We start from the raw sequence: 57,671 nt of genomic DNA, 5'->3' as shown, positions 1-57,671 counted from the left end.
TGCTCGTGTTGAACAAGAACGATCTCGCGAAGCGTCTGGATGTTGGCCGTCTTCCCTCGGAGGTCAAGGGATGGAAATCCCTGAGCGTCTCCGCCAAAACGGAAGAAGGCATAGAAAGCTTAAGAAGTATAATTAATAATATGAATAAGTTAGAATCATATAGCAATGGAAGCGAATCCGCTATTTTATTCTCTGTTCAACAGGCACAATCGCTCAAAAAATGCGCTGAAGCGATCGATTCGGCGCTCGACCTTGCCAGGTCGGGCAACCAGGAGGAGCTCGTCGCCGTTGAGCTGAACAGAGCCCTTGCCGCGCTGGGGGATATAGTCGGAGAGACGGCGAGCGAAGAACTCCTGGACAGGATCTTTTCGAGATTCTGCATCGGGAAATAAGGCAAATGGCCTACAGGAACCCGGTCAACTACGGGTGCATAGTGGTGGGAGCGGGCCATGCCGGCTGCGAGGCGGCACTTGCGGCGGCCCGGATGGGCGTCCGTGTGCTCATGCTCACGGGGAACCTCGACGCGATTGGGCGGATGTCCTGCAACCCCGCAATCGGTGGGCTCGCCAAAGGGCACCTCGTCCGCGAGATAGATGCCCTCGGCGGCGAGATGGGCAGGAACACGGACGCCGCGGGAATCCAGTTCAAGGTGTTGAACCGGAAGAAAGGGCCGGCTGTCAGGTCGTCCAGGGCGCAGTGCGACAAGCTCGCCTACCACGCGAGAATGAAGCGGATAGTCGAAAGCTGCGAAAACCTCGACCTGAAGCAGGAGATGGCCGCCCGCATAGTGCCCGAGAAAGACCGGCTATTTCTCGTGGAATGCATCGGCGGGAATTCATATCATGCGTCTACAGTGGTAGTTGCGACCGGAACCTTCTTGAACGGACTGATCCATATCGGCGATACGTCTCTTCAGGCGGGAAGAGCGGGAGAATCCGCATCGACGGACCTTGCGGAGTGCCTCAAGGGGCTCGGGTTCGAGATGGGAAGACTGAAGACCGGAACTCCCCCGAGGGTAAGCGCGAGGTCGGTCGACACGGGCGTCATGGTGCGGCAGGACGGCGACGAGGTCCCCCTGCCCTTCTCCTTCGCCACCGCTTCACTCGATCTGACGCAACTTCCGTGCTATCTCACGCACACCGGCGAAAAGACGGCGCGCATCGTAAAGTCGAATCTCCACCGATCTCCGCATTTTTCTGGTGCGATCAAGGGGACCGGCGTGCGCTACTGTTCCTACATCGAGGAGAAGATCGTCAGATTTCCGGACACCCCTTCGCACCAAATCTTCCTGGAGCCCGAGGGGCGGAATACCGGCGAGATCTACCTGAACGGCCTGGCCACCAGTCTCCCCTACGATGTGCAGGTCGAGATGGTCCGTTCGATAGAAGGTCTCCAGGCCGCGGAGATAATGCGGCCCGGCTACGCGATAGAGTACGACTATGTCCGGCCGACGCAGCTTCACCCGACACTGGAGACGAAGAAGGTGCCCGGTCTCTACCTGGCCGGCCAGATCAACGGCACCTCCGGCTACGAGGAGGCGGCCGCACAGGGCCTGATCGCCGGGGTTAATGCGGCGCTGAAGGTCCTCGGGAAAAGCGCGTTCACGCTCGACAGGTCGGAGGCGTACATTGGCGTTCTCCTGGACGACCTCGTGACGAAAGGAACGGAAGAGCCGTACAGGATGTTCACCTCAAGGGCGGAATACCGGCTGTCGCTGAGGCAAAACAATGCGGACCTTCGTCTGATGCCGCATGGCCGCGCGCTCGGTCTGATTTCGGAGGCTCAGTTCACGCGGCTCTGCGAGAAGAGGCGGCGCATCGCGGAGGGCATCAGGATCCTCTCTGAACTCAGGTCGGGCAACTCCACCGCGGAACAGCTTCTCAAACGTCCGGAAATCAGGTGGGCCGATCTTGCCGCGCTGGGCGTCGCGGGTCTCCCCGATCTGGGTGCGGACGTGATCGAGCAGATCGAAAGCGAGGTGAAGTACGCCGGCTACCTGAAGAGGCAGCTCGAGGAGATCGAGAAGTTCAAGTCGATGGAATCGGTGCGGATACCGCCGGGCATCGACTACGCGGGGATGACAGGCCTGAAGAAGGAGGCGCGCGAGAAGCTCGGCAAGGTGATGCCCTCCTCGCTCGGCCAGGCATCCCGCATCTCCGGCGTCAGTCCCTCGGACCTCTCGGTCCTCATGGTCTTCCTCTCCCGAAACAGGCGCCGGGCCGGCGGTGCGCGCTCCTCCGTCTGATCGTCTTTCGCGCATCTGTGCCCGAATGTTCCACGTGGAACAAATCAGTCCCCTGCCCCGCCCTCCACGAAATTGTTCCACGTGGAACAACCGCGTTCTCCACCGGCTTATAGGCCCCTGTCCCATCCGGAACAGACGGACCGCGATGCTCCATTCCCGTTCGATCTGACGCCCGGGTCTGCACAACACGAGGTTCCCGCTTCGCCTGGATCCGAACCTCAATCCGCGGTTTCACGCCGGAAGCACGCGGCCTCTTTCGTCGAAACGATAGAGCCGGACAGGCCGGCGCAAAGGGCCGGTGACGACATCCGGCGAATCGGGCGGAAAGAGCTGCGCTCTTCTCCACTGCTTCTGAAACTGTTCAACGGCAATGGGAGGTTGCGGTATAAGAGGGGAGGGACTAAAACATGTATTGACATATAAATGTCGTTATGCAATATTGTGCACAGCATCGGAGACACCCAATGGGAAAGATCATAGCCATCGCGAATCAGAAGGGCGGGGTTGGAAAGACGACCACCGCAATCAGTCTCTCATCCTCTCTCGGCGCGCTCGGCAAGAAGATCCTTCTCGTCGATGTCGATCCGCAGAGCAACGCGACGAGCGGCCTGGGCATCGACAAGAACGAGGTCGGGCACGGGATCTACGAATGCATGCTCGGGCAGGAGAACACGGAAGAGGCCGTGAGGGCCCTGCCGTGGAAAAACCTGTATCTGCTCCCGGCAAAAAGGAATCTCGCGGGGGCCGAGATAGAACTGATAGGTATGGAGCGCAGGGAATACTTCCTAACTAATTGCCTTGCAGGCAGTAAGGATAGATTCGATTTCGTCTTCATCGACTGCCCGCCATCCCTCGGCCTCCTCACGGTGAACGCGCTCACCGCCGCGGATTCGGTGCTGCTGCCCATCCAGAGCGAGTACTACGCGCTGGAGGGGCTCGGGCAGCTCCTTGAGACCTATAACCTTGTGCGTCAGCGGCTCAATCCGCTCCTGGCGCTGGAGGGCATCCTGCTCACGATGGCGGACCTCCGCACGAATCTTTCCGAGCAGGTCGAGCACGAGGTGCGGACGCACTTCGGCGAACTGGTCTTCAAGACCGTCATCGGGAGAAACGTCCGGCTCGGCGAGGCGCCGGGTTTCGGGAAGCCGATCATGGAGTACGACCCCGCATCGGCGGGGGCGCACGCGTACATGCGGCTCGCGCGGGAATTCCTCGAGCGCCACGGGATGCCCGTCCCGGAGGAGGGGGCGGGGAGGAATGGCGGGGAGGCGCCCGCCCGAGAATCGACGTCGCCGGAGACGGTCGAACGAAAGGAAGGAATGCCCAATGGCTAAGCTTGCACTCGGAAGGGGCCTGAGCGCGCTCATCCCGGAGACGGTCACCGCCCGCGAGCGCGAGGTGGTGGAGATCGACGTCGCCCGCGTCAAGGCGGGCAGATTCCAGCCGCGCCTCGAGTTCGACGCGGAGCGCCTCCGGGAACTCGTGGAGTCCATCAAGGAGAAGGGCGTCATCCAGCCGATCATCGTGAGGCCCGCGGGCGGGGAGTTCGAGCTCATCGCGGGCGAGCGGCGCCTGAGGGCCGCCAAGGCCCTCGGGGCGCGGACGCTGCCGGCGATCGTGAAGAACGCGGACGACCGGCAGGCGCTCGAGCTGGCGATCGTGGAGAACGTGCAGCGGGAGGATCTGAACCCGATCGAGGAGGCGCGCGCGTATCGGACCCTCGGCGAAGCGTTCACGCTCACGCAGGAGGAGATCGCCGGGAAGGTCGGCAAGAGCCGCGCGGCCGTGGCGAACGCGATCCGGCTCCTCAAACTGCCCGAGGAGGTCCAGGACGACATCGCCGCCGGGCGGCTCACGGCGGGACACGCGAAGGTCCTTTTGGCCGCGGAGGATCCTCGGCAGCAGAAGGCGTTGCGGGACCTGATCGTGGCGCGCGGGCTGTCGGTGCGCGAGGCCGAGCGCTGGATCGCGCGGATGCAGCGAAAACCCCGGCACCGCGCGGGGGCGGCGCCCCGGAAATCGGCGGAGCTGCTCAAGATCGAGGAGAATTTGCGCGGCGCCTACGGAACGCAGGTGCGCATCGTCCCCGGAAGGCGCAAGGGGCGGATAGAGGTGGAGTACTACTCGCAGGAGGACCTCGAGCGGATACTCGAGATGATGCTGCCCGGCTTCGCGGAGTAGGGCACGCCTGGGGCAGCCCGGCCGAAGGCGGTCGGATTCGGCATGGATCCGTCGGACGCGCCGACTGCGTGCGCCGCGACGGGGGAGGGGAGGGGAGGGGAGTGAAAAGGGGAACGCTCTACCTCGTCGCCACGCCCATCGGGAACCTCGAGGATATCACCCTGCGCGCCCTGCGGATCCTCGGCGAGGTCGATCTCGTCGCCTGCGAGGACACGCGCCGCACGCAGCACCTGCTCGAGCGCCACCGGGTGCGGAAGCGTCTGGTCAGCTACTTCGGCGCGCGCGAGAAGGAGAAGGCGCGCGCGCTGATCGGCTTCCTGCGAGAGGGGAAGAGCGTCGCGCTCGTCTCGGACGCGGGGATGCCGGGGATCTCCGACCCGGGCGCGCTGGTCGCGCGGATGGCGATCGCGGAGGGCTTCGACGTGGTCCCCGTCCCCGGCCCTGTCGCCCTCGCCGCGGCGCTCGCCGCCTCCGGCCTGGACACGTCGCGCTTCTGCTTCGAGGGCTTCCTGCCGAGAGGAGCGCAGGAGCGCCGCGCCCGCCTCGCCGCGCTCACGCACGACACGCGGACGCTCGTCTTCCACGAATCCCCCCGCCGGCTGGCCGAGACGCTCCGCGAGATGCTCCTCGCCATGGGCGACAGGGAGGCGGCCGTGGCGCGCGAGCTCACGAAGATCCACGAGGAGTTCGCCCGCGGCACGCTCTCCGGGATCATCGGCAGGGTGGGGGAGGGCGAGGTGAAGGGCGAGGTCGTCATCGTCCTCGCCGGCGCGAAAGAGGAGACCGACTGGGGCGCAGTCGATCTGCCCGCCTACGTGAAGCACCTCGAGGAGCGGCTCTCCATCGACCGCAAGGCGGCCCTCAAGCTCGCCGCGCAGCTCAGCGGCATCTCCAAGAGCGACCTGTACCGTCATACACGCTGAGGACGGCTTCGAGGGCGCGCCAAGAGACACGCGGGGATTGTGCGGAAGATGCGCGAAATCCGTCGGAACCGCGCGTTCCTCAACCGCCGACGATCGGAGCGCGGCGTCCCTCGAGCGCATTCAGCACCCCGAGCATGCGCACCGTCGCGGCGTAACGATCGCCTCCGTGCGCCCACGCGACACGCGCCCCAACCGCGGCGACGCGCAGATCCTTCGCGTCGCGTGTATATGATCGGCCGCGTCTCACGATCCGGTCTCCGGCCCACCCCTTCAGATCTTCCCGCGTCAAATCCGCGATCGTCATGGTGTTCTCTTGTCCATGGGAGCACCGTCGGCGTCGGTTGTTGCACGAAATGCAGCAACTGAATCGCGATCCAGGTCATCGCGACCTCCAACCGGTCCGGGTGCATGCCGTGTCCGGCTCTTCACTGGCAGGCCGTTGTATCAGCCGCGCCGTAATCCGGCATATGCGAGATCTTCAACGCGATCAGCCCGGGGTAGATGAGACCGGTTTCCTTGAACCGTGGGGGAATCGGGACACGCGCGGGGAATGCGACAGCGGATAGGGAAACGCAGATAAGGAAACGCTTGCGTCGCGCGCGCGGGGTGTGTACATTCAAAAATTAGCACGAAAGGGGGGGGTATGAATAGGGCGGTGGGAATTCTGGCGGCGGCGGTGATGGCGGCGGCGGTCCCGTGCCGGTGCGGCGCGGACCTGTTGAAGGTGATCGTCCTGAACGATTCCCACACCTACGCGGACGACCAGGTGTACGTCCAGATGACGGGGCTCGATCCCTCCGGTTCCGGTAAAAACGGGCACGTGGATCTCGCGACCTCGACCTGGCATCCGATCGCCGAAAGCGACAACACCGTCCGTCCCCCGGGAGGGCCGTGGCCGCACGACCGGTACACCGGCTACGCGCGCAGACTCTCCGAGCTCACGCACGAGACGATCCACGCCTACTCCTTCCGGATGCCGCATATCATCAGCGGGCGGGTGTACATCTCCTTCAAGCAGCCGGCGTATTTCCACGTGTTCTCGGCTACCGAACTGGAAACGCCCTCCGCCGTCGATCAGAACAATCCGAACTACCACCTGATCTTCGACAAGATCGAACTGGACTGGGAGCACGGCAAGCGGCCGTTCCTCAACACCACCACCGTCGACTACTTCAGCATCTCCTTCATGCTCGGGCTGAAGCTCCGCAACGGGACCACCCTGTCGCGCGGTTTCACGAAGAGCAGGCACGCGATCATCTCCGAACTCAAAAACCTCCCCGCGCCGTGGAACCACGGCATGGTCTGGAACGGCGGTACGCCCGTCAGGTTCGTCGCGCCGAACAAGCTGGCGGACACAAAGCCGTTCGATTCGTATTTCGACGATTACGTCTCCCGATGCTGGAGCTACTATGGCACGAAGACACTGTACCTCAAGAGCCCCCCGAACGCGCCCGCGTGGAAGGCGACCGGGCAAGTGGAGAAAGGGGCCTTTAGGTTTACCGCGGGCACAAAGGAGAAGGTCGAGATCAAAAACCTCGCCGGCCAGGGCGCGCATATCTTCGGGTGCGACGGGCCCGGCTACCTGTTCACCACGGGGAGCGACAGCATCGCGAAGCAGGGGATCATCAAGACGATGGGCGCCGCGCTGAACCGCGGGGTTCTCTACGACGGCGCGCACGGCATCCAGAATCCCGACGACTGGTGGCGCGACGCCCGACGGTTCTACGCGCACGAGCCGACGAACCTGTACTCGAAGGTGCTGCACGAGGCCGCGTACGAGGGGTTCTGTTACGGGTTCTCCTTCGACGACGTGGGGGAGTTCAGCACCGGCGTCGAGGGGGATGCGGCCGAGGTCCATATCGCCATCCAGCCGATGAGCGACGCACCCGCGGCGCACACGGTGCACCTTCGGCCGAACCGCACCCGGTTCGCCACGACCGGGGCGATCGATATCGACGTGGACGTGACGAGGGCGATACACGAGCCGTTCTACCCCGCGTTCTACATCGTCACGCCTGCGGGGCGTCGCCTCTACCTGGTGGAGGGCAACCGGCTCACGCCCGATCTCAGCGCCTACGTGATGCAGAGGAGGGGGAAACACTGGGCGCCGGTGGCGATGACCGTTCCGGCCGCCGCGCACGGCATCCGTCTGTTCAGCGCCTCCTTCGATCGGATCCCCACGGGCGATTACCTGCTCCAGGGCGGCGCGGTCGACGCGAGGGCGCCGATCGTGAACGGCCGGCTCAACTGGATCGCGGGGGCCGAGGACACCGAGATACTCCGCGTCCGGTGACGGGTGCGGCGGGACGGGCCGGCTCACCCGAGGTATTCGCGCAGCAGGGCGAGGTCGCCGGCGAGGATGCGGCGCGCGGTGGCCTCTGAACGGTCGGGGAAGTTGTCCGGCATCAGCTCCAGCGTGACGTGCCCCGCGTAGCCGTCCCGGGCGAGGTGGGAGAGGAAGCCGCCGATGTCGAGCAGCCCGGTCGAGAGCGGCTGGTGCTCGCGCCCGTCGTAGTTGGAGACGTGGACGAGGACGAGCCCCTCCTTCAGGCGCTCGTACGCCGCCACCGGATCGAGGCCCGCGGTGGCCAGGTGCGTGGTGTCGAGCACGCGGTACGGGTAGCGGAGCAGGTTCTCGAACATGTTGTCGATGTGGCAGTCGCAGCTGAAGGGGCGCAACAGCCGGTTGCGCCACCTCCCGCGGTCCACCGCGTAGAAGGTCCCCGTCCCCAGGCGTATCCCCGCCCTGCCGAGCATCTTGAACGCGTGCGGCATGTTCTCCACGGCCAGCTTCACGGCCGTCTTCTCCTGCCACCGCGGTAGCTCGTCTCGCACCCAGGCCGCGTAGCGGGCGTCGGCGAAAAAGGCGAGGTGGATGACGAGGACCTCGCTCCCGATCTCCTCGGCGAGGGCCACGGAGCGCCGCATCCGCTCCACCGGGTCGGTGCCCCACGCCGGCGTCGGGATGAAGCTGAACGGGGAGTGGAGGCTCGGGATCGGGAGGGAGTACCGGGCCGAGAGGGTGCGGAGGTAGCCGGGATCCGCGGTGTCCCACCGGTCGTCCACGATGACCTCGACGCCGTCGAAGCCCAGATCCTTGGCGAGCATGAAGACGCGGTCGAGGCCGAAGAAGCGCAGCGAGCCGATAGACAGCAGTAGCATACGGGCGCATTCCTCCGGGGAGAGCGCGCCATCATAGGGCATGGGGCTTTTCCCGGCAAGGGGATTGTTATAGACTGATGCATCCCCAGGGCGAGGGGACATTGCCCTCTCCCCCGGCCTCTGCCTGCCGGCAGGCCCCCCGCGACGGGGGATGGGACAGGGCACACCATGGAGTGACCATGAAAAAGCCGAATCATCTTCTCATCCGCGCGCGGTTCCTCCTGCCGATGGGCGGGAAAGGCGGACGGGCGGCGCGGATCGAGGACGGGTACCTGTTCACGGAGGGGCCGCGTATCGCCGAGGCGGGGCGGTACACGCCCGAGATCGGCGCGCGGATCCTCGCCGCCTGCGGGGAGGACCTCCTCGTCGTCGGCGCGGGGACCGGTCCCGGCGACGAGGCGGTCCCGCGCCTGAACGGCGCCCTCCTCCCGGGGTTCGTGAAGGCGCACGGACACGACCACGAATCCGCCATCATCGGCGTCGCCAAGGACCAGCCGCTCACCGCCTGGCTCGACAACGCCGTCAACCCGTTCACCGGCTTCCTGACGGAGAACGCGAAGCGGCTCGAGAAGGGGTTCGGGCGCTCCTCCAACGAGGTCGCGTACCGGAAGGCGCGCCTCGACGACGTCTCGTACGGTATCACCTCGGCCCTCACCCACCACTGCAACTTCAGCAAGTACCACGTCCGCGAGCTCGTCAAGGCGAACACGGAGGCCGGCACCCGCCTCACCATCGCGGTCGGGAGCCAGGACCGGCACTACGACGCCCGGATCCTCGATACGCCGTCCCAGGCGGTCGAACGCGTCGACGGGTACGCGCGCGAGTTCGCCGCCGTGCCGCGCGTGCGCGTCATCCCGGGGCCCGACCAGTTCTTCTCGAACGGCCCCGAGATGCTGAAGGGGCTTAAACAATGGGCGCGCGACCACGGCACGCTCATCCACACGCACTCCTCCGAGGAGCCCGGGACGACGCGCTGGTTCGTCGAGACGTACGGGATGACGGAGGTGGAGTACGCCAAGGGGATCGGCTTCCTCGACGGCGACACCATCCTCGCCCACCAGGTCAACTGCACCGACCGGGACCTCGAGATCCTCCGCGACACGGGCGTAAAGATCGTCCACAACCCGCTCGCCAACACCATCCTCGGCTCGGGGATGCCGCCGCTCATCCGGATGATGTCGATGGGGATCCCGGTCGCCGTCTCGACCGACGGCTCCGGGAGCGCCGACAACCAGAACATCCTCAACGCCGCCCGCCTCGCCGCGCAGTACCAGAAGGCGCTCCACCAGGACGCGACGCTCCTGCCCGCGCAGCGGATGCTCGAGCTGATCACCGTCGAGCCGGCGCAGATGCTGGGGCTGAACGCGGGGTCGCTCGAGGCGGGCCGCGCCGCGGACTTCGTGCTGATCGATCTCCGCGGGGCCCACCTCACGCCGACGCGCATCGACAACGTCGCGGAGAACCTGATCTGGGCCTCCAACGGCAGCGAGGCGCGGTGGGTCGCGGCGGGAGGGGAGCTGCTGCTGGACGACTACCGGTTCACGCGGGTGGACGCCTCGGAGATCCTCGCCGACATCCAGCGCCTCTCGGAGCTTTTCGCGGACTATCTGCGCACCGCGCCACGGCGCACAGGCACCGGGGCGCACCGGTAGGCGCGGCCGGCGTCCGCCGTGGGGGCCGGGCCGCGCGAGGCGCGGGTTCCGGCGCTAGATCGTCGGCACGCCCTTCACGAACCTCTGGCGGGTGATGTCGCCCGCGTCGGAGGCGGCGAGGGCCATGAACTCCTCCCCGTCCTTCTTCACGCGGATCAGGCGCCCGCGCACACCGAGGCGCTCCTTCAGGTAGAACTCCCCCCGCAGCGAGCCGTCGTAGACGATGAGACAGATGTCGTCGGCACGCTTCCCGTCGAGCCAGACGTCGGAGAGGGTCACCACCGGCGGCATGAAGATCGCGTGCGTGTCGTCGCGCACCGTTCCGTACGCCTGCACGTCGTCCTTCACGAGCTCCACCGTGCAGTTCCGCAGCGGGACCTCGTCGAGGTCGATGTAGACGTACGCGGGGCAGATCTCGATCCCCTGGTGGATGAAGCGGAGCGGCCAGAGCTTCCCGAACTCGACCACGCGCGCCTCGGGGGTCCGGTGGACGTAGTCGGCGATCCGCGCCGCCGTCTCGCGGTTCTGCGCGACGGTGCCGAAGATGACGAGGTCCACGTCGGAGTGTTCGCCGCGGCGCCCGAGCGCGGTTGAGCCGGTGATCCCGAGCCGGCTGATGGGGATCTCGAGGAAACGGCTCGCGTTCTCCACCGCCTTTCCGACAAGGGGGAACTTGCCCATCGCGTAGAAGAGGGAGAGGCGGTCGTTGAAGTAGCCGCGGAAACCGGAGAGCGGGAACCCGACGTGGAACTTCGTCACGATCAGATCCTCCCGCTCGAGCGTCGGGTCGAGAAGGTAATGATTCCGGATCTGTTCGTCGTGCGGGATGTAGGTCGACTGCCCGTCCTTCTCCCCCTTCACCATGCTCGCGTAGGGGCGGCCGTGGATGTCGATCTTCCCGCCCTCCTTCGGGTGGTAGATGATCTTGCCGATCACCTTGCCGGGGGGCTGGTAGTACCCCTCGACGTAGACGAAGCTCCCGTCGTGGCGCATCAGGTAGGTCGTGTCGAGGACCCCCTTCTTGAAGTCGGTGACCGGACAGAGGATCTGCCCGATCTGGCTCTCGAAGTAGTCGCGCTGTTCCATCGCGGACCCTCCTCTCAACGGTTATCCGTGCGCGTGCTCCGGCTCTTCCCGGCTGCGTACCTCGAATACCCCCTGCGCGGCGAGCAGATTGGGCCAGAGAGGGCGGCATCTGGCGAGTGGGCCTTTTCTGAACCCGACCGGCCACTCCCGGACTATGACGATCCCGATCTCCGCGCAGAGGGCGCGGAAGTCGCGGATGCTCAAGAGGTGGATGTTCGGCGTCTCGTACCAGGCGTAGGGGATGGCCGGGGTCGTCGGCATCGTGCCGCGGAAGAGGAGATGGAAACGGATGCGCCAGTGGGCGAAGTTGGGGATGCTGACGAGTGCGCTTCTCCCCACGCGGACGGCGTCCAGGAGGATCTGCTTGGGCCGGTAGACCTGCTGGAGCGTCTGGCTGAGGATGACGTAGTCGAACGACCCGTTCGCGTAGTCGCGGAGCCCCTCGTCGAGGTTGCTCTGGAAGATGGGGATCCCCTTGGCGATGCACCGCATGATCCCCACCTCGGACTTGTCGATGCCGAAGACCGTGGCGCCCTTGTGCTGCTCGAGGGCCTTGAGCAGGTCGCCGCTCCCGGCGCCGAGGTCGAGGACGCGGCTGCCGGGCCGGATGATCTCGTAGATCTTCAGCAGATCCGGCCGCAGGCGCAGGGCGTTGAATTCCGGGCTCATCGTCCGTGCCTCCCGTGCGCGTGCTCCTCGTGGATATGGCGCAGGAAGTGCGTGATCAGGTGGGTCTGGTGCTTGGGGTCGATGAGGAAGGCGTCGTGCCCGAACGGGGAGTCGAGGACGCAGTAGCTCACCTCCAGATTGTGCGCGCGGAGGGCGTCGGCGATCTCCTTGTTCTGCCGGGCGGGGTAGAGCCAGTCCGAGGAGAAGGCGATGATCAGGAAGGCGGCCTTGACGCCGCCGAGGGCGTCCTCGAGCGGCCGGGCGCCCATGTCGGTCAGGTCGAAGTAGTCGATCGCCTTGGTGATGTACAGGTACGAGTTCGCGTCGAATCGCTTGGTGAAGACCTGCCCCTGGTGGTGGAGGTACGATTCGACCTGGAAGTCGGCGAGGAAGTCGAAGGAGAGCTCCTGCTTCCCCTGGAGGCGCCTGCCGAACTTCTGGCGCATCGACTCGTCGCTCAGGTAGGTGATGTGCGCGATCATCCGGGCGATGGCGAGACCCCGCTCCGGGTGTTCCCCGTCGTAGTAGTTGCCGCCGTTCCAGTGCGGGTCGGCCATGATCGCCTGGCGCCCGACCTCGTTGAAGGCGATCCCCTGCGCGGAAAGCTGGGCGGTCGTGGCGATCGGGATGGCCGCGTGGACGGCGTCGGGGTACGCGGTCACCCACTCGAGGGCCTGCATCCCCCCCATCGAACCGCCCGCCACGGCGAGGAGCTTTTCGATCCCGAGGTGGTCCACGAGCGCCTTCTGCGCCTTGACCATGTCCCCGATGGTGATGACCGGGAATTCCATCGCGTAGGGGGCGCCGGTCTCGGGGTTTACGGAGGAGGGGCCGGTGGAGCCGGTGCAGCCGCCGAGGCAGTTCGCGCAGACGACGAAGTACCGGTTCGTGTCGAACGCCTTCCCCGGCCCGATCATCATCTCCCACCAGCCGGGACGCGTGTCGCCGTCGTGGTACCCCGCCGCGTGGGCGTCGCCGGAAAGGGCGTGGAGGATCAGGATCGCGTTGGAGCGGTCGGCGGCGAGCGCGCCGTAGGTCTCGTAGGCGAGCGTCACCGGACCCAGGGTGTCGCCCCCCTCGAGCGCGAGGCCGCCGGGGGGATGGGCGAAGGTGAATTGTTTCGTCTCGACGAGGCCGACAGTGCCCTTCTCCATGACCAAAAATGATAGCACGCGGGAGGCGAAAGCAGACGCATTATTTACGCGCCCGCCGCGTCGCCGAAACCCTTTTGGACATTCGTCCGCGGACGGGGTACCATGTCCGTCCGGGAGGCGGAGGCGCCATGCCTGCGGGCTGTTTCATCCACGAGACGGCTGTGCTCGACGAGGGCTGCGAGATAGGGGCGGGGACGAAGGTCTGGCACTTCTCCCATATCCTGCGCGGCTCCCGGATCGGCCGGGACTGCGTGATCGGGCAGAACGTGATGATCGGCCCCGACGTGGCCGTCGGCGACGGCTGCAAGATACAGAACAACGTCTCCCTCTACACCGGCGTGACGCTCGAGGACGACGTCTTCGTGGGGCCGTCGGCGGTCTTCACGAACGTCCTCACCCCCCGGGCGTTCATAGACCGGAGTCGGGAGTTCGAGCCGACGCTGGTGCGGAGGGGCGCGACGGTGGGCGCCAACGCCACGATCGTCTGCGGCGTCACGATCGGGCGGTTCGCCCTCGTGGGCGCCGGGGCGGTGGTCGTCGCCGACGTGCCCGATCACGGGCTGGTCGCCGGCGTCCCGGCGCGTCTCATCGGCCACGTCTGCCGGTGCGGTGCGACGCTCGGGTTCGGCACGGGCGTCGAGGCGCGGTGCGCCTCGTGCGGGAGCGTCTGGGAACGCCGCGGCGACGTCGTGGCGGCCGCCGCGGAGGGGAGTGGGGGCTGAATTGGACTGGGGCGCCGCGCCTCGATGCGCTATACTACGCGTTGAGGCGGGACGAATGCGGGTGGGAGGGCGTGGAAGAAGGCGCGGGAAGGTTCGCCGCGGCCGGATTCGCGCCGGAAAGGAGCATCTCGACACGACGATGAAGACCGCACTGATCACCGGCATCACGGGGCAGGACGGATCGTACCTGGCGGAGTTTCTCCTCCAGAAGGGGTACCGCGTCTACGGCATCCAGCGGCGGAGCAGCACCGTCACCACCGAGCGCGTCGAGCACCTGCTGGAGGAGGGGGTGCGCCTGATCTCGGCCGACCTGATCGACCAGAACTCGCTCATCCGCGCCCTCGAGGAGGCCCGGCCGTCCGAGGTCTACAACCTCGGGGCGCAGTCGTTCGTCCCCGCCTCCTGGGCGCAGCCGATCCTCACCGGCGAGGTCACCGCCCTCGGCGTGACGAGGATCCTCGAGGCGATACGGATCGTCAATCCGAAGATCCGCTTCTACCAGGCCTCCTCGAGCGAGATGTTCGGGAAGGTGCAGGAGACGCCGCAGACGGAGAAGACCCCGTTCTACCCGCGGAGCCCCTACGGGGTCGCCAAGGTCTACGGGCACTGGATTACGGTCAACTACCGGGAGAGCTACGGCATCCACGCGGTCTCGGGGATACTCTTCAACCACGAGTCGCCCCGGCGCGGGCTGGAGTTCGTGACCCGCAAGGTCACCTACGGCGCCGCCCGGATCAAGGCGGGGCTCCAGAAGGAGCTGCGGCTCGGCAACCTCGACGCCAAGCGCGACTGGGGCTTTGCGGGCGACTACGTCCGCGCGATGTGGTTGATGCTCCAGCAGGAGAAGCCGGAGGACTACGTCATCGCCACCGGCACGACGCACTCCGTCCGGGAGATGTGCCAGATCGCCTTCGAGCGGGTCGGGCTCGACTACCGCCGCTACGTCGTGCAGGACCGCGCCCTCTTCCGCCCGGCGGAGGTCCACGTCCTCACCGGAGACCCGTCGAAGGCGAGGAGGAAGCTGAAGTGGAAGCCGGAGGTGGATTTCCGGGGGCTCATCGAGATGATGGTGAACGCGGATATGGCGCTCGTGGACGGGATGGCCCGCGTCGACGCCCTGCGGCGCTAGCGGCGCCGCGCCGCGGAGCATGGTCTCCCACGAACGACGCACGGCGGAAGGCGGCACGGGGCGCTTCCGCCCTCACCTGTTCCACCCGCCCCGTGACAACGGCGTGATCCGATGAAACGCGCTCTCATCACCGGCATCGCCGGCTTCGCCGGGAGCCACCTCGCCGCGCATCTCCTTTCGCGCGGATGGGGAGTCTCCGGCATCGAGCGCCCCGGCGCCCCGTGCGCCAACCTCGACGGGATCGGCCCCGTGCGCGTTGAAAAGGCGGATATCCTCGACGCGGCCGCGGTGGGGCGGGCGGTGGCGGACGTTGCGCCGGACGCGGTCTTCCACCTCGCCGCGGTCACCTTCCTCCCCTCCGTCGAGGATTCCCCGCGTGAGGCGCTGGACGTGAACGCCGGGGGGACGCTCGTCCTGCTCGAGGCCTGCCGCCGGCACGCCCCCGCGGCGCGCTTCATCCTGGCGAGTTCCTCCGAGGTCTACGGGAAGGTCCCCCCCGAGGGGATGCCGGTCCGCGAGGACCGCCGCCCCGCCCCCGCGAACGTCTACGCGTTCACGAAGCTCTGCGCCGAGGAGGCTGTCCGCTTCTACGCGAGGGCGCACGGCCTGTCCGCGGTGGTGTTGCGGCCGTTCAACCATATCGGCCCCAGACAGGCCCCCTCGTTCGTCGCCTCGTCGTTCGCGCGGCAGGTCGCCGAGATCGAGGCGGGGATGAAGGAGCCGGTCGTCTCGGTGGGGAACCTCGACGCGGAGCGGGACTTCACGGACGTGCGCGACATGGTCCGCGCGTACGCCCTCGCCGCGGAGAGATGCGCGCCGGGGGGGATCTACAACATCGGCGCCGGGCGCCCCCTCCGCGTGGGGCGGATGCTCGAGATGCTCATCGCCCTCTCCTCCGCGCGGATCGAGGTGCGGCGGGACCCGGCGCGCCTCAGGAAATCCGACACCCCGGTCCTCTACGGGGACTCCGCGAAATTCGCCGCGGCGACGGGGTGGAGACCGGAGCACCCGATCGAGGAGACGCTCCGCCTCATCCTCGACTGGTGGCGCGCGCGCGTTGCCGCGCGGGCGTGACGGCCCGGCGTCAGAACGGGATCTTTCTCCCGCATCCCGGGCACCGGGCGCCTCTCCCCGGGTCCCCCCCGAAATCCTCCCGCGTGCCGGTCAGGCCGCAGCGCGGGCAGCAACAGCGCCCGTCGTCCCGCCGCTTCGACGGTTCGTCTTCCCGCGTTTCTGCGCCCTCGGAAGGGGGCGTTTCCGCGTCGCGCATCGCCTCCGCCCTGCCGCCAAACGGGGCGCAGTATCTCGCCGTGAACTCCCGCGTGATCCCGCCGAGCCGCTCGTCGAGGATCCCGTACACCCTGTCCGCGATCGGTTCGGGCACGCCTCCGTAGAACGCCTGCGCGATGCCGCCGGTGATGCACGCCAGCGTGTCGGCGTCGCCGCCCAGCGACACCGCGGTCCTGACGGCGTCCTCGAAGCCGGTCGAGTCGATGAACGCCCGGATCGCCTGCGGCACCGTGCCCTCGCAGGAGGCGTCGAATCCGTAGGAGGGACGGATCTCGTCGACATGCGCGCCGAGGTCGTACTGGAACCGATCCTCGATGAAGCTTTTGATCCGCTCCCGCGAGGCGCCCGTCCGGGCGAGGAAGACCGCGGCGGCGGTCGCCTGGCCGCCCTTGATCCCCTCAGGGTGGCTGTGCGTGACGGCGGTGAACTCCTCCGCCTTCCGGAGCACCGTATCGAGGTCGTCGTAGGCGAAGCCGGCGGGGCTGATGCGCATCGCCGCGCCGTTCCCCCAGCTCCCGTACGGCTTCTTCTTCCTGCCCATCGCCCAATGGTGGAAGCTGCCGCCGTAGCCGCGGTCGGGGTAGAGGCGGAAGAAGCGTCTGAGGTTGGTCTCGTACGGAGTATTGGTGAGGATGGAGTCGGCGAGCGCGACCGTCAGCACCGTGTCGTCCGTGAAGAAGCAGTTCGAGGCGAACAGCTCGAATTCTTTCGTCCTGGTGCAGGTGAACTCGTGGACGGAGCCGATGATATCGCCCGCGATCGCGCCCAGCATCTGAAGCCCCCGCGCCGTGTGCAGGGACGCGCCGCGGCGGCGCATTCCGCCCGGCGCCTTTCCCGGGATCCCCGCCGTGACCGGCCTGCGGCGATAATGCCCCTTCGGGGGAGGATCCGCAAGCCCGTTCGACAGCCCGTTCCTGCGGCGCTTCGCGCCCCGGGGCCCCTCATCGACGTGCGTGGCGAAGTTTGCCGGGCGTGCCCGGCGCCATCCACGGCGCGGACCGGTGCCCATCGGCGATACGGATGATGTCTTAGAGGCGTTTTTCGGGCCCCAAAATCGCCGCTAAGGCTGTTTTTAGGGGCTAAATTAGTCTTAACGAATTCCCGTGCAACAGGATATCGTGGTCCGACCCCGACACTATGTGTGCCACCAGTGCAGGAGGCCTGTCTCGAACCGGTGCGTGAGCGCCGGGTGGGACGGAAGCACGCGGACGGAGAAGCCGAACTGCCCGCTCGCCGCGGAACGGATCGCCCCGGTGTAGACCTCGTGCCTGTTTTTGGAGGCCTTCTTGCGCGCGAGCGGGACCGCCTTCCCGTGCACGATCTCCCCGTCGGCGTTCAGGGGGCCGTGGAACAGCTCCACGGCGACGTCCTTCGGGTTCACCTTCCCGAGCTCCACCTGGACCTCCACGGGGAGCTCGGAGCCCACCCCGAGCTCCGAGACGCCCGAGATCTTCACGTCCCGGATTTGCACGCCGTTCCACTGCTCGCGCATCGCGGCGCACCAGCGGGTGAACTCCTTGGCCGCGGCCATCCCGTCGGCGGAGGCGGCCTTCCAGCGGTCGAGCGCGGGCAGGTACATCGCCGCGGTGTACTCCCCGGCCATCCGGTTCGTGTTGAAGATCGGGGAGAGGGTGCGGATCGAGTTCTTCATCATCGCGATCCAGTCGCGCGGCAAACCGTCCTTCCCCCGGTCGTAGAAGAGGGGGACGACCTCCTTCTCCAGCAGCTCGTAGAGGGCGAGGCTCTCGACCTCGTCCTGGTAGTCGCCGTCCTCGTACTCCTCGCCGCTCCCGATGGCCCACCCGTTCTCGCCGTTGTAGCCCTCCGGCCACCAGCCGTCGAGCGTGCTCACCGTCAGGCCCCCGTTGGCGACCACCTTCATCCCGCTCGTGCCGCTCGCCTCGAGGGGGCGGCGCGGCGTGTTGAGCCACACGTCCACCCCCTGCACGAGGCGGCGGGCGAGGTCCATGTCGTAGTTCTCGAGGAAGATGATCTTGTTCCTGAACGGCTCCTGCTCGGAGAGGTGGACGATCTCCTTGATGAGCCGCTTCCCCCCCTCGTCGGCGGGGTGCGCCTTGCCGGCGAAGACGAACTGGACCGGCTTGCCGGGGATGGAGACGATGCGGGCCAGCCGGTCCGGATCGCGCATGAGGAGGCTGGCGCGCTTGTAGGTCGCGAAGCGCCGGGCGAATCCGATGGTGAGGGCCGCGGGGTCGAGCGACTCGGCGGCCTCCGCGACGCGCGCGCTGTGCGCCCCCATCTCCTTGAGCTGCTCCTGGAGCTTCAGCCGCGCGTAGCCGACGAGCCGCTCGCGCAGGCGCTGGCAGCTCCCCCAGAGCTCGGCGTCGGGGATCTTGTCGATCCGTTCCCAGACCTTCGTGTTCTCCGGCTCGAAGCGCCACCGCGTCCCCATGTGGCGGTCGTAGAGGCGCACCATCTCGTCGGAGAGCCAGGTGGGCGTGTGGATGCCGTTCCTGACGTGCCCGATGGGGATCTCGTCCAAAGGCACCTCGGGCCAGAGGCGGTGCCACATTGCGCGGGAGACCTCGCCGTGGAGCTTGCTCACGCCGTTGATCGACGAGGCGAAGCGGCAGGCGAGGACCGCCATCGAGAACGGCTCGCCGCCGTCGCCGGGTTTCTCGCGGCCGAGATCGAGGAGCGTCTCGACGGGGAGCCCGAGCTTCTTGCAGTACCCGGAGAGGTATCTGCGCACCAGGTCGGCGTCGAAGCGGTCGATGCCGGCGGGGACCGCCGTGTGCGTGGTGAAGATGCTCGTCGCGGCGACGAGCCCGCGCGCCTCGTCGAACGAGAGGGAGTGCTTCTCCATCAGGTGGCGCGTGCGCTCGAGCGCCAAAAACGCCGAGTGCCCCTCGTTCATGTGCGTGACCGTCGGGGGGCAGCCGATCGCCGCCAGGGCCTTGATCCCGCCGATCCCGAGGACGAGCTCCTGCCTGATCCGCATCTCGTGTCCGCCGCCGTAGAGGTGGGAGGTGATGGCGCGGTCGTCGTGCGAATTCTTCTCGATGTTCGTGTCGAGGAGGTAGAGCGGGATGCGCCCCACCTGCACCTTCCAGATATGCACGAACACCGACCGCCCCGGGAACGGCACGTCCACCACGACCGGCGCGCCCGCCTCGTCCTTCACGAGCGTCATCGGCATGTTGTAGAAGTCGTTCTCCGAGTACGTCTCCTGCTGCCAGCCGTCGAGGTTCAGATACTGGCGGAAGTAGCCGAAACGGTAGGCGAGCCCGACGCCGATCAGCGGGAGTCCTAGCTCGCTGGCGGACTTGAGGTAGTCGCCCGCGAGGACGCCGAGGCCCCCCGAGTAGAGCGGGAGGCACTCGTGGAGGCCGAACTCGGCGGAAAGGTACGCGATGGTCCTCCCGAGGTGGCTGTCGTGCTCCTTCTGGTACCAGGTGCCGTGGGCGAGGTACCGCGACAGTTCCTCAGCCACCCTGTCCATCCCCGCGAGGTAGGCGTCGTTGTTGAGCAGCCCCTCGATCGCCTCCGGTGCCAGGGAGCCGAGCATCTTCACCGGGTTGTGGCTGGTCGTCTCCCAGAGCGCGGGGTCGAGGCCGCAGAACAGCTCCACCGCGCGCGGGTTCCATGACCACCAGAGGTTGTAGGCGATGTCGAGGAGCGGCTTCAGCCGCCCGGGGAGAGACGGGATCACCGTGTAGCGCACGACTTTTCTCATCGAAGGGCTCCTTTGTGCCGGCTCGGAAGAGTATGATAGCATCAGGAATGGGGAAAATACAGCATCCTCCCCCCGGCGTCACCGCGCCCGACGGGGAGGGGCGCGCGATCTTCGTCCTGGAGGACGGGGGGTGGCGTTCAGTCGGCGTGGCCGGGGAGTTCAACGCCTGGAACCCCGCCGCCGGCCCGATGCGGCGCCGCCCGGACGGGGCGTGGACGGCGGAGACGGCGGGGCTCGTCTCCGGGACGTACCGGTACAAGTACGTGGCGGACGGCGGCCGGTGGTTCACCGACCCCGCGAACCCGCGCGTCGAGCCCGCCCCGGGCGGCTGGGTCAACAGCGCCTTCGACATCGACTGCCCGCGCGAGGACGCACGGTTCATCGCGTCGGCGGAGACGGCGCTCGCGGCCCATCCGCCGCGCTGGGACCGGCACGCGCCGCGGCGGGCGGCGCTCGCCGCCCTGGACGCGGAGCTCCTCCGGGAGGGCGCCGCGGAGCGGCCCGCGGTCCGGGAGCTGTTCCAGCGCCGCCTCGCCCGGCTCGTGGAGCGGCTGCGGGGGGGGCGCGTGCGCGCCGGGTGGCGCGCCTGGCTCGTCTACAACCACGGCGTCATCGTCGAGACACCCGGGGCGGTGGCCGGCTTCGACGTCGTGAGCACGCGCGCCGGTCTGCGCGTCTGGTGGGATATCCCCGCACGGCTCGCGGCGGGGCTCGTCTCGTGCCTCGATCTGCTCTTCCTCTCGCACCGCCACCTCGACCACCTCGACGTCGAGATGGTCGCCAGGATGCGCGAGGCGGGGAAGACGGCCGTCATCCCCGCGGAGCTTTCGTGCCTGTTCGCGCGGGGCGTGCGCCACGCCTCCGCGGGGGAGCTTTTCGACCTCGGCGGCGGCGTGCGCGTCCGCGCGCACTCCGGACGGCATGTCTACGGCGCCGGGCGCGCCCTGCCGATGCGCTGCTACGAGGCGGAATTCCCCGGGGGGCCGCGCGTCCTGCACCTCGCCGACCACGACTACACGGCGCCGGTCGCGCACGACGGGCCGGTGGACCTCCTCATCCCCAAGTGCGGCGGCGTCTCCCCCGACACAGACGACCGCGAGGCGATCCGCCACTGCCTCGCGTCGATCCGGCCCGCCCGCGTCCTCCCGGGGCATCTGCTCGAGGTCGGGCACCCGGTCCGCGAGGGGAGGACGGGGCTCGGCGCGGCGTACGACATCCTCGAGGGGGCGGGCGCGCCGTTCGAGGTTCTCTTCTGGGGAGAGGGGATCGCGGGGGCGTGCGAGGGCGCACCCGGTTGACGGATCCCGCCGCGCTATGCACAATGCATATGATCCTGTGACCATCTTCTCCGGAACGCGCCGGGATACGTCGAGAAGGCGCTTCGCGTATCGGGATCCCAGCGAAAGGGGCGGATCTTCGCGCACTCGGGATGTCGTGCCTTCCGGCTCGACGTTCCCGCCCCTCTCGATCGGAGACAGCCCGGTCCGTACGGTCGACATCCTTCGCGTGAAATGGGGAATTATCCACATGCTCGCCTCCACCGACTCGGCACGCGAACGCCTCGCGGCGTACCGGCAGTGTGACGCCCCGCAGGGATTCGCGCGGGCGCTCCCGGCGGCGCGCGGCCGCGAGGCGGAAACGATTTGGGTGCGCGGATGGCCGCGGCGGGAAGGGGAGCCGGCCCGGTGTACACCGTTCCAGTCGCGCCCGCGGCGGTGCGAATCCGCCGGGAGGGAGGGATGACCTCCCGCGTCCGTCTCCTCCTCCTTGCCTCCCTCGTCCTCCTGGCACTCGTCGCCTACGCCGGGATGCTCGAAAACCGCTTCACCAACTGGGACGACGAGCACCTGATCGTCAGGAACACGACGATCCGCTCGATCGACCCGCTCCGCCTCCTTCGCTGCTTCCACCTCAGCTATCCGCCTCTTACCGTGTTCACGCACTCCCTCGACTACCGGTTTTGGGGCCTGAATCCCGTCGGCTACCACCTGACCGACCTCTTCCTCTACGCTCTCATCGTCGCGGCGTTCTTTTTCCTCGCGGAGCAACTGACCGGAGACGGGCGGGCCGCGTTCGCCGCGGGAACCCTCTTCGCCGTCCACCCCGTGCACGTGGAGTCGGTGGCGTGGCTCTCCAGCCGGAAGGACGGCGTCGCGATGCTCTGCTACCTCGCCGCGTTCCTCGCCTACCGTGCGTCGGAGCGCGGGGCCTCGACCGATCGGGGGGAGGGCGCGCATTCGCATCGGGACGCGGGCGGCGGCCGGGGCTTTCTTTCGCTCGCCGCGCTGCTCTACCTCGGCGCCGTCTGGGCGAAGCCGCTGATGGCGACCCTCCCTCTCGCCCTCCTCCTGTACGAGACGGCGCTCCGGGGCCGGCCGCTCCGCCGCGCCTGCCGGCGCCTTGCGGCGTTCGCGGTCCCGCTCGTCCTCACCCTCCTCGCCGCCTTGTGCCTCGACCCGCACAACGAGATCCGCCTCCCCTGGCACGGCGGAAGCCCCGCCGCGACCGCCCGCGCCGTGTTGCGGGTGGGGGGCGACTACCTCAGGATGCTCGTCTTCCCCGTCCGCCTGAACGCCCTCTACCTCGTGCGCATCCCGCCCCGTTGTATCGAGATCAGGTGCCTGCTCCCGCTCGCGGCGTGGGCTCTGCTCGCGGCCCTCGCCGCGAAGCGGCGGAAAACCGGCCGGCTGTTCGTCTTCTGTCTCGGCTGGGGGATCGCGAGCCTCCTCCCCGTGCTGCAGTTCATCCCCTTGAACGTGATCAAGGCGGACCGGTACCTGTACCTCCCGAGCGCCGCCTTCTGCCTCCTCTCCGGGGCGGTGTGGGCGCGCGCGGCGCGGAGGGGGATGCGCGGGGGATGGCTCGCGGGTCTCGGGGCGGTCGCCGCCCTCTTTCTCGTTCTCACGGTCGCGCGCGGAACGGCGTGGCGGGACAGCGTCGCGCTCTGGGAGTCTTCCATCGCGCAGGATCCGGCGAACCCGGATGCGTTGAACAACCTCGGCATCGCCTACGCGCGGGAGCGGCGCTACGCGGAGGCGGAGGAGGCGCTGCGGCGATCCCTCTCGCTCCGGCCGAAATCCGGCTCCGCCCGGAACAATCTCGCCAACGTCCTCATCCTCACCGGCCGGCACGAGGAGGCGCTGCGGGAACTCGAGAAGGCGGGCAATCTGGAGAAGGACCTCGTCTACGCGGCGCAGGCGCACCACACGAGGGGGATCGCGCACGAGGCCATGGGCGATCCGGCGCGCGCCCTCGAGGCGTACGAGCGGGCGCTGCGCCTCAACCCCGTCTACCTCGACGACGCGCCGCTGCGGGCGCGGATCAGGCGGTGCCGCGCGGCGCTTTCGCCCGCCCCGCGGGAATGACGCCGGCCGTCATCCGCCGCCTTCCCGCAGCGCCTCGATCAGGCCGCGCATCGCCTCTTCCGTCGCCGCCTTGAAGGCCTTCTCCTTGAGCGGCTTCGTCCCCGCCATCCCCCGCGTGTACCAGGCGAAGTGCTTGCGGAACACCGTGGGGCCGTGCCCCTCCCCGTAGTGCGCGCAGAGCAGGGCGAGGTGGCGGAGCATCGTCGCGGCGATCTCGCCGCGGGAGGGGCGCGGCGGGACGCTCCCGCCCGAGAGGAACGTCTCCGCCTCGGCGAACAGCCACGGGTTCCCGAGCGCCCCGCGCGCGAGCAGCGCCCCGTCGCAGCCGGTCTCGTCGAGCAGCCGCTTCACGAGGGCGGGTGTGAGCGCGTCGCCGCTGGCCACGACCGGGATGTCGAGGGCCTCCTTCACCGCCCGTATCGCCGCGTAGTCCACGGAGCCGGTGTACCCCTGCCGCATCGTCCTCCCGTGGATGAAGATCGCTCGCACCCCGGCGTCCCGCGCCCGGAGGGCGATCTCACGCGCCGCGGGGGAGGAGGCGTCCCAGCCCGCGCGGAGCTTCACGGTCACCGGCACGGAGGCGCGCGAGGCCATCGCGCGGAGGATCGCTTCGAGGGCGGCCGGGTCCCTGAGGAGCGCCGCCCCCTCGCCGCGCCGGACTATCTTCCGCGCCGGGCAGGCCGCGTTGAAGTCGATGAGGGCGGGGGGGCGCTCGCAGAGGATCTCCACCGCGCGCGCGGCCTGGACCGGGTCCGCGCCGAAGAGCTGCACGCCGAGCGGCGCGTCCGCGGTCTCCGTCCGGAGCATCCGGATCGTGCGCGGGCTCCCGCGGACGAGGGCGGCGGCGCTGATCATCTCGGCGAAGGCGAACCGGCAGCCGAGGCCGCGGGCGACGAGGCGGAACGGCAGGTCGCTCACCCCGGCGAGGGGGGAGAGGAGGAGCCGCGACGGCAGGGCGAGGTTCCCGATGACGAGTGGCATGGGGGGATTCTACCACGGCGGGGTCTGCACGCGCCGTTCTTCCTCCCGTTTGCCTCCGTCGGCCGGCGGGGGGGGGGGGGGGGGCGCTATTTCGCTTGCATCCCGGCGCGGCGCCCTCAATAATGGGTGGCGATCGGTCTCCGGGGCCCTCGGACATGCGCGGCATCCTGACATGGGCGGTGTGCGCGGCCATCCTCGCCGCCGCCTGCTGTCCGGGGAGCGCCGCTCCCGCCGCGGCGGCCCCCGATCCGCTGCAGGCCCCTCCCGGTATCCGCCCCGTCGCGGTCAAAACCGGCTTCTACCTCCTCAACCTCGCCTCCGTGAGCGAACGGACGGAGTCGTTCGAGGCCGATCTGTACCTCCAGGTCGCCTGGAACGACCCGCGCCTCGCCTTCGTTTCGAAGGCGGACGGGGATGCCCGGCGCATCTTCGTCGGGAGGGACGCCGAGGAGGCGTTGAAGGGGATCTGGTGGCCGGAGGTGGAACTCGTCAACGCGGTGAACCCGCAGGTGAAGAACCGGTCGCTTGCGATCGCTTCGGACGGGGGCGTGACCTTCCAGATCAACCTGACGTCGCAGTTCCGGAGCCGGTTCGACTTCCGCCGCTTCCCGTTCGACCGCCAGGTGCTCGAGGTGCGGCTCCAGTCGTTCCTCTTCGACCACGGCGCGGTGCGGTTCGTCACCGACCCATCGATGAACGGGTTCGCGGGGGGGGATACCTGCGACGACCTCCGGGTGACGGGCGTGGAGACCGTCTGCCGCGCCGTGAGTCCCCCGGGCCTCGGGAGCACCTACTCGGAGTTCGTCGCCCTTGTCAGCGTCAGCCGCAACAGCGCCTTCTACGTCTGGAGGATCTTCTTCCCCACCGTCCTGGTGATGGCGATGTCATTCGCCGTCTACTTCGTCCAGATCCCTGAACTGTACCACCGCGTCGCCTTGTGCCTGTCATGCCTCCTCGCCTGCATCGCGACGCAGTTCGCCATCAGCTTCAATATCCCGAAGATCTCCTACCTGACGATCGTGGACAGGGTCTACCTGCTCACCTACGCCAGCCTCGCGCTGGGGGCGGCGGTGAGCGTCCTCGAGCACGCCCTCCACGGCCGGCGCCACTCGCGGCTCAACCTGGTCAACCGGATGGCGCGCTGGGCCATGCCGCTGCTCTACACGGCGATACTCCTTCGGATACTGCTGCCGCACGCCTGGTAGGCGCGGAAGGGGTCACCAGCGCACGACGTCGTCGTGCATGTACTGCGTGAAATCCTCCCACTGCCGCTTCATGGAGGCGCAGCCCCCGGAGGCGGCGAGGAGGGCGAGCAGGAGGAGGGCGAGGAGGGCGGGGATGCGCGGGGGCACGATTCTCATGGCGCGTCGATCCTAGCACAGGCGGCCCGCCCGGGCAACGGAAATGCTTGTTTCGGCGCGAAATTCCGTTGCCGCCGCCTCGGGTGAACGTGTATACTGCCCCCCCGTGCGCATGGCGCGACGGCATCTCTCGGGCGGGGAGGGGGGGCGATCGTGCTCGCGTTACTCAAGCTCTTCGGCGGCCTCTTCCTCGGCTGGGGGATCGGGGCCAACAACGCCGGCAATATGTTCGGGACGGCGGTCGGCACCGGCGCCGTCAAGTACCGCACCGCCGTCGTCTGCGTCGCCGTCTTTGTCCTGGTGGGGTCCATCCTCGAGGGGTACAAGCTCTACGACGGCTACAAGTTCGACAAGAGCGGGGAGTTCAAGGTCTCCTTCACGCAGGCGGCCGTCGCCACCACCGCGGGCGCCGCGAGCATAATGGTGCAGACGTACTTCGGCATCCCGACCTCCACCACGCAGAACGCCATCGGCGGCGTGATGGGGATCTCCATCCTCTCGATGGGGATGGCCGGCATCAGCTGGACGAAGCTCCTCTACTGGCTCGTCTCCTGGATCATCCTCCCCATCGCCTCGGCGGCCGTCTCCTACGCCGGGGTCAGAGGTCTCGGCTGGGTCGTCCAGCGCACCGTCAAGCGGGTGGCCGTCCTCAATACGATCTACAAGATCGGCCTCCTTGTCTTCGGCTGCTACGGGGCCTACGCGATGGGGGCGAACAACGTCGTCGTCACGACCGGGCCGTTCTACCAGGCGGGTTTCTTCGGCGACCCCTCCCGCGCCCACGCCATCTGGGCGGCGACGCTCGGCGGCGTCGCGATGGCCGTCGGGGCGCTGACCTACGGGGGGAACGTCATCAGGACGGTGGGCAAGGATATCACCGCCCTCGACCCGTTTTCCGCGCTCATCGCCGTGCTCACGCACTCGCTCGTCGTCCACTTCTTCACCCAGCTCGCCATCCCGGTCTCGTCGTCCCAGGCGATCGTCGGGGCGGTCGCGGGGGTGGGGCTCGTGCGGGGCGTGAGCACCGTGAACGCCCGGAAGCTCTGGGCGATCTTCTCCGCCTGGTTCCTGTCCCCGGTCGTCGCCGCGCTGCTCGCGATAGGCATCGCCCTGGCGCTGGGCATACGCTGACAACAAGGAGGTGAACCGTGTTCTTCGACAAGAAGGAGCAGCAGGTCAGGCAGTTCATGAAGAGGCACGTCGACAGGATCAAGGAGTGCCTGGTCCTGTTCGAGAAGACGATCTCGCTCTACCTCGACGGGCACGCCGAGGAGGCGAACGTGAGCTCCTACAACGTGCACAAGAAGGAGCACGAGGCCGACGTGGTGCGGCGCGAGATCATCGCGAAGCTGGCCGACGGCGCGTTCCTGCCGTTCATCCGGGAGGATTTCATCGATATCGTGGAGTTGATCGACGAGATCGCCAACCGCGCCAAGACGGTGACGCAGACGATGGTGATCCAGATGCCGAAGATCCCGCAGGAGCTGCACGCGGACATCCGGATGCTGACGACGCGCGCCGTGGAGGCGATCGAGCCGCTGGTCCAGCTGATGGAGGGGTCGCTGCTGGACCGGGAGAAGTCGATGGCTCTGATTCAGGAGATATCGGCGCGGGAGCAGGCGGCGGACGCCATCGAGTTCAAGCTGCTGAAGCGGCTGTTCCAGGAGATCGACATCACGCTCGCGGAGAAGATCCTCATCAGCGAGCTGCTCACGCTGATCTCGGAGATCGCGGACGCGGTCGAGGACGTCGGCGACCGGATCCAGGTGCTGATCTCGAAGCAGGCCGTCTGACGGGCCGGGCCGACCCCTCCGCGTCAGCGCGAGAGGCGAAGTGGCGACGCACCCCCGGCGCGGTTCGCAATGACCGGCAGATGCGCGCGGGGCGGCGTCATCCCGTGGCGTCGTCGATCGTCCAGCAGAACGCCTTGATCCCCTCCTCGCGGTACTCCCGCCCCAGCTCCCGCACGGCTGCGAGCAGGCGGGCGGCGTTCGCGTCGCCGCACGCCGCGTAGAGGATGTTGTTGCGCCCCGGCCAGACGTCGTTCCCGAGGTGCGTCCCCGAGCTCTCCCCCCTACCGAAGGCCCCCAGGACCTTCGTGTAGTTGGCGAGCGCGCACGACTCGAGCATCTCCATCAACTCGTCGTCGATCGCCTCGTTGTAGCAGACCATCACCATCTTCATAGTCCCGGCTCCGTTCAGATCAGTTCATGGCCGATAACCGGCGGCTCACCTCGAGCGGTCATCGCCCTCGACCGCGGCTTGCCGGCCGTCGGCCGACGTGACGGGGCACGCCCTCCGCTTGCGCTTCTCCTCGCGCTTCTTCAGGTGCGTCTCGAAGACCGCGTAGAGCGTCGGCACGAAGAGCATCGTGATGAACGTCGAGACGGACAGCCCGCCGATCATCGTGATCCCGAGCGGCTGCCAGGTCTCCGAGCCCTCCCCGCGCGAGATGGCGAGGGGGAGCAGGCCCGCGAGCGTGGTGACGGTCGTGCTGAGGACGGGCCGGAGACGATCCCGTCCCGCCTCCGTGATGGCGTCCACCATCGATTTGCCGCGCGCGCGGAGGATGATGATGTAGCTGATGAGGACGATCGCGTTGTTCACCACGATCCCCATCAGCATCACGAGGGCGAGGAACGACATCACGTTCAGATAGGTGCCGGTCAGCACGAAGGCGAGGATGGCGCCCGTGAAGGTGAACGGGATGGCGAACATGATGACGAACGGGTCCAGGAGCGACTCGAACTGCGCCGCCATCACCATATAGACGAGGAGGGTGCCGAGGATGAGGAGGTAGGTCAGGTTCAGGAACGCCTCGGACTGCTCCTCGGCCTGCCCGCCGAAGTTGAGCGTGACGCCGGCGGGGAGCGCGATCTGTTTCATCCCCTCCAGGATGTCGTCGCTGACCTTGCCGGTGGAGCGTTGGTAGGTGTTGCACTCGACGCGCATCACCCGCTCGCGGTTCTTCCGCTCGATCTCCATCGGGCCGAACGTCTCGCGGAAGCGGGCGACGCTCGCGAGCTTGATCTGCTTCTGCGTGAACGGGGAGACGACGACGAGCCCCTCGATGTCCTCCCGTTTCGAGCGCGACTCCTCGTCCAGGCGGACGTAGATGTCGTAGGTGTCGCCCGCCTCGCGGTAGCGGGTGGCCGACTCGCCCTCGATGTAGGTCTTGACCGTGTCGGCGATGGTGCGCATGTTGAGGCCGAGGGCGGCGGCCTTCTCGCGGTTGACCTCGATCCGGAACTCGGGCCGCTTGAGCTCGCGCGAGATGCTGACCTCCACCGCGCCCGGCACCTTCTCCATCACCGCCTTGATCTGTTCGGCGACGCGCCCCGTCTCCTCGAACGAGTGGCCGATGATCTCGACCTGGACCTCCTTGCCCCCCGAGCCCGAGATGGCGCGCCCGAGCGGGTTGCCGACGGAGAAGTTCGTTTTCACGATCCCGGGGATCAGCAGCACCTTCTCCCGGACGGCGTTGGCGATCTCCTTGGCGCTGCGCCGCCGCTCGGTCTTCGGCCCGCACTTCACCCCCACGTTGATGATGTGCGGGCCGGTCGCGTCGCCGAAGATCGCCCCGACGTCGGAGCTGAGGCCGCTCCGGACGTAGATGTCGCGCAGCTCGGGTATCTCGTTGACGAAGAGCTCCTCGACCCGGCGCCCCACCTTGATCGTCTCCTCGATGCGCGTCCCGATGGGGAGCTGGAGGGTCGCGCGGATGTCACCCTGGTCGTCCTCGGGGGCGAACTCGTAGCCGACGAACGGGATGAGGAGGAGGCTGCCGATGAAGACCGCCGTGAAGCCGCCGAGCGCGACCCTGCGCCGGGCGAGGCACCAGGCGAGGGCCTGCGCGTAACGGGTCTCCCACGAGACGAACCACCGCTCCGACATTTCGTAGAACCGGCCCAGGAGGTCTCTCCACCGGCCGATGGCCGACGCTCCGTCTCCCGGGACGCGCTTGTCGGGCGATACGTCGTGGACCGCGGACCGCCGGTCGACCTTCATCAGCTTCGAGCAGAGCATCGGGCTGAACGTCGAGGCCGTGAAGAGCGAGGCGACGAGCGTCACGGTTATGGTGATGGCCAGCTCTCCGAACCAGATCCCCACGAGGCCGGAGATGAAGAGCATCGGGAGGAAGACGACCACGGTCGTGGCGGTGGAGGCGGCCACGGAGAGGAACATCTCGCTCGTCCCGAAGATCGCCGCCTCCTGGGGGCGCCTCCCGCGCTCCATGTGCCGGTAGACGTTGTCCACGATGACGATGGCGTTGTCCACCACCATCCCGATGCCGATGGTGAGCGAGGAGAGGCTGACGATGTTGATGGTGCGGCCCGTGAGGAAGAGGTAGATGAAGGCGATCAGGAGCGAGAAGGGGATGGTGAGAGCGATGATGAGACTGGGGACGAGGCGGCGCAGGAAGAACCAGACGACGATGATGACGAAGAACCCGCCCTGCCAGACGGTCGTCTTGAGGGAGTTCAGGGAGTCGATGATGTCCTCGGAGGTGTCGGCGATGACGGTCGTCTTCACATCGGCGGGGAGATCCCGGGTCAGGTCCGCGAGGCGCTTCTTCACCCGCTCGGCGACCTGGACGCTGTTCGACCCGATCTGCTTCTGGATGATCATCATCAGGCCGGGGTTGCGGTTGACCTGCACGTCGCTCGTGACCTCCTTGAAGCCGTCCTCGACGCGCGCGACGTCCTTCAGGTAGATCAGGTTCCCCTTGCGCTGCCCGAGGATGACGGTGTCGATCTCCTCGGGCGTCACGAACTCGCCCGGCACCCGGACGAGGTAGTCGGTGAGGCCGTACTTGATGCTGCCGGCCGGCTGCGTGAAGTTCTCCTTCCCCAGCAGTTCCTCGATGTCGAGGATGGAGAAACCGTACGCCTCGAGGCGCCGCCTGTCGATCCAGATGTTGATCTGCCGCTGGAGCCCCCCCTGGAGGGTGAGCGTGCCGACGCCGGGGATCTGCTTCAGGTCGTCCACGATGCGCTTGTCGATCAGGTCGTACAGGTCGGGATAGGAGCGGTCGGCGCTGAAGCCGACGAAGAGGATGGGGATCATCGCGGTGTTGAACTTGAAGATGGACGGCTCGTCCATCTCGTCGGGGATGTCGGGGAGGAACTTCTTGGCGCGGTCGATCCGGTCGCGGATGTCGTTGGAGGCCTCGTCGAGGTTAGTCCCCCAGTTGAACTTCAGGGTGATGAGGGAGATCCCTTCGAGGCAGCGGGCGGTGATCTTGTCGATCCCCGGCGTGGTCGCGAGCTGGTTCTCGAGCGGCTCGGTCACCTTGGACTCGATGTCCTCGGGGTTGGCGCCGGAGTAGGTCGAGATGACGGTGATCGCCGGGGGCTCGATCTCGGGCATCAGGTCGACGCCGAGGTGCCCGAGGGAGTAGAGGGCGATCACGATGATCCCCGAGAAGATCATCAGGTTGGTGACCGGCTTGCGTACGCCGAACTCCGGAAGGCTCATCTCCTCACCCCGTGCCGATCAGTCCACGGCCGTCGGCTGTGGATCGCGCCCCGTCGAGGCGGTCGGCGTGGCCTGCGGCTGTTCGCCGTCGATCTCCACGCTCACCGCCGCTCCGTCGCGGAGACGCTCCTGCCCCATCACCGCGACCATGTCCCCCGCCTTCAAACCTTCGCGCACCTCGACCCGGTAGTTCTCGCGCAGGCCGAGCGCGACGTTGCGCACCCGGGCGACGCCGTCGTTGACGACGAAGACGTAGGTGTCGGGCTCCCGGCCGATCACCGCCTCCTGCAGCACGGTGAGGACGTTCTCCCTCTGTTCGAGGACGAGCTGGACGCCCGCGAACATCCCGGGCTTGAGTCGGTGGTCCGCGTTGTCGATCGAGATCTCGACGGGGGCGGTGCGCGTCTCGATCTCGACGACCGGGCTGATCCGGGTCACCGTGCCGTCAAAGACCGTCCCCGGGTACGCATCCACGCGCACGCGGGCCGTCTGTCCTATCGAGACCTGGGGGAGGTACCGCTCCGGCACATCGAGGCGCACCTTGACCTGGTCGATGGCCACCACGAGGGCCACGGCGGTCTGGGCGGTGACGTTCGTCCCCTTGTCCACGTAGATGCGCCCGACGAGGCCGGCGAGGGGGCTCTCGACGGGCGCCTTCTCGAACTTGAACCCGACCTCGTCGCGGTCGATATAGGCGATGACCTCACCCTTGTCGATCGGTTCCCCGTCCTCCTTGAGTTTCTCGATGATCTTGCCGTTCACCTTCGGGAAGACCTCGGCCTTGTCCCACGCCTCGATGGTGCTGGCGTAATCGAGGGTCCGCGAGATCGTCTCGGCGGCCGCGTGCACCGCCCTGATCGGGATGCGCTCCTTCTCCTCCGTCTCCCTGCTCCCGCATCCCGAAACGGCGAGGACGGCGACGACGGTCCACAGGGCATGGCGCACGATCGACGGCCGGCGGGTTCCGCGGGCATGGATCGTGGACGGTGTTGCGAACGTAGGCATATCACTCCTCCAGCGTCACGTCGCTCCTCGCCAGCGTGAGGCCGACTTCCCTGTCGAGGTTCACGAGCGCGCTGTTGTAGTTGACGATCGACTGTTTGAGATCGAGTTCCGCCTTCGAGTACCGATACTGGTAGTCGAGCATGTCGTGCGTGCTGACCTGCCCGGCCGCGAGGCGATCCTTCTGCGCGGTGTAGTTCTCCTCCTCCTTGTCCCGGGCCACCTGCGAGGCCTGCTTCTGCCGGTACTGGAGGTCGACCTCCCGCACCTTGTCCCGCACATCGAGGATGATCCGCTGCTCCATCCGCTCGAGTTCGAGGAGCAGCTGCGCCTTCTCGAGCTTCGACTGGTCATAGCGGGCCCGGTCGCCCTTCCCCCACGGCACGCGCAGCGATCCGCCGACGCCCCAGTCCTTGTAGCGCCAGTGGATGCTCTCGACGGCGCGGCCGTACTGGTCCCCGAGGCCGTTCAGGCCGAAGCTCCCGACGACGTCGAGCGTGGGGAGGAGGGCGTTCTTCGCCGTCACGATGCGGATATCCTTGTTCTTGACCTCGATCTTCCTGGCGCGGTAATCGGGCCTGTGCTCGAAGGCGTCCAGGATCGACTGGACCAGATCGACGGACCGGACGGAGAAGTCGGGCTTCTCGATGAGCTCGATCTCCGCGTTCCACGTCTCGGGGTCGTCGACGAGGTTGGTGACGAACTTCAGCTTGTCCTCCGCGGTCTTGAGGCCGTACTCGGCGTCGAGGAGGAGCTTTTCGCGTTCCGCCTCGGCCGCCTCGGCCTCGAGGAGATCCACGGAGCTGGCGATCCCCTTCGCGTAGCGGGCGCGGTTGATCTCGACGAGTTCCCTCGCGCTCGCGAGGAAGTCCCTGGCGATCTGCCGCGCCTCGATCGCGTAGGCGTAGGCGTAGTAGGCGTTCTTCGCATCGCTGACGGCGTCTATCGCCGCCGCCCTGAACGTTTCGATCGACTGGCGTTCGTTGTTGCGGGCGATGATGATCTCCGCGCGGTTCACGGCGACGCCGAACCCCCGCAGCAGCGGCTGGGTGAGGGTGATGAGCGGTTCGCTGGTGTAGGAGGGATTGAGCGCGGTGATGTCGGAGTTGGTTCGCTCCCGGTCGTTCAAAAAATCGAAACGGTAGGTCGTCCCGGTGACCAGTTTCCCGAGGATCCCGGCGTCGAACCCCATCGAGCGGCTCCTCTGGTTGCCGGGGAAGAAGACGCTCGCGCTCTCCTCGGTGACGTCGCGGAGCAGGTAGTCGGCGGTGAACGCCGGCTCGAAGGCGGACTGCGCGATCCGGACGTCGTCGGCCTTCAGCTTCGGCTCGATGCGCGCGATCCTGATCTCGGAGTTCTTCTGCAGGGCGTAGGCCACGACATCCACCAGCCCGATGCGGAGAACCGTCCGCTGGGCGGCGGATTTGAGGAACGCCTCGCGCGTCACCGACGGAGGCGGGCCGTCGTCCCCGTTCTCCGCCGCGGAGACGGCGGAGGCCGCGAGGAGCGCCGCGAGGAGCGCCCGGCGGGCCGTCCGGCTCATCGGCGGTTCCCCCCGTTGCGGCTGAGCGCGGCGTCGAGGCGCGCCAGGAGGTTCCGGTAGAAGCGGAGCACCGCCTCCTGGTCCTGCTCGGGCATCGTGCCGAGCGCCTCCCTGAGTAGGGCGAGCCCCTCCTCGCGGAGGGCGGAGACGACGCGCGTCCCCTCGGGGGTGAGCGCGATCACGAAGACGCGCCGGTCGGCGGGGTGAGGGGAGCGCCGCGCGTAGCCCGCCGCCTCGAGCTTGTCCACGAGATTCGTGACCGCCGGCGTCGAAACCTGGAGGAAGTCGGCGAGGTCGTGCATCTTCTGGGCCCCCTCCTCGATGAGGATCATCAGCGTCATGTACTGCGGCGATGTCACCCGAAGGCAGGCGATCTTCTTCGAGTAGAACTTCGTGAAGCGCAGGTGCACCTGGCGCAGCAGCTTCAGGAAATCCTTGCGGTCCGTCATCGTGGGCTCTCCATCGTGACGCTCCAAGCGTGACGTCCCAGGGTACACGGATATTGATCAAATGTCAAACAGTAAATATATTGAATAATTTAATATATGACCATTATCCCCGTTTCCGCGCGAGGGTGGCGCGGTCCGGTCGGGGTGCTATACTGTCTCCGATGAAAAGGGGCTCGGTCGCCGCCTGCGCAGCGCTCGCCGCGGCGGTGGCGGTCTGCGGTCTGCGCGCGCTCCCGTACCCGTTCGTCTATGACGATGTGACACACGTCGCCGACAATCCGCACATCCGCACCCTCGCCCGCCCGCTGCGCTTCTTCCTCGACCCCTCGACCGTGGCGGTCACCCCGACGCCCGCCACTGAGATCTACCGCCCCCTCGCGACGCTGAGCCACGCCCTCACCTTCGCCGTCTTCGGCCCGGGGCCGCACGGCTTCCGGCTCGTCAACCTCCTGCTCCACGCCGTCAACGCGATGCTGCTCCTTTTCCTGGTGCGGGCGATGCTTTCCACCGCCTCCCCGGAGAACGCCGGCATCGCCGCCCCCGCCGATGCGTTCCCGTGGGCGGCGTTCCTCGCCGCCGCCGCCTGGGCGGTCCACCCGGTGAACGTCGAGTCGGTGACCTGGATCGTGGGGCGCTCGAATATCCTCTGCGGGCTCTTCTTCCTCGCCGCCCTGCTCTGCCGCACCCGGGGAGAGAAGGAGGCAATGGGGAGGGGGTGGTGGCGCGCGGCTGCGCTCGCCGCGTTCGCCCTCGCCCTTCTTGCCAAGGAGCAGGCGATCGTCCTCCCGCTCATCCTGGTCGCCTGCGACGCGACCCTCGCCATCCCCGGGCGGCGGCGGACAGGCGGGCGCGGGTACGCGGCGTTTTTCAAGGTCGCGGGGTGCTACCTCATCCTGCGCCTTCTCCTCGTGGGGAGGATGACGCAGCGCGGCGGGTGGGGCGGGGGCGTCGGGGAGCATCTGGCGTTCCAGCTGATCGGGTTCGCGACCTACCTCCGGCTCCTCGTGCTGCCGTTCGGGCTCCGGCTCGACTACGTCTTCTATCCGCCGTTCGGAAAGGGGGCCGGCTGGTTCATCCTCTCCGCCGCGGCGGGGGCGCTGTATCTCGTCCTCCTCCTGCGCGCCCTTCGGCGACGTTCCCCGTACGCCCTGGGCCTCTCCTGGATCCCGATCGCCCTCCTGCCGGTGCTGAATATCCTGCCGATCAAGGCGGTGGCGAACGAGCGGTTCCTCTACCTGCCGGCGATGGGGCTCTCGTTTCTCATCGCGTGGCTGCTCGCGCAGCGCCCGGGCGGCGGGCGCGCGCGGCTCGCCGCCTCCGCCGCGGTCGTGTGCCTCGGCCTCCTCTCGGCGCGCCGCGTCGGGGACTGGAAGAGCGAGTTCACGCTCTGGCGCGACAGCGCACAGAAGGAGCCGCGGAGCTTCATCGCCCAGGTGAACTACGGGAAGGCGTGCAACGACGAGGGGCGGAGCGGGCTGGCGGTCGAGGCGGCGACGGCGGCGTTGCGGCTGACGCCCACCTGCGAGGAGGCGCGGGGGGCGGCGCTGCACATACGGGCGGTCGCCCTGATGCGTATGGGGAGGGCACGCGAGGCCGAGCGGGACCTCCGGCGCGCGCTCGAGATCGACGATGCGTTGTACCTCCGGGCCGCGCTGGCGCATCTCCTTGCCGCCGAGGGGCGCGGCATCGAGGCGGCGGAGGGGTTGCAGGATGCCGCTCCCCGACCGGCGCCACCGCACGGTCGTCCCCCGCGTGGGATGGCGGATCGGGAATCCGGTGCTTCGGAGTCCGGGCCCGGGATGGGCCCTCCGTACCCCCCCCCTCCTGAGGGCACGGCCACCCGGTCGCCGCGCGGCGCGGCATCGTCATGAGATAGACAGGATGATGTGCAGGATGTGCAGCGCCGAAAGCCCCCACGTGATGGCGAATATCCTGGCGATGATCCTTTTCGCTTCCTCGTGGATCTCACACGGCATCAGGCCTAAACCGAGGAAGACAGCGTATGCAGGCGCCGCGGCGAGGACGTAGGATGCCTTCACTGCGCTGTAGTACGGATATCTCCACGCGAGCGCGATGATGCCGGATGCAGTGATCAGCAGGAGCGCGGGGAAGACGCTCATCTTCGCCGCGTCCACCTCCGGCGCGCTGCTCCACCTTCTCCATCCTCCCCGGCAATAGATCCACGCACCGCCGCCAAGCAGCAGAAGAGGGAGGAGGCCGAGGATGATCAGGCTCCCCCCCATGCAGCGTGTCAGGCTCGACATCGAGGGATTGTCTCCGGGGAAATCCTTCTCGCCCCTGAGCCAGGCGTAGTAGTGGTTCCACCAGCCCGCATTGGAATCCAGGAAATAGAGAAATTTCGGTTCGGTGTCGTACCACATCCCACGGTACAGCATCGTCCAGAAGGAATGCATCTTGCCCGGAACCAGCATCGGCGTGGCGATGCTGTCCCATGGCGTGAAGCTGACAAAGTCAAAACGGTTGGCGTCGCGCGGCTGGGCGAGCCTGACGCCCCGAAGATCGAGGTTGATGGGCATCGGCCTTCCGTAGTGCCGCGCGTTCGCTGCCAGAGAGACGCCCAGGGCCGCGAGGGGGAGAAGGAACACCAGGATGCAGGAGCCGAGGACCCGCGCCCGGGAGGAGGGTCTCGGACCGATGAAGAGGGCGGCGAATGCGATCAGGGTGACCGGGAGCATCGCGTAGGCCGTATATTTGGTGAAAAGGGCGATGGTGAGCGCCACGGTGACCGCCACGAGCGATGCGGGAGACAGGGTGCGTTCGATGGCGATCAACAGCAGGTAGATGCAGAGAGACACGCACAGGTAGGAGATGGTGTCGTTCGAATGCATCGCCGACATGTAGATGTGGCGGGGCAGGAAACAGACCGTGCCGAACGCGGCAAGCCGCGGGAAATCGGAGAGGGGCACCTTGCGCAGGATCAGGTAGATCATCCCCATGTTCAGGATGCCGTACACGCAGGGGATGAACTGCAGGAGCTTCAGGAGGTGCCGGGGATGCACCCCCATGCGGACGGCGAAATTCCCGATCATCGCGGACAGCCAATAGAAAACCGGCGGATGGTAACATTCCCAGCAGGCGTCCTTGGCCGGAATGACGCCGGTGCGCATGATCATGAGGATCGGCTCATAATGATCATCGAACGCATTGGTGGGAGGATTCGACCAGCAGAGGGCGAGGCGCATAAGGGCGCCGCAAAGAAAAAACGCCACCGCCCATGCGCGAGGCCTCACACTCACTGGCATCCCTCCGGCGCGGCGATTCGAGTCAGCCCCTTCATCGCATGTGGGGTTCCCGCCCCAGCCCGCGTCAGTAGGCGTTGCGGCGGGCGAAGAGGGTGAGGATGAGGACCTTGAGGTCGAAGAGGAGCGACCAGTTCTCGAGGTAGTACATGTCGTAGCGGAGACGGGCCCGGACGGAGGTGTTGCCGCGGAGCCCGTTCACCTGCGCCCACCCGGTGATGCCGGATTTCACCGAATGCCGAGCCATGTAGCGCGGGTTCTCCTCCCGGAAACGGTTCACGAAGTGCGGGCGCTCGGGCCGCGGGCCGACCAGACTCATCTCCCCCTTCAGCACGTTCCAGAGCTGGGGGAGCTCGTCGAGGTTCCGGCGCCGCAGGAACGCCCCCACGCGCGTGCAGCGCGGGTCCTCCGCGCGCGCCCAGACAGGGCCGGTGTGCCGCTCCGCGTCCTCCACCATCGTGCGGAGCTTGTGGAGCCGGAAGCAAACCCCGTCCTCGCCGCAGCGCTCCTGCGAGAAGAACGCCTTCCCTCGCGAATCCAGCTTGACGGCGAGGGCGCAGAGGGCGATGACCGGCGCGGCGACGACGAGGCCCAGGGCGGACCCGGCGACATCGAAGGAGCGCTTGAGGAACCGGTTCCACGGGGAGTGGAGCGGGATGTGGCGGATGCCGACGAGCGGGACGCCGTCGAAGCTCACGACCTCCACCTTGCGCGTCAGTATCTCGAACATGTCGGGGACGTGCTTGAACTCCACGAGGTTCTTCTCGCAAAGCGCGACGATGGAGAGGACCCGGGCGTGGTCGAGCTTCGGGTTCGTCAGGATGAGTTCGTCGACGCCCCCCCGCTCGAGCAGCGCGGGGAGGGCGTCGAGCTCCCCGGCGATCGGCGCGACGATCCTCGACGAGGAGCTCTTCTCGCCGGGGCAGCGGACGAAGCCCACGATCTCGCACTCGAGGGTCGGATTGCGCCGCACGTGCCGCGCGAGCCGCGCGGCGGTTTCGCCGGTGCCCACGAGGAGGAGCTTCCGCTTCCCCGCGGAGCGGCGGTAGAGCCGCTTCTCCACGGCGTTGGAGGCGAGCCGTCCCGCCCAGACGAAGGATTCGACGAGCGGGAAGAGGAGCAGGAATGTGATGCGCGAGTATTTCAGCCCCGCCTCGCTGTGCGTGGAGGGGAGGAGGAAGGTGAGCGCCATGAGGGCGATCATCCCGGCGGTCGTCCCCCGGGTCACGACGAAAAACTCGTTCGCGGCGTCGTAGCGCCAGCGCCGCGCGTAGGAGCCGAGGAGCTTGTAGAGATAGACGAAGGCGAGCGTCGCGACGGGAAACGCCGCGAGGTAGGAGCGGAACGGGGGGACGCCTTTCAGGACGGGGACGAGCGCCGTGAACGGAGAGTGGAAGCGTGTCCAGTAGGAGGCGCAGAAGGCGGCGTTGAGGCACAGGATGTCGATCGCCACCCTGACCGCGGTCGCCGCCTCGGTCGTCCTGCTCCGGTTCGACATGCCCCCACCTCTCCCTGCGCCGTGTCCCCGCGGCTACGTCTCCTCCCGGCACTCCTCCGAGGCCTTCAGGATCCAGCGCGCCAGCCGTTCCTTGAAGATCGGGCGGTCGAAACGCTCCGCGTGCATGCGGGCAACGGCGGGGTCGAAACGCATCCGCTCCGCCCGCCGCACCGCTTCGACGAGCGCCGCGGGCTCCTGCGCGTCGAAGAAGAGCCCCGTCTCCCCGTCCCGGACCGTCTCCAGCGCGCCCCCCCGCCCGAGGGCGAGCACCGGGCGCCCGCACGCCTGCGCCTCGAGCGGGGTGATGCCGAAATCCTCCTCGCCGGGGAAGATGAACGCCCTGCAGCCGCGGTACAGGTCCCTGATCTCCTCGTTCGTGCGCCAGCCGAGGAACTCGATCCGAGGCCCCGCGATCGCCTCGAGGCGCTTGCGCTCGGGCCCCTCGCCGACGATCTTCAGCGGCAGGCAAAGCTCGTTGAATGCGCGGACCGCGACGTCGAGCCGCTTGTAGGGGACCAGGGCGGAGACCGCGAGATGGTAGCCGCCCGCCGCCTCCCCGGGCGTGAAGAAACCCGCGTCCACGGGCGGGTACAACACCTCCGCGTCCCTATGATAGACCTTCTGCACGCGGGCGGCAACCGTCTCGGAGATGGCGAGCCATCTGTCCACCCGCGCGGCGGATGAGACGTCCCAGCGCTTGAGGGCGGCGAAGGCGGGCTTCAGGAGCGCCCGCTTCGCGCCCCAGCGGCCGAAATACTCCTCGCCGAAGTACCAGACGTAGCGCATCGGGGTCAGGCAGTAGCAGAGGGAGGGGACCCCGCGCGGGGCCCGGGCTCCCTTGGCGACGCAGTGGCTCGTGGAGATGACCAGGTCGAAGCCGCGAAGGTCGAACCGTTCGACGAGCTTCGGGAAGAGGGGGAGGTAGTAGCGGTAGTGCGTGCGGCGGAGCGGGAGGCGCTGGAGGAGGGAGGTCCGGATCTCCATCCGCGCGATCGCCGGAGAGAGGCGGGACCGGTCGAGCAGGAGGGTGTGCACGACGGCGTCGGGGAAGAGCTCGCAGAGCACCTCGAGTATCTTCTCCCCGCCGCGCATCCCGTTCAGCCAGTCGTGGACAAGGGCGACGTTCATGCGACGGATCTTCTGAGACAACCCCGGCGCCTGGCGGACCCGCTCCGCATCCCCGCGCTTATTCGGGTACACTCCATCGGATTGTGCACCATTATTTCAAACTCCTCAATGTGGTCGCTCCTATAAAACTCAGCAGCAAGCATACTGGGACTACGATAAGAGCAATCAACCACAAAACGCGCATGGATTCATGAAATGAAGCCCACTTCACGCCTTCAGCCTCTCGTTCCATAGCTCTTCGCGCCGGCCCAATGCACCACATGCTAAAGCATGCGAACATGAAACCGAGTGGAATGGAGGCAAATATCAGCGGTATCATCAGAAGGAAGCTGGACACAAAGGGCCGAAAACTGATGCCCGTATTCCAGAACTCGCTGAACCTGCCCGCATGCTCCGGGTAGAACGCCACGTGGACGCGCCACATGACCTGAAAAAGGAGGTACGAAATCCCGCCAATCCCGGCAAATCCGAACGCAAGGAAGAGAAGATTCCAAGGGCTCTGTTGATGACGTGCACGCTCGCATGCACGTGCGAAGTATCCAGGCGTGAAAAGCTCTTCCGCGATGTTTCGCAGAGTCGTTGGTGTATTTCCCATAGACTCTCCCCCGTACGCTCATCCTTCAGCTCCCCCCCGAGGGGAAGTCCCCACTTTGTCTCTCCCCCCTTGCGGGGGCATTCCCATCAGGTTCCCTTTCCCCTGGAGAGGGAGGGGCAGGGTGGGGGCTGCAATATAGTCCCCGTCCCGCGCGTTGCGCGGAACGTCACGCCTCCACTTTCGACGCGGAACGACGATCCCGTGCGGTTGATGATCCGGCGTGTTTTTGCGCCTCGTACAGCACCACGGGCAGGCATCGGGAAAAGAGCCGGAAGTCCCTGTCCGTCGTGAAGATGGCCAGACCGTTTCTCGCGGCCACGGCGCAGATGAGGAAATCCGTGTTGGACCCCTGGATTCCCCTGGAACGGCAGAGGTTGAAGAACTTCGCGGCCGTCACGTAATCCTCCGTCAGCAGGGGCAGATCGGGGAAGGCGGCCAGCGCCGACTCCAGCCGGGCGAACTGGGCATGGTCCCTGGCCCCCGACAGCAGCTCCTGCCGTATCGGACCGATGATATCGGCGACGTGGGCCGCGATCAGCCGGCGCAACTCGAGGGTCTCCGGATTCTCGGCGCGCGGCGCCCGCCGGAACGCCAGGGACCAGACGCCGGTGTCGATCAAAACCCTCATCTTTTCGCCCGCTGGCGCTTGTAGTCGTACCCGGGATCGAACTCCACCGTTCCAAAGAGATCGAGGATCTTCTCCTGGCGCAGGTGGCGGATGTAGTCATTCAGCGCCTGGGTCACCGCCGCTTTCTTGGTGCGGTGATTCCCCATCCTGACCGCCTCCCTGATGAGCCGGTCGTCGAGCTGAAGGTTCGTGGCCATGCTCCACCTCCACACATAGTGTCACACAATAAATTGTGTGATGTCAATACGGATTCCGGACAGCCCGATCCCCTTGCGGCATAGGGGGTGCTTCTATCGGTAGACTTCCCTTCTATGCCCGATCCGCAGAATCAGGACATCGTCTCCCAGCACGGCATAGACGACCCGGTAATCCCCCATGCGCGTCTTCCGGAGCCCCTCGAAGTCTCCCTTGAGGGTGGGGCAGCGGTCGGGGCGTGCGGAAAGCTCTTTCTCGATCTTGTCGAGGACGCGTCGGGCTTCACGCGCGTCGAGGCGTGACAGGTCCTTCCCGACGCTCTGCTTGTACCGGATCTTATAGGCCAAGGGACTTCCTGAAATCCCGACTGGAAATCACGGGGTCCTTGTGGTCGCGCAGGCGGTCGAGGGCGATCTGCACATCCGCGAAATCCTCGATGTACCCCTCCAACGCCTTCTGCACGTGGAAGGAACGGGGCCGCTCGGTCTCTTCGGCGATGTGGGCGAGCGCCCTGGCCAGATCTTCCGGCAGCCGGATGGATATCATGGTGCTCATCGCAGGCCTCTCATGTCATACAATGTATACAATGATGACACTGCTGTCAACAGGCATTTGATCGCATTTTACCGGTCATTTATTCGGGGCTTTATGGCGATTCAGCACGCCGCAACGTTGTGGCCCATTCAACGCATTCTTCTATTACACTCTATCCAACGTCCGTGCTGAGTGGCACACCGCGCCTTGTTGGGGGTTTGGTTCGTCGGCGCTCCGCGCGAACGGAAGGCGCGACGGGCGGGCATCAGCGGTGTGGGCACCCCGGCCAGCAGCACGGCCTGCGAATGCCTCCCCGCATCTTGTCGATGCCGACCTCGATGCGGCGCTTCCTGGTGGCCTCCTGCTTGGCCGACGTGACCCAGCAGATCCACTCGTTGCGGGCCAGCGGGGTTATGCCGGCCCAGAGGCTCTTCGCGGCGCCATCGCGCTCGATGGCTTTTCTAAAATCGGCGGGCAGCGTGTGGACCGTGCCATCCGCGAGTTTATGGGCGGTCATGTGGCGAGCCCTGTTGGCGATGCCTGTTTGTGGAAGCGCACTATCGAGGATGTTGGCCTCACGGGCGCAACGTTTCTACGCATGCTTATCGGCTGCATAGGGATCCTCGTATTGCTTGGGGCCGTTACGTCAATAGTCGAGGTCTGCCCCTGGCTTTTTCAATCCGTGTGATTGGGGTGCGGATTGAGGCCATCGATTTTTGCAGGTCCGTTGAGAAATCACGTGCGGCCCGCGTCCGTTCGCCGTTTGGGTGGCGTCAGGAGCGGAGCAGTTCCCGATACGCCGCGAGCGTCTCCTCGGCGGTCCTGCGCCACGGGAAGAGTTTGGCGCGCTCCAGGCCCGCCCGCGACATCCGGTCGCGCAGGGCGGCGTCTGTGAAGACGCGCTCCATCGCGGAGGCGAGGGCCCGCGTGTCCAGCGGGTCGAGGAGGATCCCGGCGTCGCCGACGACCTCGGGGAGGGAGGTGCGGTCGGAGCAGATCACGGGCGTCCCGCACGCCATCGCCTCGAGCGGCGGGAGGCCGAACCCCTCGTAGAGGGACGGGAGGACGAGGACGTCGGCGGCGTTGTAGAGTCCGATGAGGGCCTCCTCGTCCTGGCTTCCCGCGAAGATCACGTCCTTCTCCATCCCGGCGCTGCGCACGTAATCCCCCACCTCCGGGTAGCGCGGATCCTCCGCGCCCGCGACGACCACCGTACACCGGGGCCCGCCTTTCCGGTTGAGGAGCTCGGCGGCCTTGACGAGCGTGATCAGGTTCTTGTACGGGTCGGCTCGGCCGGCGAAGAGTGCGAGGCGTTCGCGCACGCCGAATTTCCTGCGCACCTCATCGCGGACGGTCGGCGGGAGGGGGCGGTACTTCGGGTCCACGCCGAGGTATATGGTGCGGACCTTCCCCGGCGGCGCGCCGAGGAATTCGACGATGTCCCGGCGCGAGTATTCGGAGTCGGCGCTGATCAGGTCCGCCCGGGCGACGAGCCGGCGCATCAGCCACCGGTAGATCGGGTAGGCGCGCGACTTCTTCGACCGCGGCGCGAACTCCGGGTGTTTGAGCGGGATGATGTCGTGGACAGTGAGGACGAGTTTCCCGCCGAAGCGGAGAAGCGGCGCCATGAAGTTCGTGGAGTGGAACAGGTCGACCCCCTCGCGCCGGAGGAGGCGGGGGAGGAGAAGCTGGCCGCGGGGGGAGAAGACGCCGTACGGGACGGTGCGCACCTCCCAGCGCTCGCGCCCGGAGAGGCCGAGCTCGGCGCAGACCGCGTCGCGGACCGCGGGGTCGTGGAAGAGGGCGAGGTAGCGGTTCTCCCCGTCGAGTTCGGCGAGGTACCGGAGCAGGTAGACGGTATAGCGCCCGATCCCGGCGATCTTCGCCCCGATCCAGCGCGCGTCGATGCAGATCTTCATGCCGTGGCAGCCGTTGAGATCCTTCACGCCGCATCCGCCTTCAGCTCAGGAGCCGCCGGTACAGGGCGAGCGTCTCCGCGGCGGTTTGTTCCCAGGTGAACTGCGCCGCACGGGCGCGCCCCCGTCTCGCGAGGTCCGCGCGCAAAGCCGGGTCGTCGCGGACCCGGCGCATCGCCTCCGCGAACCCGGCGGCGTCGTCGGGATCGCAGAGGAGCGCGGCGTCGCCGACCACCTCCGGGATTGCGGGCGCGGTCGAGGCGATCACCGGGGTTCCGCAGGCCATCGCCTCGAGCGGGGGGAGGCCGAATCCCTCGTAGCGCGACGGGAAGACGAGGGCCTCGGCGGAGCCGTAGAGGCCGGGGAGCTCGTCGTCCCGGACGTAGTCGAGCACGCTGACGCCGTCCTCCACGCCCCGCGCGCGCGCCTGCTCCTCCGCCGGCGTGCAGCGCCAGCCGTGCCGGCCGACGACGAGGAGGCGGTGCGTCCAGCGCGCCCCCTCCCGCTTCTTCAGGATGCGCCAGGCGTCGAGGAGCGTTTCGAGATTCTTCCGCGGTTCGACGGTGCCGACGAAGAGGAAGTAGGGGGACGGGGCGGGCCGCGCGGGGAGGGAAGGGGGGCGGATGCTCACGCCGTTACGCGTCACCGTCACCTTCTCCGGGGGCACCCCGCAGAGCTCGGCGAGCTCCCGCCGCGAGAAGTCGGAGACGGTGATGACGGCGTCCGCCCGCCGGAGGGTTTCGGCGAAGCGCCTCCGGAGCCGTCGCAGGTTCCCCTCCTCGGCGTACCGGGGGAAGCGGACGAAGGAGAGGTCGTGGACGGTGACGACCGTCTTCCCGCGCCGGCACGGCGGGATGATGAAGTTCGGGAAATGGTACAGGTCGCAGCGGCCCGCCAGGAGGGAGATATCCGGGGCGCCGAGGGCGTCTGCGAGGGCGTGGTAGACCCTCCCCGGGACGCACCGGATCGGGCGCTCCTCGAAGCGGGGGTCGCCGACGCCGAGGGCGGAGCCGCGGCGCTTGAAGTCGAAGTAGAAGAGCCGGTACCGCTCCTCCCCCGGGAGGCCGGCGAGCGCGCGGACGAGAGAGGAGACGTACCGGCCCACCCCGGTGGGTTGGACGATGACGGTCTGGAGGTCGATCCCGATTCGCATTTTCTGCGGGCTCCGCGCGGATATGATAGCACGCCGGTCCGCGCCCCGGACGGATTTTCGCCCGGCGGCATTTGCTTTTGACGCGCGGCGCCGGCGGCTGCTAGAATGGCGTTCCAGTAGGGGGGGCGCCGCGGATGGACGCCGAGCGCGAGATCTACGTAGTGAGCGGGATGGGGCGCGACGTCACGGGTCTCGTCTCCCTCGTCACCTCGATCGTCTCCGACATGCGCGCCAACATCCTCGACCTCGAGGAGAATGTCTTCCACGGGCTCTTCTCGATCTTCTTCACCGTGGACCTCACCGAGGCCAAGATCACCGGCCTCCAGTTCATCGCGAAGATGCAGGCGGTCGCCCACCAGTCGGGTCTCCAGATCGCTGCGGAGCGGCAGCGCCTTCTCCCGCGGCCCAAGCCGCGGCGCGTGATGCGGCTCGTCCTGCTGGGTCGGGACCAGCCCGGCATCATCTCCACCGCGACGTTCGTCCTCGCCAACAACGGGGTGAACATCGAGGGGGCGAGGATGTTCTCGCGCGGCGAGCTCTTCGCGATGGAGATGGCGCTCGACTGGGGCTCCTCGCCGTGCTCGGGCCCGCTGATCGAGCGGAGCGTCGCGGCCGAGATGCGGAAGACCGGCATACGCTGCTTCTTCCAGCGCGACGACGTCTACCGGATCCGCCCCCGGCTCCTCGTCCTCGCCCCGGGGCGCAACCTCCTGGATGAGTCGCTGCGCGGCGAGCTCCTCGCCGCGGCGGGGGAGGGGGCGTCGGCGGGGCTCGAGGGGCTCAAGGTCGAGACGGTCGCGCGGATCACGGCCGGCCTCCGCTTCACCTCCGAGGGGGACGATCTCCTCCACGCCCTCAAGGCGATGGGCTGGGTCGTGGTGCTCCTCTCGCACGGGATCGACCTGTTCCTCGATCCGCTCCGCGGCCACCAGTGCATCGACCGGATCTTCTGCGACCGGGCGCTCACCGAGAAGGGGAAACTCACCGGCCGGGTCGAGGCGCTGGTCCGGGACGAGGGGGGGCGGCGCGCCCTCTTCGCGTCGCTCGCGCGCGAGAAGGGGATCGCCGCCGCGGAGATCGTGGTCGTCGGGGACGACGCCTGCGCGGACATCCCCCTCTCCGAGTTCGGCCTGCGGGTGCGGATCGACAAGGCGAACCTCCTCTCCCTCATCGAGAAGAAGATCGTCGTCCCCGCGCAGATCCCCGCCGTCCTCGCGTCGTTCGGCGCCTAGCCGCGGCGCGATTCGCCGGAACACGGCATCTGATCCCTCGGCGGGCCCCCCGTGGCCGTGCATCCTCCTCCGAACCGTGTGCGGCGGAAACGCGGCGGGGGGGCTGGACAGGGAAAAGGCCGGAGACGCCGTCATCCTCCCGTTTCCCGGCGGGGCGCCGGTCAGGTCAGCGAGAGGGGAGGCGGAGAAGCTTGCCCCCGATAGACGGAGAGGGTTCCGTCGCCGAGTGCGGACGGCGAGAACCGCTCCTGCGCGAACCGTTTGCCCGCCTCCCCCATCCGCTTTCTGAGGGACCGGTCGGAGAGGAGGAGACGCATCCTGTCGCGGAGCGCGCCGATATCCCCCGGGGGGATAAGGAAACCGGTCTCCCCGTCGATGACCGCCTCCGGCAGGCCGGTGATGCGCGTCGCGATCACCGGCGTGCGCATCAGCATCGCCTCGACGACCGCGTTCGGGAGGGACTCGGAATAGGAGGGGAGGACGTAGAGGTCGAGGATGCCCATGATATCGAGGATGTTCCGGTCGTACTGGAAGAGGCGCACGCGGGAGGCGAGGCCGCAGGCGCGGATCTTCTCCTCGACGGTTTTCTCGTACCCGCCCTCCGGCCGTCCCACGATGAGGAAGCGGGTCGAGGGGAACTCGGCCGCGATCGCCTTCGCCGCCTCGGCGAAGACCATGTGCCCCTTGTGCGGCACGATCCGTGCGACCATCCCGACGACGAGTTCCCCCTCCGCGATCCCGAGTTCGCGCCGCACCTCCTCCGGCGGGCGCACGGGGCCGTTCGTCGCGAGGTCCACGCCGTTGTAGGTCACGCGGAAGACCTTTCGTTTCAGGGAGGGGGAGAGGGTGACGATCTCGTCGATCAGCGTGCGCGAGTCGGTGACGATCAGGTCGGCGAGTTGCAGGAAGAGGGTGTCGAGGATCCGGCGCGCGCGGCTCTTCCAGAATCGGGTGTTGTACGTGGTCGCGACGATGCGGGGGACGCGGGCGAGCCTCCCGGCGATCGTCGCCCAGCGGAAGCCCGAGGTCATCTGCCCGTCCACGACGTCGAACCGCTCCCGCCGCATCAGCCGGTAGAGGCGGGGGAGCGTGGTCGGGTCGTAGCGCCAACGCTTCCCGAGGTCGACGACCTTCACCCCCTCCCGTTCGAGCTGCTCCCCCCGCTCCCCCTTCAGGCGGAGGCAGCAGACGGTGACGTCGTGCCCTCGCGCGGCCATGAACCTCGCCATGGCGTAGACGCGCGTCTCCCCGCCGCCGTGGCGCAGTCCCCAGACGACGATCAGGATCTTCAGCTTCTTCTCTTCGTCACGCGGCGGCACGGGCATGGCGGTGTGCGTATCTCTTTCTCCCCCTGGACACAACGGAGGGCTGAGGGGGCGGCGGCCTTCAATCGAGGCGCCCCTCCCCGCGCAAGGAGCGTCGGGATTCAGCGCCCCGCCGCGAGCAGCCCCTCGTCGCGGAGCGTCTTCTCGATGCCGCGCGCGAGGTCGTACCGCGGGCGCCATCCGGTCGCGCCGGAGATCCGGGATATGTCGGCGAGAAGGTGCGGACGCTCGACCTTCCTCTGGCGCGACGGGGCGGAGCGTATCCGGATCTTTTTGCCGAGGCGCCGCGCGATCGCCTCCACGAGCTCGGTGACGGAGACCTCGTTGCCGGTGCCGAGGTTGAAACAATGGTAGTTGTCTTTCGCCTCGAAATCGAGGAGCGCGGCGAGGGCCGCCGCGACGTCGTCGGCGTGGATATAGTCGCGCTTCGGGGCGAGGTTCCCGAGTTCGATCTCGCCCTTCCCCGCGCGGACCTGGTCGAGGATGTCGGGCAGGACGTGCGGATTCGTGTCGGCGAGGCCGTAGACGTTGAAGAGGCGCACGGCGATCGCGGCCCTTCCCGTCTCGCGCCGGTAGAGTTGGAGGAGCCCCTCGGCGAAGAGCTTGGAGTACCCGTAGATGTCGATCGGTCCGGGCGCGTCCTCCTCCCGGTGGGCGCGATCGGCGGGGGCGTAGACGGCGGCGGTGGAGATGGCGATGACGCGCTCCGGCGGCGCCGCCTTTGCGGCCTCGAGGAGCGACGCCGTCCCGCGCGTGTTCACGTCCACCGCCTCCGCCGGGTGCGCATTGCAGTACGGGATGAAATGGATGGCGGCCAAGTGGATCACGGCGTCGGGCGCGAAGCCGGCGAGCGTGGATTTCAGGAGCGCCGCGTCCCGGATGTCGCCTTGGACGAGATCGAAGCCGGGGACGTTCTCCCGCCGCCCGTTGAACAGGTTGTCGTAGAGGAGCAGCTCGTGCCCGCGCTCCTTCAGCGCCCGGCATAGCGGCCCCCCGACGAACCCCGCCCCCCCCGTCACGAACACCCGGCTCACGTCGTCACCCCGTTTGCGAAAGGATACCACAAGGTTCCGCGCCGTGCGGGCAAAATGTCCTCAGGTCGCATCGGTGTGCGGGATGAAGAGGGAGGCGATGAACTCGTTCATGTAGCCGGGGTTGGTGCTCAGGTCGAGGTAGGTGATCCGGTCGGCGAGGCGGATGATTTCCCTCCGCGCCTCGCGGGAGAGGAGGAGCAGGTTCGCCCCCCAGAGGGAGCCGTTCCCCGCGTACTCGAACCGGTCCGGCGGGAGGTTCGGGAGCATCCCGATCGCGATCGCGTTCGAGGCGTCGATCGCCTCGCCGAGCCGCCCCGCGATCACGACGCGCCGGATCTCCTCGGCCGCGAGGCCCGCCTCGGCGAGCAGGGTGCGGATCGCGGCCTGGATCGCCGCCTTCGTGAGGAGGAGCTTCTTCAAATCCACGTCGGTCAGATAGATATCCTTCGCCGCGCCGTCCTCGCCCTTTTCCCTCACGAGGTACGCCGCATGGCCTCCCCGCTCCACGAGGCGGGGGCATTTCGCCTCCGAGACGAGGAGCCCTTTCCTGTCGAGGATCCCGCGGGCGAAGAGCTGCGCCATCAGGTCGATCATCCCCGAGCCGCAGAGGCCGCGCGCAGGGGCGCCGGCGATCGTCGTGACCTGCGGGGCCCCGTCGCGCGACCCGATCGCCACCGCCTCCACCGCGCCGGGGGCGGCCATCATCCCGCAGGCGATGCCGATCCCCTCGAACGCCGGGCCGGTCGAGCAGGCGCAGCCCATCATCCACTCCCTGTTGCCGAGGACGATCTCCCCGTTCGTCCCGGCGTCGATGAAGAGGGTGAGGTCGCCGGCGCGCCCCATCCCGCAGGCGAGCACCCCGGCCAAAACGTCCCCGCCGACGTAGCTCCCGATCCCCGGGGCGAAGAGCACCGGGGCGCTCGGGGCGATCGGGAGGCCGGTCTCCGCGGCGCGCAGAATCGGAAGGCGGTTGGCGGCGGGGATGTACGGTTCGAGGCGTATCCGCTCCGCGTCGAGGCCCAGGAGGAGGTGGACCATCGTGGTGTTCCCCGCCACGGCCGCCGCGGTGACGCCGCCGCGCTCGAGCCCCGCCTGCGCGAGGAGGCGCTCGACGATCCTTTCGATCGTCTCCAGGGCGAGCGCGCGCAGGCGTTCGCCCCCCCCCTTGCTCCCCGCGGCGACGATGCGGCTGATGATGTCCGTGCCGCAGGAGATCTGGCGGTTATAGGCGGCGGCGCGGCGGATGCACGCGCCGGTGCAGAGGTCGACGAGCTCCCCGACGACCGTGGTGGTGCCCAGGTCGAGGGCAAGCCCGACGGGGGGGCCGCCGCCCGCCGCGGAGACGGCGGCGATCTCCGGCCCCTGGGCGGCGTCGGCGACTGAAACGTCAAGGCGCCAGCCGGAAAGGCGGAGGAGGGCGGGGAGTTGTTGCATGAGGTCGAGGGGGCACGTCGGCTCGCCCGGCAATCCCGCGAGCTTCAGGCCCCGGGCGAGGCGTTCCATGTCGCCGAGGTTGTCCTCGAGCGTGGGGTGCGGCAGGGAGAGCGCGAAACGCCGGACGAGAGGGGAGGGGACGAGGCCGGCGAGCGCGTCGCGCCGCTTCGCGTCGTCCTCGGTGAGGACGATCGTCTCGAAATCGACGTTGCACGCCGGGAGGGTCGACTCCTCGGGGATGTAGACCGCGAGGTCGCCGGTGACGGCGGCGCGGCAGGCGAGGCGGCAGCCCTTCTTCTCCCTGTCGGGCGTGATCGAGGGGTGGGGCGTCGGGAGGCAGGCGCCCGCCTCGATCTTCACGGCGCACGCGCCGCAGGTGCCTTTCCCTCCGCAGTCGGCCCTCAACGGGAGGCCGGCGGCGAGCGCGGCGTCGTAGACGGTTGCGCCGTCGTTCACGACCGCCTCTCGCCCGGAAGGAAGAAACCTAACCCGGTAATTCATGTAGACGTTGTATGGAACACCAACCCCTGCAACGGATTATGCCTTTAATCGTCCCGGGGCGCGCCGGGGCGCGCGACGTCCCGGCGGAAGAGATCGCATGCGACGACCGCATTATCTCTTCCAGACGTCCTTCATGTAGGAGGGGATGTCGGCGGACTCCTGCGGCCCGACCATCACGTTCCAGCCGGGGAGCTTGTCCTCGAGGTCCCCGCTGATCATCGCCACATAGCCGGGGATGATGATGCGCTTGTGCGGAACGCTTGTGTCGAGCCCCTGTGCCGCGACCGCCTTCGCGATCAGGTCGGCGTTGAACTTCCCCGCGGCCCACGCCGTCAGCACCGACTGTCCCTCCGCCTCGGTGATGAGGAGGCGTGCCGGGATCTCCGACGCCTCGATCTCGGTCGAGACCATGAAGTAGGTGAGGGAGAAGTTTGTGGTGACGAGAAGCGGGGCGTCGTCGCCGGGGTCGCCGATTTTGTAGACGCCCGGGTCCACCTGGAGCGGCCTCTGCGGATCGGTGTAGATGTTCTGCCGCAGGGTGAGGAGCGGGAGGAACTCCCACTGTTCCGGCGACTCGAGGACGAGGACGGAGGCGTACTTGCAGATGGCCGCGGCCGCCACCGCCGCGGCCTCGTGCCCGCAGCCCCCCGCGGACACGGCAAGCGGGAATCCGGCGCCGTTGCAGGAGCGGGCGAGCGCCCTGCGCCGGAGGAGCGTGCAGTCTTGAAGGAGGGTCGCGGGGTTTTCGGTGCGGGGGGCGAGGAGGAGCTCCTCCGCGCCCGCCTCGGCGGCCCGGACGGCGAGCGCGGCGAGCGCGTCGGCGCCGTCGGCGCTCTCGACGACGAGCGGGACGGCACACTCCTTCGCGAGCGCGGCGGCCTTCTCGACGGTATCCGCGTCGGCGCCCCAGAGGAGGGGGCGGGAATCCTTCACCGCCTCGAGCGCCGCCCGGAGGCAGTCGATGTTTCTCGAGACGAGGACGAGCGGAAGCGGCGAGGCCTCCCGCGCGCCGCGCGCGGCCGCGGCGAACGCCCGCGGGTCGCCGGACGTCTCCTTCACCGCGATCAGGTCGAGGCGGAGCGTCTCCCCCGCGCGATCGACCGAGAAGGCGGAGGCCGCCTCGACGCGGGCGAGACGCTCCGCCGGGGCCATCGCGTCGTCCACCTGCGCGGCAAGGGCGGTCTTGCGGTAGAAGGTCTTCTCGTGCCGGAACATCACCAGCTCCTCGCCGACCTGCACCTCGCGTTCACCGACGCCGATTTTCACGAGGCGAATCGGCGGGGCGGAGGCGGCGCCGAGCTTCTCCCTGGCCTCGTCGGAGGCGTACGGGCAGGCGTCGAGCTTGGCCTGTTTGCCGGCGAGCTTCATCGCGAAGGCGAGGCAGGTCTGGAAGCCGCACTCCTTGCAGTTCTTGTTCGGGAGGAGTTTGAATATCTGAAGTCCGGTCAATTTCATCGGATAACAACCTTATGCGTTTTCGCCGCGGCGTATCGCGGATCCCCGCGGACGGGGAGATCGCCTGTCTCCGTCCGCCTAGATCCGCGGCACGACCGCCCTGCTCCTTCGCCCTCTAGGGCCGCTGGTTCGCCATCAGCCCGTCGATCGTCTTCTCGACGGCGGCGATCGCCTCCGGGTGCCGCATCACGAGGATGCCGGCCCCCGCATGGAGGAGCGGGACCGCGGTCGCGATCTCCCAGAGAACGCCGCGCTTCGCCCGGTCGCCCCAGCGCGGCTCCTTCTCGACGGAAACCTTGACCTCCTTGCTCTTCCAGACCTCCGCCCCGGCGAAGCAGATGAACGGCATCTGCATCATCGCGTCGCCGCCGAGCGCCTGGATGCGGATCCGCTCCATCACCGAGTAGGTGTACTCGAGTCCGTAGCCGAGGCCGCCCGTGAGCGGGTCGATGACGATCCGCTCCGGCGGGAACTGCATCTCCGAGATCAGGATGTTGAGCTGCTTGCACAGGTTCACGTCGATCGGGGTTTCGGCGACCACGGCGTGCCCGTAGGCGATGGCGCCGGCGACGATCGTCTTGTAGTTCTCCTCGACCGCCGAGGCGAGGAGCAGCCGCTCCCCCTGTGCCGCCTCCGCGCAGGCGGTGAGGACCTCGTTCCCTTTCGCGCCGGCGCCCGGCCCCTTGACGATGAGGGGGACCTTCACCTCCGCGAGGAGCTTCTTCACCAGCGCCGCCGCCTCCGCGGCGGGGCGGTCTTGTCTGTCCGGGTTCGTGCCGCGGAGATCGAGGCAGAGGAGACGCGCGCCCATCCTCTCCACGACGAGGCGCGCCCAGGCGGCCGGGTCGTCCAGGACCGCCGCGTACGGCTCCCGCACCGTCTCGACCCAGTCGTCGGGGCGGATGTCCGGGATCTCCCACGCGATCACGGGCCGGCGCGGCATCTCGCCCTCCATATGGAGGAATGGGAGGCAGCTCTCGCCGCCCACCTCGATGGAGAAGGCCCGGGTGCCGCCCTCGGCTGCGGTGTTGCCGATGCGGACCCGCCGTACGGCTGCGGCCATAAACCGACTCCTCCGTGCCGTCGGGAGCCAAGACCCGGCGGCGTTCGAAAACCCGCCACACACCCCAACGGGGTGCAGACGCGCGCGCACCGGCGCGCCCGTGCGAAGCGTCTCCTGTCCGTTACAGGAGCGGCTCCATGTCGAGCGCCGGGTGCGCGACCTTCTTTAGATGCTCTAGGAGCGCGTCGCCGTCGGTGGCGACGGTCTCGTCCGCGATCTTCGCAAGGAGGTCTTTCTCTCCGATCTCCTCGCAGCGCGCCGCGAGCTCGTCAGCGAGCCGCTCCTTGATCTCCCGGGTCATCCAGACGATTCGTTTCAGGCCGCCGTCGGCGCTGAGAAACTTCTTGCTCAGGATGTAGCGCGTGCCGATTCCGATGAATCCCGGGGTCTGCTGCCCCCCGCCGACCGCCTCGGCGAGCGCCGAGAAGTTCATCCCCGACGGCGTCATCCCGGTGTACTCGCGGTTGACGATCATGAACCCGTTTGCGTCCGGGAGGATCGCCACGATGCACTCGAAGCATCCGCAGGAGGTCATCGGGTCGTCCATGGCCGAGTAGGCGCTGAAGCTCGCGATCGTCTTGTTGGAGCGCTCGAGGATGAAGTCGTTGATCCCCTTCCACTTCCCCTTGACCTCGTCGAGCGTCTCGCCCTTCTCCACCGGCTGGTTGGCGCCGGTGGGATTGATCTGGTGGGCGGCCTTGCCGTCGAGCCAGTTGTAGGCGCCGCAGAGGCCGAGCCGCTCGGGGGTGATGATGCAGACGTGGTTGGGGGCGTACGACTGGCAGAGCTGGCACGAGTAGAAGGTGCCCACCGACTCGTCGGTCATCTCCCCCATCCGCCGGTCGCGCTCGGCGTAGGCGGCCTTGGCCTCGGGAAGAAGCTCCTCGACCTTCGGCCGCTCCGTGTACAGGGCGACCTCCACCTTGTCCACGATCGCCGGGAAGTCGTTGAGCATCTTGCTCCGCAGGATGACGCCGAGGTGCCGCATCCGGAAGCCGGCCTTCGCGGCGTCCTTGCTGACGCGCAGCCACAGCACGTCCCGCTGTCCGATGTGCATCACGCCCATCGCCTCGGAGAGGAACGAATGGATGTGACGCTCCAGGATCGACTCGAAGTCCCGCTGCATCTTCCGCCCCGCGACCCGCACGACGATGGCCAGGGGCAGGATGGTCCCTTCGGGGACCTCGCCGATATCGGGGCCGACGAGCTCGATCTTCCCGTCCTCGACCTCCGATGACGCCGCACTGGTGAGGAATTCGAAGGCGGGGGCGTGCTTGCCGCCGAACTCGGCCCCGATGTTCCCCTTCCGCACCCGCTCCCCCTCGAACGCCGGCCCGTAGAGGACCGGGATGTCGATCGTGGAGACCCGGATCTTGAGCCCCCGCACCTCGATGGCCCTCTCCGCCATCCGGTCGAGGGGGACGGAGCCGACGACGAGGTCCCGCTTCTCCGGGCCGAAGGCGAGGATCTCGGGGATCGCCTGGTCGGAGAGCACCGGGAAGCCGAAGTTGAGCGCCCCGGCGGCGACGGCGATCCTGACCTCGTCGAGCGGACCGAGGGCGACCACGAATGCGTGGACCCGGGCGCGGTTGTAGGCGAGGATCCCCTCGCCGCCGTCGTCCTCGCGGGGGAGGATGCCGCCGAAGGTCATCGCCGCCCGCGCGGCGAAGCCGAGGGCGTAGATCGCCGCCGTCAGCTCCCTTCCATAGGGGACGAGGAAGGTGTTCCAGGAGAGCTCGACCCCGGCCTCGTGAAGCTGCTCGGCCATGCTCGTGCCGCCCGTGGTCCCGGCCATCACGACGAGGATGTTCCGCTCCTGGAAGCTGCGCGCGAGACGGACGGCGTCGTCCCGCGAGGGCGGGGCCCCGACGACGGCCGCGATCCCCGGCATGCTCCCGTCCACGAGTTTCACCCCCTGGCTCCGCAGGATGGAGTCGCCGGTGGGGCCGAGCCAGATGCCGGTGTGCGGCGGGCCGTCGAGGTGCCTGATCGCCTCGATCGCCTCGGCGGCCATCAGCGTCGCGCGGCCCGCGGCCAGCGCCTGCTCGAGCGTCGGCGCGGTCCCCCCCTCGGGGGGGAGCATGGCGCGGCAGGTCTTGAGCGCCGCGTCCAGCTGGCCGAGCGTCTCGATCTTGCGGCCCGTGAGGGCGTAGATTACGGGGAGGGAGTAGGCGGTGTCGGGAAAGGAGACCGGGCGGGCCTCCCCGTGCGCGGAGAGCGCCGGGGCGAGCGTCTGGGCGGCGAGCCCCACGACCGCGCGCCCCCCCGCGACCGCCCCGTTCAGGATGATGGAGAGGTCGTTCACGCCCCCCCCTCCGCCCCGCCCGGGCCCCGCACGCGCCGCGAGAGCGCGCCGACGGTTTCGAGGATCCGGTCCGCGAGATCCGGCGAGAGGCTCCCCGCGCCGCAGCTCGGCGTGAGGAGGCACCGCGCGGCGATCTCCTCCGTCTTGAGCCCGGTCTTGGCGGACAGCGTCTCGAGGCGGTCGGCGAGCGCGGCGGCGAGCGATTCGACGGTCTCCTCGAGTATCTTGGGGGAGGTGGGGACGAGGCCGAGCGCGAGGATGCGGCCCTCGTTGAGGAAGGTCCGCAGCGCCTCGGGGTAGCAGGTCATCCCGGTGAAGTAGCCGTAGGCGTCGAAGTTGATGACGTCGAGCCCCGCGTCCATCAGGAGGGACCAGTCGGTGTTGCCGCAGCAGTGTATCCCCGCGAGCGCCCCGGCGTCGCGGATCGCCGTTGCCACCTCGCCGATGAGGGAGCGCACCTGCGTGTCCGAGAGGCTTACGTAGGCCGACCCGAAACTCGCCAGGTACGGCTCGTCGAGCCAGATCATCACGTTCGGACAGACCTTCTTCAGCTCGCGCACCTGCCATGCCGCCTTCATCGCGATCGACTTCACCACCGCGTCCATCAGCTCGTCATGGTAGAGGATCGCCCGCTTGTTCTGATCGGTCACCGTCAGCCCCATGCTGACCGGCCCCACGATCTGACCCTTCACGCAGGCGAGCTCCGCCGGCGCGCCCGCCGCGAGCGTCTCGACGAGGCGGTGGAACCCCGGTGCGTAGTCGGGGCTGATGGCGAACCGGTCGAGATCCGCCTCGATCACCTTCCCGTAGAACAGCTCGATCTCCGCCATCGTATCGCCGGAGGTGTCGAAGTAGACCCGCTCCGCCTCCCGGTTCACGACGAGGCAGGGGAGCCCCTCGCTGTACTGCACGTACATATTCTCGAGAAAGGAGCGGTTGGGGAGCTGGGGCCAGGCGGGGAACTCTGGAAACGCCGCGAGGACGCGGCCAACCGCCTCGTCGGCGTCGCGGTACGGCAGACTTCCCACCGCGGTGGCCCTGCAGGAAGGGGCGATCTTCATCGGCGCTCCGCTTGGTCTTACACGTCCTGCGACTGGACTGCCGTCACGGCCGCGACCCCGACCACGTCGTCGGCGTCGCAGCCGCGCGAGAGGTCGTTCACCGGCTTGGCGAGGCCCTGAAGGATGGGGCCGTAGGCCTCGGCCCGCGCGAGGCGATGGACGAGCTTGTAGCCGATGTTGCCGCTGTTGAGGTCCGGGAAGATCAGCACCCGCGCCTTCCCCCGCAACGGGCTGTCGGCGGCCTTGCGCGCCGCGACGGCGGGCACGATCGCCGCGTCCACCTGGAGCTCGCCGTCGATGGCGATGTCGTCTCTGCCCGGGAACCGGCGCGCGATCTTCAACTTCGCGATCTCCACCGCCTCGACGATCTTCCGGGTGAGGGGGCTGGCTGCGGAGCGCTTCGTGGAGTAGGAGAGGAGCGCGATGAGCGGGGGGATGCCGAAGTGGATCGCGGTCGCCGTCGTCTCGACGGCGATCTCCGCGAGCTGCTCGCTCGAGGGGTTCTCGATCACCCCGCAGTCGGCGAAGGCGAAGACATCCTTGCCGAGGACCATGAAGAACAGACTTGAGACGAGGGAGCAGCCCCGTTTGCATTTGATGATCTGCAGGGCGGGCATTATCGTGTTGCGCGTGGAGTGGGTTGCGCCGCAGACGAGGCAGTCGGCGTCGCCCTTGTAGACCATCATCGTGCCGAAGTAGACCCAGGAGGATATCGTCTCGCGCGCCTGGTCGAGCGTGACCCCCTTGTGGCGGCGGAGCTCGAAGAAGGTCTTCGCGAAGTCGTCCAGACGCGGGTCACCCTGGGGGTTGACGATCTCTATCCCCTCGGCGCTCATCCCCAGGGACTTGAGCTGGGCGAGGATGCGGTCCCGGATGCCGAGGATGATGGGGCGGGCGAGATCCTTCCGCGCGATGATACCGGCCGCCTTCACGATGCGCTCGTCGTGTCCCTCGGGGAGCACGATGCGCCGGGGCGTCTTCTTGGCCCGGGTGAATACCTCCTCGATGAATGCGCTCTTCTCGGGCATAGAGGAGTCTCCTCGGGATATTGAACGCGGAATACGCCGCTGATCTAAGTGCGGATAGTATAGGAGAACGGCGGATAAAAAGCAACTGGAGAAGGAGGCGCGGAAATGGAGGGGGATGTAGATTAAAGTGTGGGCTTTCGGAGAGATGTTGGCTCCCGCCCACCCCTAGGGGTGGGGGCGCCGCGAAGATTAGTATTGTCAAGAAGGGCTTGGATAAATAAAAGGGTACAACCGCTT

The 57,671-nt window shown here is 67.8% G+C and carries 47 protein-coding genes (1 of these 47 running past the window's edge); 17 read left to right on the top strand and 30 right to left on the bottom strand.

Going from position 1 to position 57,671, the window contains the following annotated elements; genetic code table 11:
* From mnmE to GXY35_06550, 6 genes are all read left to right on the top strand, one after another.
* Positions 1–392 carry the 3' end of a tRNA uridine-5-carboxymethylaminomethyl(34) synthesis GTPase MnmE gene (gene mnmE / locus GXY35_06575; GenBank protein ID NLW94241.1) on the top strand. Its footprint begins 997 nt before the window's first position, so 392 of the gene's 1,389 nt are visible here — the last part of the coding sequence; its start codon lies off the left edge, out of view; it ends in the stop codon at positions 390–392.
* A gap of 5 nt (positions 393–397) precedes the next feature.
* Positions 398–2,245 carry a tRNA uridine-5-carboxymethylaminomethyl(34) synthesis enzyme MnmG gene (gene mnmG, locus GXY35_06570; GenBank protein NLW94240.1) on the top strand — a complete coding sequence of 616 codons (1,848 nt, stop codon included), beginning with the start codon at positions 398–400 and terminating at the stop codon, positions 2,243–2,245.
* A 464-nt stretch (positions 2,246–2,709) separates the two neighbouring features.
* Complete coding sequence (locus GXY35_06565; protein NLW94239.1) at positions 2,710–3,579, top strand: ParA family protein; 870 nt, start codon at positions 2,710–2,712, stop codon at positions 3,577–3,579.
* The gene (locus GXY35_06560) at positions 3,572–4,426 is read left to right on the top strand and encodes a ParB/RepB/Spo0J family partition protein (protein NLW94238.1); all 855 of its coding nucleotides are present in this window, start codon (positions 3,572–3,574) and stop codon (positions 4,424–4,426) included. The genes GXY35_06565 and GXY35_06560 overlap by 8 nt, the downstream gene beginning before the upstream one ends.
* 101 nt (positions 4,427–4,527) lie before the next feature.
* Positions 4,528–5,349, top strand: a complete 822-nt coding sequence (rsmI, locus tag GXY35_06555; GenBank protein NLW94237.1) for a 16S rRNA (cytidine(1402)-2'-O)-methyltransferase — start codon at positions 4,528–4,530, stop codon at positions 5,347–5,349.
* Positions 5,350–5,992: 643 nt separating this feature from the next.
* Positions 5,993–7,642, top strand: a complete 1,650-nt coding sequence (locus GXY35_06550; GenBank protein ID NLW94236.1) for a hypothetical protein — start codon at positions 5,993–5,995, stop codon at positions 7,640–7,642.
* A 23-nt stretch (positions 7,643–7,665) separates the two neighbouring features.
* Here the strand turns inward: GXY35_06550 and GXY35_06545 are convergent, their stop codons facing one another.
* Positions 7,666–8,511: a sugar phosphate isomerase/epimerase gene (locus GXY35_06545; protein ID NLW94235.1), complete on the bottom strand. Its 846-nt coding sequence runs from the start codon at positions 8,509–8,511 to the stop codon at positions 7,666–7,668.
* A 179-nt stretch (positions 8,512–8,690) separates the two neighbouring features.
* Here GXY35_06545 and GXY35_06540 point away from each other — a divergent pair, with 179 nt between their 5' ends.
* Positions 8,691–10,163 (top strand): amidohydrolase family protein, encoded by a 1,473-nt coding sequence (locus tag GXY35_06540; protein ID NLW94234.1) that lies wholly within the window; start codon positions 8,691–8,693, stop codon positions 10,161–10,163.
* Positions 10,164–10,217: 54 nt separating this feature from the next.
* Here the strand turns inward: GXY35_06540 and GXY35_06535 are convergent, their stop codons facing one another.
* The 3 genes from GXY35_06535 to GXY35_06525 are packed head-to-tail and all read right to left on the bottom strand — an operon-like array spanning position 10,218 to position 13,072.
* On the bottom strand, positions 10,218–11,249 hold the full coding sequence (locus GXY35_06535; GenBank protein NLW94233.1) for a hypothetical protein: 1,032 nt from the start codon (positions 11,247–11,249) through the stop codon (positions 10,218–10,220).
* Between the two features lie 21 nt (positions 11,250–11,270).
* Positions 11,271–11,918: a methionine biosynthesis protein MetW gene (gene metW, locus GXY35_06530; GenBank protein ID NLW94232.1), complete on the bottom strand. Its 648-nt coding sequence runs from the start codon at positions 11,916–11,918 to the stop codon at positions 11,271–11,273.
* Positions 11,915–13,072, bottom strand: a complete 1,158-nt coding sequence (locus tag GXY35_06525; GenBank protein ID NLW94231.1) for a homoserine O-acetyltransferase — start codon at positions 13,070–13,072, stop codon at positions 11,915–11,917. The genes metW and GXY35_06525 overlap by 4 nt, the downstream gene beginning before the upstream one ends.
* A gap of 128 nt (positions 13,073–13,200) precedes the next feature.
* Here GXY35_06525 and GXY35_06520 point away from each other — a divergent pair, with 128 nt between their 5' ends.
* The 3 genes from GXY35_06520 to GXY35_06510 all read left to right on the top strand — a co-directional run bounded on the left by GXY35_06520 (position 13,201) and on the right by GXY35_06510 (position 15,997).
* The gene (locus tag GXY35_06520) at positions 13,201–13,794 is read left to right on the top strand and encodes an N-acetyltransferase (protein ID NLW94230.1); all 594 of its coding nucleotides are present in this window, start codon (positions 13,201–13,203) and stop codon (positions 13,792–13,794) included.
* A gap of 139 nt (positions 13,795–13,933) precedes the next feature.
* Positions 13,934–14,923 (top strand): GDP-mannose 4,6-dehydratase, encoded by a 990-nt coding sequence (gmd, locus tag GXY35_06515; protein NLW94229.1) that lies wholly within the window; start codon positions 13,934–13,936, stop codon positions 14,921–14,923.
* A 111-nt stretch (positions 14,924–15,034) separates the two neighbouring features.
* Positions 15,035–15,997, top strand: a complete 963-nt coding sequence (locus GXY35_06510) for a GDP-mannose 4,6-dehydratase (protein NLW94228.1) — start codon at positions 15,035–15,037, stop codon at positions 15,995–15,997.
* Positions 15,998–16,007: 10 nt separating this feature from the next.
* Here GXY35_06510 and GXY35_06505 read toward each other — a convergent pair whose 3' ends face one another.
* Together GXY35_06505 and GXY35_06500 are read right to left on the bottom strand one after the other, a co-directional pair.
* The gene (locus GXY35_06505) at positions 16,008–16,985 is read right to left on the bottom strand and encodes an ADP-ribosylglycohydrolase family protein (protein NLW94227.1); all 978 of its coding nucleotides are present in this window, start codon (positions 16,983–16,985) and stop codon (positions 16,008–16,010) included.
* Positions 16,986–17,348: 363 nt separating this feature from the next.
* Positions 17,349–19,910 (bottom strand): glycosyltransferase family 1 protein, encoded by a 2,562-nt coding sequence (locus tag GXY35_06500; protein ID NLW94226.1) that lies wholly within the window; start codon positions 19,908–19,910, stop codon positions 17,349–17,351.
* 47 nt (positions 19,911–19,957) lie between these two features.
* On the opposite strand from GXY35_06500, the gene GXY35_06495 reads away from it, so the two are divergent.
* Complete coding sequence (locus tag GXY35_06495; GenBank protein ID NLW94225.1) at positions 19,958–21,208, top strand: hypothetical protein; 1,251 nt, start codon at positions 19,958–19,960, stop codon at positions 21,206–21,208.
* 441 nt (positions 21,209–21,649) lie between these two features.
* Positions 21,650–23,275, top strand: a complete 1,626-nt coding sequence (locus GXY35_06490) for a tetratricopeptide repeat protein (GenBank protein NLW94224.1) — start codon at positions 21,650–21,652, stop codon at positions 23,273–23,275.
* Between the two features lie 9 nt (positions 23,276–23,284).
* Here the strand turns inward: GXY35_06490 and dusB are convergent, their stop codons facing one another.
* The gene (dusB, locus tag GXY35_06485; protein NLW94223.1) at positions 23,285–24,256 is read right to left on the bottom strand and encodes a tRNA dihydrouridine synthase DusB; all 972 of its coding nucleotides are present in this window, start codon (positions 24,254–24,256) and stop codon (positions 23,285–23,287) included.
* A gap of 155 nt (positions 24,257–24,411) precedes the next feature.
* On the opposite strand from dusB, the gene GXY35_06480 reads away from it, so the two are divergent.
* Positions 24,412–25,461, top strand: a complete 1,050-nt coding sequence (locus GXY35_06480) for a hypothetical protein (protein ID NLW94222.1) — start codon at positions 24,412–24,414, stop codon at positions 25,459–25,461.
* A 12-nt stretch (positions 25,462–25,473) separates the two neighbouring features.
* Here GXY35_06480 and GXY35_06475 read toward each other — a convergent pair whose 3' ends face one another.
* A complete protein-coding gene (locus GXY35_06475) occupies positions 25,474–25,617 on the bottom strand; it encodes a hypothetical protein (GenBank protein ID NLW94221.1) in 144 nt (47 codons plus the stop codon).
* A gap of 153 nt (positions 25,618–25,770) precedes the next feature.
* On the opposite strand from GXY35_06475, the gene GXY35_06470 reads away from it, so the two are divergent.
* Positions 25,771–26,748 carry an inorganic phosphate transporter gene (locus GXY35_06470; GenBank protein NLW94220.1) on the top strand — a complete coding sequence of 326 codons (978 nt, stop codon included), beginning with the start codon at positions 25,771–25,773 and terminating at the stop codon, positions 26,746–26,748.
* A 17-nt stretch (positions 26,749–26,765) separates the two neighbouring features.
* On the top strand, positions 26,766–27,410 hold the full coding sequence (locus GXY35_06465) for a TIGR00153 family protein (protein NLW94219.1): 645 nt from the start codon (positions 26,766–26,768) through the stop codon (positions 27,408–27,410).
* Positions 27,411–27,507: 97 nt separating this feature from the next.
* Here the strand turns inward: GXY35_06465 and GXY35_06460 are convergent, their stop codons facing one another.
* The 5 genes from GXY35_06460 to GXY35_06440 are packed head-to-tail and all read right to left on the bottom strand — an operon-like array spanning position 27,508 to position 34,089.
* Entirely contained in the window at positions 27,508–27,801 is a 294-nt protein-coding gene (locus tag GXY35_06460) for a hypothetical protein (protein NLW94218.1), read from the bottom strand.
* 45 nt (positions 27,802–27,846) lie between these two features.
* Positions 27,847–31,095, bottom strand: coding sequence for an efflux RND transporter permease subunit (locus GXY35_06455; protein ID NLW94217.1), 3,249 nt, complete (start codon positions 31,093–31,095; stop codon positions 27,847–27,849).
* Positions 31,096–31,113: 18 nt separating this feature from the next.
* Positions 31,114–32,100, bottom strand: a complete 987-nt coding sequence (locus GXY35_06450; protein ID NLW94216.1) for an efflux RND transporter periplasmic adaptor subunit — start codon at positions 32,098–32,100, stop codon at positions 31,114–31,116.
* Position 32,101: 1 nt separating this feature from the next.
* Entirely contained in the window at positions 32,102–33,640 is a 1,539-nt protein-coding gene (locus GXY35_06445; GenBank protein ID NLW94215.1) for a TolC family protein, read from the bottom strand.
* On the bottom strand, positions 33,637–34,089 hold the full coding sequence (locus tag GXY35_06440; GenBank protein NLW94214.1) for a MarR family transcriptional regulator: 453 nt from the start codon (positions 34,087–34,089) through the stop codon (positions 33,637–33,639). The genes GXY35_06445 and GXY35_06440 overlap by 4 nt, the downstream gene beginning before the upstream one ends.
* 161 nt (positions 34,090–34,250) lie before the next feature.
* Here GXY35_06440 and GXY35_06435 point away from each other — a divergent pair, with 161 nt between their 5' ends.
* The gene (locus tag GXY35_06435; GenBank protein NLW94213.1) at positions 34,251–35,960 is read left to right on the top strand and encodes a hypothetical protein; all 1,710 of its coding nucleotides are present in this window, start codon (positions 34,251–34,253) and stop codon (positions 35,958–35,960) included.
* Here GXY35_06435 and GXY35_06430 read toward each other — a convergent pair.
* The 10 genes from GXY35_06430 to GXY35_06385 all read right to left on the bottom strand — a co-directional run bounded on the left by GXY35_06430 (position 35,955) and on the right by GXY35_06385 (position 44,996).
* Entirely contained in the window at positions 35,955–37,346 is a 1,392-nt protein-coding gene (locus GXY35_06430; GenBank protein ID NLW94212.1) for a glycosyltransferase family 39 protein, read from the bottom strand. The two genes, GXY35_06435 and GXY35_06430, sit on opposite strands and share 6 nt — an antisense overlap.
* 70 nt (positions 37,347–37,416) lie before the next feature.
* Positions 37,417–38,847 (bottom strand): undecaprenyl-phosphate glucose phosphotransferase, encoded by a 1,431-nt coding sequence (locus tag GXY35_06425; protein ID NLW94211.1) that lies wholly within the window; start codon positions 38,845–38,847, stop codon positions 37,417–37,419.
* Positions 38,848–38,880: 33 nt separating this feature from the next.
* Positions 38,881–39,975, bottom strand: a complete 1,095-nt coding sequence (locus tag GXY35_06420) for a glycosyltransferase family 4 protein (GenBank protein ID NLW94210.1) — start codon at positions 39,973–39,975, stop codon at positions 38,881–38,883.
* Between the two features lie 761 nt (positions 39,976–40,736).
* On the bottom strand, positions 40,737–41,198 hold the full coding sequence (locus tag GXY35_06415) for a PIN domain-containing protein (GenBank protein NLW94209.1): 462 nt from the start codon (positions 41,196–41,198) through the stop codon (positions 40,737–40,739).
* A complete protein-coding gene (locus GXY35_06410) occupies positions 41,195–41,395 on the bottom strand; it encodes a type II toxin-antitoxin system VapB family antitoxin (GenBank protein ID NLW94208.1) in 201 nt (66 codons plus the stop codon). Before GXY35_06410 ends, GXY35_06415 begins: the two co-directional genes overlap by 4 nt.
* Before the next feature lie 93 nt (positions 41,396–41,488).
* Positions 41,489–41,740, bottom strand: a complete 252-nt coding sequence (locus GXY35_06405; GenBank protein NLW94207.1) for a type II toxin-antitoxin system RelE/ParE family toxin — start codon at positions 41,738–41,740, stop codon at positions 41,489–41,491.
* Entirely contained in the window at positions 41,730–41,948 is a 219-nt protein-coding gene (locus GXY35_06400) for a ribbon-helix-helix protein, CopG family (protein NLW94206.1), read from the bottom strand. Before GXY35_06400 ends, GXY35_06405 begins: the two co-directional genes overlap by 11 nt.
* Before the next feature lie 244 nt (positions 41,949–42,192).
* Complete coding sequence (locus GXY35_06395; protein ID NLW94205.1) at positions 42,193–42,444, bottom strand: YdeI/OmpD-associated family protein; 252 nt, start codon at positions 42,442–42,444, stop codon at positions 42,193–42,195.
* Between the two features lie 256 nt (positions 42,445–42,700).
* A complete protein-coding gene (locus GXY35_06390) occupies positions 42,701–43,873 on the bottom strand; it encodes a glycosyltransferase family 4 protein (protein ID NLW94204.1) in 1,173 nt (390 codons plus the stop codon).
* A 13-nt stretch (positions 43,874–43,886) separates the two neighbouring features.
* The gene (locus tag GXY35_06385) at positions 43,887–44,996 is read right to left on the bottom strand and encodes a glycosyltransferase family 4 protein (GenBank protein NLW94203.1); all 1,110 of its coding nucleotides are present in this window, start codon (positions 44,994–44,996) and stop codon (positions 43,887–43,889) included.
* 134 nt (positions 44,997–45,130) lie between these two features.
* Here GXY35_06385 and GXY35_06380 point away from each other — a divergent pair, with 134 nt between their 5' ends.
* Positions 45,131–46,228 (top strand): hypothetical protein, encoded by a 1,098-nt coding sequence (locus tag GXY35_06380; GenBank protein ID NLW94202.1) that lies wholly within the window; start codon positions 45,131–45,133, stop codon positions 46,226–46,228.
* A 161-nt stretch (positions 46,229–46,389) separates the two neighbouring features.
* Here the strand turns inward: GXY35_06380 and GXY35_06375 are convergent, their stop codons facing one another.
* The 7 genes from GXY35_06375 to pta all read right to left on the bottom strand — a co-directional run bounded on the left by GXY35_06375 (position 46,390) and on the right by pta (position 57,434).
* Positions 46,390–47,553 (bottom strand): glycosyltransferase, encoded by a 1,164-nt coding sequence (locus tag GXY35_06375; protein ID NLW94201.1) that lies wholly within the window; start codon positions 47,551–47,553, stop codon positions 46,390–46,392.
* A 101-nt stretch (positions 47,554–47,654) separates the two neighbouring features.
* Positions 47,655–48,587: an NAD(P)-dependent oxidoreductase gene (locus GXY35_06370; protein ID NLW94200.1), complete on the bottom strand. Its 933-nt coding sequence runs from the start codon at positions 48,585–48,587 to the stop codon at positions 47,655–47,657.
* Between the two features lie 60 nt (positions 48,588–48,647).
* On the bottom strand, positions 48,648–50,477 hold the full coding sequence (locus tag GXY35_06365) for a DUF4445 domain-containing protein (protein ID NLW94199.1): 1,830 nt from the start codon (positions 50,475–50,477) through the stop codon (positions 48,648–48,650).
* Between the two features lie 156 nt (positions 50,478–50,633).
* The gene (locus GXY35_06360; protein NLW94198.1) at positions 50,634–51,977 is read right to left on the bottom strand and encodes an acetyl-CoA decarbonylase/synthase complex subunit gamma; all 1,344 of its coding nucleotides are present in this window, start codon (positions 51,975–51,977) and stop codon (positions 50,634–50,636) included.
* A 115-nt stretch (positions 51,978–52,092) separates the two neighbouring features.
* Positions 52,093–53,040 (bottom strand): acetyl-CoA decarbonylase/synthase complex subunit delta, encoded by a 948-nt coding sequence (locus tag GXY35_06355; GenBank protein ID NLW94197.1) that lies wholly within the window; start codon positions 53,038–53,040, stop codon positions 52,093–52,095.
* A 121-nt stretch (positions 53,041–53,161) separates the two neighbouring features.
* On the bottom strand, positions 53,162–55,912 hold the full coding sequence (cdhC, locus tag GXY35_06350) for a CO dehydrogenase/CO-methylating acetyl-CoA synthase complex subunit beta (GenBank protein NLW94196.1): 2,751 nt from the start codon (positions 55,910–55,912) through the stop codon (positions 53,162–53,164).
* 511 nt (positions 55,913–56,423) lie between these two features.
* Entirely contained in the window at positions 56,424–57,434 is a 1,011-nt protein-coding gene (gene pta / locus GXY35_06345) for a phosphate acetyltransferase (protein NLW94195.1), read from the bottom strand.
* Positions 57,435–57,671: the final 237 nt, after the last annotated feature.

It is taken from the genome of Chlamydiota bacterium (assembly GCA_012729785.1).
Classification (GTDB): domain Bacteria; phylum Auribacterota; class Tritonobacteria; order UBA1439; family UBA1439; genus UBA1439.
This window is presented reverse-complemented; position numbering and strand designations above follow the sequence as displayed.

Coding starts and splice junctions, on each gene's coding strand:
- mnmG (NLW94240.1), top strand. CDS start 398: ATGGCCTACAGGAACCCGGTCAACTACGGGTGCATAGTGGTGGGAGCG.
- GXY35_06565 (NLW94239.1), top strand. CDS start 2,710: ATGGGAAAGATCATAGCCATCGCGAATCAGAAGGGCGGGGTTGGAAAG.
- GXY35_06560 (NLW94238.1), top strand. CDS start 3,572: ATGGCTAAGCTTGCACTCGGAAGGGGCCTGAGCGCGCTCATCCCGGAG.
- GXY35_06550 (NLW94236.1), top strand. CDS start 5,993: ATGAATAGGGCGGTGGGAATTCTGGCGGCGGCGGTGATGGCGGCGGCG.
- GXY35_06545 (NLW94235.1), bottom strand. CDS start 8,511: ATGCTACTGCTGTCTATCGGCTCGCTGCGCTTCTTCGGCCTCGACCGC.
- GXY35_06540 (NLW94234.1), top strand. CDS start 8,691: ATGAAAAAGCCGAATCATCTTCTCATCCGCGCGCGGTTCCTCCTGCCG.
- GXY35_06535 (NLW94233.1), bottom strand. CDS start 11,249: ATGGAACAGCGCGACTACTTCGAGAGCCAGATCGGGCAGATCCTCTGT.
- metW (NLW94232.1), bottom strand. CDS start 11,918: ATGAGCCCGGAATTCAACGCCCTGCGCCTGCGGCCGGATCTGCTGAAG.
- GXY35_06525 (NLW94231.1), bottom strand. CDS start 13,072: ATGGAGAAGGGCACTGTCGGCCTCGTCGAGACGAAACAATTCACCTTC.
- GXY35_06520 (NLW94230.1), top strand. CDS start 13,201: ATGCCTGCGGGCTGTTTCATCCACGAGACGGCTGTGCTCGACGAGGGC.
- gmd (NLW94229.1), top strand. CDS start 13,934: ATGAAGACCGCACTGATCACCGGCATCACGGGGCAGGACGGATCGTAC.
- GXY35_06510 (NLW94228.1), top strand. CDS start 15,035: ATGAAACGCGCTCTCATCACCGGCATCGCCGGCTTCGCCGGGAGCCAC.
- GXY35_06505 (NLW94227.1), bottom strand. CDS start 16,985: ATGCTGGGCGCGATCGCGGGCGATATCATCGGCTCCGTCCACGAGTTC.
- GXY35_06500 (NLW94226.1), bottom strand. CDS start 19,910: ATGAGAAAAGTCGTGCGCTACACGGTGATCCCGTCTCTCCCCGGGCGG.
- GXY35_06495 (NLW94225.1), top strand. CDS start 19,958: ATGGGGAAAATACAGCATCCTCCCCCCGGCGTCACCGCGCCCGACGGG.
- GXY35_06490 (NLW94224.1), top strand. CDS start 21,650: ATGACCTCCCGCGTCCGTCTCCTCCTCCTTGCCTCCCTCGTCCTCCTG.
- dusB (NLW94223.1), bottom strand. CDS start 24,256: ATGCCACTCGTCATCGGGAACCTCGCCCTGCCGTCGCGGCTCCTCCTC.
- GXY35_06480 (NLW94222.1), top strand. CDS start 24,412: ATGCGCGGCATCCTGACATGGGCGGTGTGCGCGGCCATCCTCGCCGCC.
- GXY35_06475 (NLW94221.1), bottom strand. CDS start 25,617: ATGAGAATCGTGCCCCCGCGCATCCCCGCCCTCCTCGCCCTCCTCCTG.
- GXY35_06460 (NLW94218.1), bottom strand. CDS start 27,801: ATGAAGATGGTGATGGTCTGCTACAACGAGGCGATCGACGACGAGTTG.
- GXY35_06455 (NLW94217.1), bottom strand. CDS start 31,095: ATGAGCCTTCCGGAGTTCGGCGTACGCAAGCCGGTCACCAACCTGATG.
- GXY35_06450 (NLW94216.1), bottom strand. CDS start 32,100: ATGCCTACGTTCGCAACACCGTCCACGATCCATGCCCGCGGAACCCGC.
- GXY35_06445 (NLW94215.1), bottom strand. CDS start 33,640: ATGAGCCGGACGGCCCGCCGGGCGCTCCTCGCGGCGCTCCTCGCGGCC.
- GXY35_06440 (NLW94214.1), bottom strand. CDS start 34,089: ATGACGGACCGCAAGGATTTCCTGAAGCTGCTGCGCCAGGTGCACCTG.
- GXY35_06435 (NLW94213.1), top strand. CDS start 34,251: ATGAAAAGGGGCTCGGTCGCCGCCTGCGCAGCGCTCGCCGCGGCGGTG.
- GXY35_06425 (NLW94211.1), bottom strand. CDS start 38,847: ATGTCGAACCGGAGCAGGACGACCGAGGCGGCGACCGCGGTCAGGGTG.
- GXY35_06420 (NLW94210.1), bottom strand. CDS start 39,975: ATGAACGTCGCCCTTGTCCACGACTGGCTGAACGGGATGCGCGGCGGG.
- GXY35_06415 (NLW94209.1), bottom strand. CDS start 41,198: ATGAGGGTTTTGATCGACACCGGCGTCTGGTCCCTGGCGTTCCGGCGG.
- GXY35_06410 (NLW94208.1), bottom strand. CDS start 41,395: ATGGCCACGAACCTTCAGCTCGACGACCGGCTCATCAGGGAGGCGGTC.
- GXY35_06400 (NLW94206.1), bottom strand. CDS start 41,948: ATGAGCACCATGATATCCATCCGGCTGCCGGAAGATCTGGCCAGGGCG.
- GXY35_06395 (NLW94205.1), bottom strand. CDS start 42,444: ATGACCGCCCATAAACTCGCGGATGGCACGGTCCACACGCTGCCCGCC.
- GXY35_06385 (NLW94203.1), bottom strand. CDS start 44,996: ATGCGAATCGGGATCGACCTCCAGACCGTCATCGTCCAACCCACCGGG.
- GXY35_06380 (NLW94202.1), top strand. CDS start 45,131: ATGGACGCCGAGCGCGAGATCTACGTAGTGAGCGGGATGGGGCGCGAC.
- GXY35_06375 (NLW94201.1), bottom strand. CDS start 47,553: ATGCCCGTGCCGCCGCGTGACGAAGAGAAGAAGCTGAAGATCCTGATC.
- GXY35_06360 (NLW94198.1), bottom strand. CDS start 51,977: ATGAAATTGACCGGACTTCAGATATTCAAACTCCTCCCGAACAAGAAC.
- GXY35_06355 (NLW94197.1), bottom strand. CDS start 53,040: ATGGCCGCAGCCGTACGGCGGGTCCGCATCGGCAACACCGCAGCCGAG.
- cdhC (NLW94196.1), bottom strand. CDS start 55,912: ATGGCAGGTGCGCGAGCTGAAGAAGGTCTGTCCGAACGTGATGATCTG.
- pta (NLW94195.1), bottom strand. CDS start 57,434: ATGCCCGAGAAGAGCGCATTCATCGAGGAGGTATTCACCCGGGCCAAG.